At 66.7% G+C, this 57,671-nt stretch carries 50 protein-coding genes (2 of these 50 cut by a window edge); 30 read left to right on the top strand and 20 right to left on the bottom strand.

Annotated elements, in window-relative coordinates:
• The 7 genes from NWF22_RS03015 to ahcY all read left to right on the top strand — a co-directional run.
• Positions 1 to 693 carry the 3' portion of a PPE domain-containing protein gene (locus tag NWF22_RS03015; RefSeq protein WP_160900690.1) on the top strand. It extends 354 nt beyond the left edge of the window, so the window shows 693 of its 1,047 coding nt (coding positions 355–1,047); the start codon falls outside the window, past its left edge; it ends in the stop codon at positions 691 to 693.
• A 3-nt stretch (positions 694 to 696) separates the two neighbouring features.
• The gene (locus NWF22_RS03010) at positions 697 to 1,524 is read left to right on the top strand and encodes an ESX secretion-associated protein EspG (protein WP_160900691.1); all 828 of its coding nucleotides are present in this window, start codon (positions 697 to 699) and stop codon (positions 1,522 to 1,524) included.
• Between the two features lie 126 nt (positions 1,525 to 1,650).
• Entirely contained in the window at positions 1,651 to 1,983 is a 333-nt protein-coding gene (locus NWF22_RS03005; RefSeq protein ID WP_160900692.1) for a WXG100 family type VII secretion target, read from the top strand.
• A 24-nt stretch (positions 1,984 to 2,007) separates the two neighbouring features.
• Complete coding sequence (locus NWF22_RS03000; protein ID WP_160900693.1) at positions 2,008 to 2,301, top strand: WXG100 family type VII secretion target; 294 nt, start codon at positions 2,008 to 2,010, stop codon at positions 2,299 to 2,301.
• A gap of 273 nt (positions 2,302 to 2,574) precedes the next feature.
• Positions 2,575 to 4,134: a sodium-dependent transporter gene (locus NWF22_RS02995; protein ID WP_160900694.1), complete on the top strand. Its 1,560-nt coding sequence runs from the start codon at positions 2,575 to 2,577 to the stop codon at positions 4,132 to 4,134.
• Complete coding sequence (locus tag NWF22_RS02990; RefSeq protein ID WP_160900695.1) at positions 4,131 to 4,313, top strand: methionine/alanine import family NSS transporter small subunit; 183 nt, start codon at positions 4,131 to 4,133, stop codon at positions 4,311 to 4,313. Before NWF22_RS02995 ends, NWF22_RS02990 begins: the two co-directional genes overlap by 4 nt.
• Before the next feature lie 58 nt (positions 4,314 to 4,371).
• Complete coding sequence (gene ahcY, locus NWF22_RS02985) at positions 4,372 to 5,844, top strand: adenosylhomocysteinase (protein WP_160900696.1); 1,473 nt, start codon at positions 4,372 to 4,374, stop codon at positions 5,842 to 5,844.
• Between the two features lie 258 nt (positions 5,845 to 6,102).
• Here the strand turns inward: ahcY and NWF22_RS02980 are convergent, their stop codons facing one another.
• Positions 6,103 to 6,828, bottom strand: a complete 726-nt coding sequence (locus NWF22_RS02980; protein WP_160900697.1) for a hypothetical protein — start codon at positions 6,826 to 6,828, stop codon at positions 6,103 to 6,105.
• 70 nt (positions 6,829 to 6,898) lie between these two features.
• Positions 6,899 to 7,534 (bottom strand): dTMP kinase, encoded by a 636-nt coding sequence (locus tag NWF22_RS02975; RefSeq protein WP_160900698.1) that lies wholly within the window; start codon positions 7,532 to 7,534, stop codon positions 6,899 to 6,901.
• Positions 7,535 to 7,655: 121 nt separating this feature from the next.
• Here NWF22_RS02975 and mtrA point away from each other — a divergent pair, with 121 nt between their 5' ends.
• From mtrA to lpqB, 3 genes are read left to right on the top strand one after another with little or no spacing between them, the layout of a single operon-like run.
• A complete protein-coding gene (gene mtrA / locus NWF22_RS02970; protein WP_202398167.1) occupies positions 7,656 to 8,333 on the top strand; it encodes an MtrAB system response regulator MtrA in 678 nt (225 codons plus the stop codon).
• Complete coding sequence (mtrB, locus tag NWF22_RS02965; protein WP_160900699.1) at positions 8,330 to 10,198, top strand: MtrAB system histidine kinase MtrB; 1,869 nt, start codon at positions 8,330 to 8,332, stop codon at positions 10,196 to 10,198. The genes mtrA and mtrB overlap by 4 nt, the downstream gene beginning before the upstream one ends.
• Positions 10,199 to 10,244: 46 nt before the next feature.
• Positions 10,245 to 11,957, top strand: coding sequence for an MtrAB system accessory lipoprotein LpqB (gene lpqB, locus NWF22_RS02960; protein ID WP_160901401.1), 1,713 nt, complete (start codon positions 10,245 to 10,247; stop codon positions 11,955 to 11,957).
• 63 nt (positions 11,958 to 12,020) lie between these two features.
• Here the strand turns inward: lpqB and NWF22_RS02955 are convergent, their stop codons facing one another.
• A complete protein-coding gene (locus tag NWF22_RS02955) occupies positions 12,021 to 12,722 on the bottom strand; it encodes a ComF family protein (RefSeq protein ID WP_160900700.1) in 702 nt (233 codons plus the stop codon).
• A gap of 446 nt (positions 12,723 to 13,168) precedes the next feature.
• On the opposite strand from NWF22_RS02955, the gene hpf reads away from it, so the two are divergent.
• The 10 genes from hpf (at position 13,169) to NWF22_RS02905 (ending at position 26,711) form a co-directional block, all read left to right on the top strand.
• Positions 13,169 to 13,975 carry a ribosome hibernation-promoting factor, HPF/YfiA family gene (gene hpf, locus NWF22_RS02950; protein ID WP_160900701.1) on the top strand — a complete coding sequence of 269 codons (807 nt, stop codon included), beginning with the start codon at positions 13,169 to 13,171 and terminating at the stop codon, positions 13,973 to 13,975.
• Positions 13,976 to 14,084: 109 nt separating this feature from the next.
• The gene (gene secA / locus NWF22_RS02945) at positions 14,085 to 16,934 is read left to right on the top strand and encodes a preprotein translocase subunit SecA (protein ID WP_160900702.1); all 2,850 of its coding nucleotides are present in this window, start codon (positions 14,085 to 14,087) and stop codon (positions 16,932 to 16,934) included.
• Between the two features lie 207 nt (positions 16,935 to 17,141).
• Entirely contained in the window at positions 17,142 to 17,588 is a 447-nt protein-coding gene (locus NWF22_RS02940) for an Rv3235 family protein (RefSeq protein WP_160900703.1), read from the top strand.
• A gap of 79 nt (positions 17,589 to 17,667) precedes the next feature.
• On the top strand, positions 17,668 to 19,236 hold the full coding sequence (locus tag NWF22_RS02935; protein ID WP_258321309.1) for a wax ester/triacylglycerol synthase domain-containing protein: 1,569 nt from the start codon (positions 17,668 to 17,670) through the stop codon (positions 19,234 to 19,236).
• A 163-nt stretch (positions 19,237 to 19,399) separates the two neighbouring features.
• On the top strand, positions 19,400 to 19,966 hold the full coding sequence (locus NWF22_RS02930) for a DUF6912 family protein (RefSeq protein WP_160900704.1): 567 nt from the start codon (positions 19,400 to 19,402) through the stop codon (positions 19,964 to 19,966).
• 101 nt (positions 19,967 to 20,067) lie between these two features.
• The gene (locus NWF22_RS02925; protein ID WP_160900705.1) at positions 20,068 to 21,189 is read left to right on the top strand and encodes a ferredoxin reductase; all 1,122 of its coding nucleotides are present in this window, start codon (positions 20,068 to 20,070) and stop codon (positions 21,187 to 21,189) included.
• A gap of 136 nt (positions 21,190 to 21,325) precedes the next feature.
• Positions 21,326 to 22,399 (top strand): GNAT family N-acetyltransferase, encoded by a 1,074-nt coding sequence (locus NWF22_RS02920; protein WP_202398320.1) that lies wholly within the window; start codon positions 21,326 to 21,328, stop codon positions 22,397 to 22,399.
• Between the two features lie 155 nt (positions 22,400 to 22,554).
• On the top strand, positions 22,555 to 23,874 hold the full coding sequence (locus NWF22_RS02915) for a fatty acid desaturase family protein (RefSeq protein WP_160900707.1): 1,320 nt from the start codon (positions 22,555 to 22,557) through the stop codon (positions 23,872 to 23,874).
• A 69-nt stretch (positions 23,875 to 23,943) separates the two neighbouring features.
• Complete coding sequence (locus NWF22_RS02910) at positions 23,944 to 25,146, top strand: fatty acid desaturase family protein (protein ID WP_160900708.1); 1,203 nt, start codon at positions 23,944 to 23,946, stop codon at positions 25,144 to 25,146.
• 317 nt (positions 25,147 to 25,463) lie between these two features.
• Positions 25,464 to 26,711, top strand: a complete 1,248-nt coding sequence (locus NWF22_RS02905) for an HNH endonuclease (RefSeq protein ID WP_160900709.1) — start codon at positions 25,464 to 25,466, stop codon at positions 26,709 to 26,711.
• 231 nt (positions 26,712 to 26,942) lie between these two features.
• On the opposite strand, the gene NWF22_RS02900 is transcribed toward NWF22_RS02905, so the two are convergent.
• Positions 26,943 to 28,415, bottom strand: coding sequence for a sugar porter family MFS transporter (locus tag NWF22_RS02900; RefSeq protein ID WP_160900710.1), 1,473 nt, complete (start codon positions 28,413 to 28,415; stop codon positions 26,943 to 26,945).
• A gap of 185 nt (positions 28,416 to 28,600) precedes the next feature.
• Here NWF22_RS02900 and NWF22_RS02895 point away from each other — a divergent pair, with 185 nt between their 5' ends.
• Positions 28,601 to 29,617: a Gfo/Idh/MocA family oxidoreductase gene (locus NWF22_RS02895; RefSeq protein ID WP_233750874.1), complete on the top strand. Its 1,017-nt coding sequence runs from the start codon at positions 28,601 to 28,603 to the stop codon at positions 29,615 to 29,617.
• 90 nt (positions 29,618 to 29,707) lie between these two features.
• Here NWF22_RS02895 and NWF22_RS02890 read toward each other — a convergent pair whose 3' ends face one another.
• The 6 genes from NWF22_RS02890 to iolC form a co-directional block, all read right to left on the bottom strand.
• Positions 29,708 to 31,201 (bottom strand): CoA-acylating methylmalonate-semialdehyde dehydrogenase, encoded by a 1,494-nt coding sequence (locus tag NWF22_RS02890; protein WP_160900712.1) that lies wholly within the window; start codon positions 31,199 to 31,201, stop codon positions 29,708 to 29,710.
• A 184-nt stretch (positions 31,202 to 31,385) separates the two neighbouring features.
• The gene (locus tag NWF22_RS02885; protein WP_160900713.1) at positions 31,386 to 32,447 is read right to left on the bottom strand and encodes a Gfo/Idh/MocA family protein; all 1,062 of its coding nucleotides are present in this window, start codon (positions 32,445 to 32,447) and stop codon (positions 31,386 to 31,388) included.
• A complete protein-coding gene (gene iolD / locus NWF22_RS02880) occupies positions 32,444 to 34,450 on the bottom strand; it encodes a 3D-(3,5/4)-trihydroxycyclohexane-1,2-dione acylhydrolase (decyclizing) (RefSeq protein ID WP_160900714.1) in 2,007 nt (668 codons plus the stop codon). The genes NWF22_RS02885 and iolD overlap by 4 nt, the downstream gene beginning before the upstream one ends.
• 27 nt (positions 34,451 to 34,477) lie before the next feature.
• On the bottom strand, positions 34,478 to 35,350 hold the full coding sequence (gene iolB, locus NWF22_RS02875; RefSeq protein WP_160900715.1) for a 5-deoxy-glucuronate isomerase: 873 nt from the start codon (positions 35,348 to 35,350) through the stop codon (positions 34,478 to 34,480).
• A 12-nt stretch (positions 35,351 to 35,362) separates the two neighbouring features.
• On the bottom strand, positions 35,363 to 36,262 hold the full coding sequence (locus tag NWF22_RS02870) for a Cgl0159 family (beta/alpha)8-fold protein (protein WP_160901403.1): 900 nt from the start codon (positions 36,260 to 36,262) through the stop codon (positions 35,363 to 35,365).
• A 34-nt stretch (positions 36,263 to 36,296) separates the two neighbouring features.
• Complete coding sequence (iolC, locus tag NWF22_RS02865) at positions 36,297 to 37,289, bottom strand: 5-dehydro-2-deoxygluconokinase (RefSeq protein ID WP_160900716.1); 993 nt, start codon at positions 37,287 to 37,289, stop codon at positions 36,297 to 36,299.
• Positions 37,290 to 37,600: 311 nt separating this feature from the next.
• Between iolC and NWF22_RS02860 the strand changes: the two genes are divergently transcribed.
• From NWF22_RS02860 to NWF22_RS02835, 6 genes are all read left to right on the top strand, one after another.
• Positions 37,601 to 38,722, top strand: coding sequence for a Gfo/Idh/MocA family protein (locus NWF22_RS02860; RefSeq protein WP_233750967.1), 1,122 nt, complete (start codon positions 37,601 to 37,603; stop codon positions 38,720 to 38,722).
• Positions 38,719 to 40,155 (top strand): MFS transporter, encoded by a 1,437-nt coding sequence (locus tag NWF22_RS02855; RefSeq protein ID WP_309249730.1) that lies wholly within the window; start codon positions 38,719 to 38,721, stop codon positions 40,153 to 40,155. Before NWF22_RS02860 ends, NWF22_RS02855 begins: the two co-directional genes overlap by 4 nt.
• A gap of 213 nt (positions 40,156 to 40,368) precedes the next feature.
• Complete coding sequence (locus NWF22_RS02850; protein WP_233750968.1) at positions 40,369 to 41,343, top strand: substrate-binding domain-containing protein; 975 nt, start codon at positions 40,369 to 40,371, stop codon at positions 41,341 to 41,343.
• Between the two features lie 22 nt (positions 41,344 to 41,365).
• The gene (locus NWF22_RS02845) at positions 41,366 to 42,424 is read left to right on the top strand and encodes an ABC transporter permease (protein ID WP_160900719.1); all 1,059 of its coding nucleotides are present in this window, start codon (positions 41,366 to 41,368) and stop codon (positions 42,422 to 42,424) included.
• A 7-nt stretch (positions 42,425 to 42,431) separates the two neighbouring features.
• Positions 42,432 to 43,244: an ATP-binding cassette domain-containing protein gene (locus NWF22_RS02840; protein WP_160900720.1), complete on the top strand. Its 813-nt coding sequence runs from the start codon at positions 42,432 to 42,434 to the stop codon at positions 43,242 to 43,244.
• 117 nt (positions 43,245 to 43,361) lie between these two features.
• Positions 43,362 to 44,510, top strand: a complete 1,149-nt coding sequence (locus tag NWF22_RS02835) for a LacI family DNA-binding transcriptional regulator (protein WP_160900721.1) — start codon at positions 43,362 to 43,364, stop codon at positions 44,508 to 44,510.
• Between the two features lie 95 nt (positions 44,511 to 44,605).
• Here NWF22_RS02835 and NWF22_RS02830 read toward each other — a convergent pair whose 3' ends face one another.
• The 6 genes from NWF22_RS02830 to NWF22_RS02805 form a co-directional block, all read right to left on the bottom strand.
• Positions 44,606 to 45,988: an NAD(P)/FAD-dependent oxidoreductase gene (locus tag NWF22_RS02830; protein ID WP_160900722.1), complete on the bottom strand. Its 1,383-nt coding sequence runs from the start codon at positions 45,986 to 45,988 to the stop codon at positions 44,606 to 44,608.
• A 164-nt stretch (positions 45,989 to 46,152) separates the two neighbouring features.
• Complete coding sequence (locus NWF22_RS02825) at positions 46,153 to 47,187, bottom strand: Gfo/Idh/MocA family protein (RefSeq protein WP_258321308.1); 1,035 nt, start codon at positions 47,185 to 47,187, stop codon at positions 46,153 to 46,155.
• Positions 47,184 to 48,074, bottom strand: coding sequence for a sugar phosphate isomerase/epimerase family protein (locus NWF22_RS02820; RefSeq protein ID WP_160900723.1), 891 nt, complete (start codon positions 48,072 to 48,074; stop codon positions 47,184 to 47,186). Before NWF22_RS02820 ends, NWF22_RS02825 begins: the two co-directional genes overlap by 4 nt.
• A 65-nt stretch (positions 48,075 to 48,139) precedes the next feature.
• On the bottom strand, positions 48,140 to 49,180 hold the full coding sequence (locus NWF22_RS02815) for a Gfo/Idh/MocA family protein (RefSeq protein WP_160900724.1): 1,041 nt from the start codon (positions 49,178 to 49,180) through the stop codon (positions 48,140 to 48,142).
• Positions 49,180 to 49,974: an SDR family oxidoreductase gene (locus NWF22_RS02810; protein ID WP_160900725.1), complete on the bottom strand. Its 795-nt coding sequence runs from the start codon at positions 49,972 to 49,974 to the stop codon at positions 49,180 to 49,182. Before NWF22_RS02810 ends, NWF22_RS02815 begins: the two co-directional genes overlap by 1 nt.
• Positions 49,975 to 50,001: 27 nt before the next feature.
• Positions 50,002 to 51,195 (bottom strand): phytanoyl-CoA dioxygenase family protein, encoded by a 1,194-nt coding sequence (locus NWF22_RS02805; RefSeq protein ID WP_160900726.1) that lies wholly within the window; start codon positions 51,193 to 51,195, stop codon positions 50,002 to 50,004.
• 160 nt (positions 51,196 to 51,355) lie between these two features.
• Between NWF22_RS02805 and NWF22_RS02800 the strand changes: the two genes are divergently transcribed.
• From NWF22_RS02800 to NWF22_RS02790, 3 genes are all read left to right on the top strand, one after another.
• Entirely contained in the window at positions 51,356 to 52,378 is a 1,023-nt protein-coding gene (locus tag NWF22_RS02800) for a LacI family DNA-binding transcriptional regulator (RefSeq protein WP_160900727.1), read from the top strand.
• An 82-nt stretch (positions 52,379 to 52,460) separates the two neighbouring features.
• Positions 52,461 to 53,864: a chloride channel protein gene (locus NWF22_RS02795; protein ID WP_160900728.1), complete on the top strand. Its 1,404-nt coding sequence runs from the start codon at positions 52,461 to 52,463 to the stop codon at positions 53,862 to 53,864.
• Positions 53,865 to 53,959: 95 nt separating this feature from the next.
• Positions 53,960 to 54,691 (top strand): GntR family transcriptional regulator, encoded by a 732-nt coding sequence (locus tag NWF22_RS02790; protein ID WP_160901406.1) that lies wholly within the window; start codon positions 53,960 to 53,962, stop codon positions 54,689 to 54,691.
• Positions 54,692 to 54,835: 144 nt separating this feature from the next.
• Here the strand turns inward: NWF22_RS02790 and rsgA are convergent, their stop codons facing one another.
• The 4 genes in view from rsgA to NWF22_RS02770 are tightly spaced (at most 49 nt apart) and all read right to left on the bottom strand, a layout consistent with a single transcriptional unit that may run on beyond the window.
• Positions 54,836 to 55,879, bottom strand: a complete 1,044-nt coding sequence (gene rsgA / locus NWF22_RS02785) for a ribosome small subunit-dependent GTPase A (protein WP_160900729.1) — start codon at positions 55,877 to 55,879, stop codon at positions 54,836 to 54,838.
• A gap of 1 nt (position 55,880) precedes the next feature.
• The gene (gene aroA, locus NWF22_RS02780) at positions 55,881 to 57,146 is read right to left on the bottom strand and encodes a 3-phosphoshikimate 1-carboxyvinyltransferase (RefSeq protein WP_160900730.1); all 1,266 of its coding nucleotides are present in this window, start codon (positions 57,144 to 57,146) and stop codon (positions 55,881 to 55,883) included.
• Between the two features lie 49 nt (positions 57,147 to 57,195).
• The gene (locus NWF22_RS02775) at positions 57,196 to 57,579 is read right to left on the bottom strand and encodes a VOC family protein (RefSeq protein ID WP_160900731.1); all 384 of its coding nucleotides are present in this window, start codon (positions 57,577 to 57,579) and stop codon (positions 57,196 to 57,198) included.
• On the bottom strand, positions 57,580 to 57,671 hold the final stretch of the coding sequence (locus NWF22_RS02770; protein ID WP_160900732.1) for a hypothetical protein. Its footprint extends 145 nt past the window's final position; 92 of the gene's 237 nt are visible here — the last part of the coding sequence; its start codon lies beyond the right edge, outside the window — the gene reads right to left on this strand; it ends in the stop codon at positions 57,580 to 57,582.

The raw sequence follows: 57,671 nt of genomic DNA, 5'->3' as shown, positions 1-57,671 counted from the left end.
GAGGAGGCGATGCGCACCGCGGTCACCGTCGCCGCCATCGCACCTGCGCTCGTCGGAGCAGCCGCACACGCCGAACGTGCCCTGCACGACCAGCGGCTGCGGGCAGCTCAGGTGATGCACAACTACGAATCGGCCTCGGAGTCCGCGGCAACGCCGTGGGTCGGTGCCGCGCCGGCGCCGAATCTGGTTTCCGGACAACCACTCGCAGGCGAACGCGCCGCACGCGAGGCCGCCGCCCGGGCCGCCACCCAACCCCACCCGCAGCCGCCACCGGCCGCTGCGGCGATTGCGCCTGTCGGGCTCCCCGTGGCGGGCATGGTGATGCCGTCCCCGGAGAAGACGAGCTACGCGCCGACGATCCTGGCCGGCGGAGGACCTGCAGTCAGCACCGCATCGCCGGCGCCCGCCGGACAGCCCGCGCATGCCGGGCCAGCCGGGCCGGTGGCCCCGCCGATGACACCGCACGGTGCGGGCGCCGCCGACCGGTTCGTCGCCCGCGCACCCGTGGTCGCGGAGCCCGACGAACCGGCCGTGGCTGCGGAGGCGGTCGTCGAGCACCCGTCCACCTGGGCAGAGGTGGCCATGGCGGATACCCCTGCCGTCCAGCATGTTCCCGACACCGCCGAGGGGCGGACGCTGGACCGGCGCTATCTGGACGAGACGCTGTCCCTCGATCATGGGAAGGGGCTGTAGATCATGTGGCAAGTGACCGCGGACACCACAGCAACAGCCCTCGACGTGGACGTGTTGCGCCGCGTGGGCGAGTTGGCAGGTGTGCAGACCTGGCCGGTCGTGCTCGACCTCTGGGCCACTGCGGCCGACGGCGACGAGCAGGACGCTACCCACGCCGCCGCCGACCGCGAGATCGCATCGCGCGGCCTGTTCGACGCCGGTGAACCGGTGGCCTGGTTGGGAACCGCGCTGCGGGTGCTGGCCGCACCGGAGCGGCAGCTGGAGATCCGGACCATGACGTCCGACACGGCGATCGAGGCCGCCGAGATGCGGCGGACATGCGTGGCCCGCAGCGGTCACGAGCACGTGATCGCGCGACGCATCGGCCGCCAGGTCGATCTGCGGCTGCTGACGGTCAGTGCCGAGTCCGACGTCGCTGCGTTGGTGACGAGTGACGTGGGTGCCGTCGAGCCGCTCGAGTTCGCCGGGCTCAGCGTGCCCGCCGAGGAACTGGCCGGCCGCCTCGCCGACTGCGGCGGGGCCAACGACATCGCCGATGCGTTGCACACTCTCGGGGCCGTCGGGTCCGACGCGGTGATCCTCGGCTCGGCATTGACCCGCTGTCACACCCGATCGGAGATCGTCGCGGTCTCCTGGTCGAACGGTGGCAGCACACAATCTTCTGGTGCACTGGCGATCTTCGACACCGATCGGGGCCGAATCGTCGCCAGTCCCAGCAAGTCTCCGGACGGGCGGGTGTGGACCACGCTGTCGCCGGGTGGCGCCCATCGGATCACGCAGGCCGTCGGCCTGCTGATCGAGACGCTTCCCGAAGGACGGTGGATGCCGTGAACCGGGCGGGGGAAATAGTCAGGGTATCTGTGTCGCCGGCGCCGGGAGCACCGCGGGCGGGCCACATTTTCCGCGGATACCACCGGGGCATCGCCGTGCGGTGCCGAACACAGAAGGAGTACAAGCATGGGTGTTGAAGGACCGGCTTCCGGTGTGCACGTTGACGTTGCCGCCGGACAATCGGCCGCGCAGTCGGTCGCTGGAATCGTGGGTGAGATGAAGCAGATCCTCGGCAGGATTCAGGCGTCCTCGCAGGACGGTGGTGCTTCGTGGCAGGGCAGCGCGTGGAAGGCGTTCGACGCGACATCCACCGACTGGAGCGCGACCGCACGGAAACTGGAGCAGGCGCTGGATGAAATCGAAGCGAAGCTGACCACCGGTTTCAAGGGGTACGCGGAGCAGGACCAGGCAGTGGCACAGCAAGTCACCTCGGCCGCCAACAGCGACCTGTCAATTTGACGAACCTCGAAAAGGAGCACGACCATGGATAGAATTGGATACAACTTCGCCGGAATGGACGTTCTGTCTGGTGACCTGAATGCGCAGTTCACAGCGCTGGGGGAATTGGCGAACCAGCTCAAGTCGATTGTTTCGAACCTTCAGAACGAGGTGTGGCAATCCGGCGGTGCCGGGGAGTATCAGGCTGCTCAGGCGCAGTGGGACATGCTGTTCGAGGAGGCCCGCGCGAACCTTCACGGACTTGGCAAGGGCGTTTCCAACGCGGCTGAAACGATGATGAACGCAGATCGTCAGGTCGGCGCGAGTTTCCGCATCTGACGATTTCGTCTGATCCAGGGCCCGCCGGGTGTTCGCCCGGCGGGCCCTGCGTTGTCTCATTTGGACCGAGCAGGTTCTCGGCTGGGGGGTGCCACCATCCGGCGCAGACGCGGCCCGAATGCCACTGTTCCCCGATGATGGGTGGGTCTCCATACCCGGGTGAGTGATCGACCGCGGGCACACCACCGCCACACCGTGACCCGCAGCGTCGAATGGCTCCCGCAACCCACACCGGTGCGATAGCGTCAGGCAAGACCGACGAGGGAGGGAACCATGGCCAACCCCGACGCTGCGGCCGCGAATCGTGAGACGTGGACCAGGAATTCCGGATTCATCCTTGCCGCGATCGGATCGGCGGTGGGGCTCGGCAACATCTGGCGATTCCCCGGAGTCGCCTACGAGAGCGGCGGCGGCGCGTTCATCGTTCCCTACCTGGCGGCACTGCTCACCGCGGGTATCCCGATTCTGTTCCTGGACTATGCGATAGGCCACCGGTACCGCGCGGTCGCGCCGCTGGCCTTCCGTCGTATCCGGCGTCACGCCGAGGCGATCGGCTGGTTCCAGACCGGCCTGCTGTTCGTGATCGGCGTCTACTACGCCGCAGTGATCGCCTGGGCGATGAGCTACTTCGTCTACTCCTTCGACCTCCGCTGGGGCGAGGACACCCAGACCTTCTTCCTGTCCGACTACCTTCAGGTCGGCGACCCCGAGATCTCCACCACGATCGTCGGTAACGTCGCGTTACCGCTGGTCATCGTGTGGCTGGTGATCCTGGCAGTGCTGTGCCTGGGTGTGGCCCGCGGCGTGGAGAAGATCAACATGGTCTTCATCCCGCTGCTGTTCATCGGGTTCACCGGACTGGTGATCCGGGCGATCACGCTGCCGGGTGCCTCCGACGGGCTCAATGCGCTCTTCAGTCCGGACTGGTCGGCGCTGTCGGATCTCGATGTCTGGATCGCCGCCTACAGTCAGATCTTCTTCTCACTGTCGATCGCCTTCGGCATCATGATCGCCTACTCGTCGTTCCAGCGGCGCAAGGCGAATATGACGAGTTCCGGACTCGTGGTGGCGTTCGCCAACTCATCGTTCGAGATCCTCGCCGGTATCGGTGTGTTCAGCGCCCTCGGCTTCCTCGCCTACCAGCAGCAGGCCGCCATCTCCGAGCTGGAGGGTCTCACCGGTCCGATCCTGTCGTTCGTGACATTCCCGGCGGTGATCTCGGAGATGCCGGGTGCGAGCTTCTGGGGCGCGTTGTTCTTCGGTTCCCTCGTGGTCGCCGGCTTCACGTCGCTGATCTCACTGCTGATCGGCGTCTCGAGTTCACTGCAGGAGAAGTTCGGGCTCAGCCGGGTCGTCGCGTCGGCCGTCACCGCCGGGGTCAGCGGCATCATCTCGATCGGACTCTTCTCCACCACCTCGGGGCTGATCGCACTCGACACCGTCGATCAGTTCGCCAACAACATCGGCGTCGTATCGTCGGCGATCATCATGACGGTGTTCGCGGTCTGGCTGGCCCGGGATGCCGATCTGCTCAGGCGTCACCTCAACGCGGTGTCGACGTTCCACCTCGGCAAATGGTGGGTGGCCCTCATCGGGGTGGTGGCGCCGGTCTTCCTCGCCACCATGCTGGTGCAGAAGATCATCTCGATCATCAGCGATGGCTACGAAGGCTATCCGCAGTGGTATATCGGCATCTTCGGCTGGGGCACCATCGCGCTACTCCTCATCGGCGCCGCGGCACTGACCCTGCCGGGATGGAATGGCCGCGACTACCCTGGATTCCAAGCATGGCCCCCGTTGGACACAGAGCAGAAGAAGGAGGCGGTCCGATGAGTGCCGGTGCCATCGTCATGATGATCATCGCCATGGTGATCGTGTGGGGCGGACTCGCCGCCGCCATCGTGAATCTTCGCCTGCGTCCCAACAAGACCGACAGTCCATACGAGGATCCGGATCTGGTCGCCGACGACATCGCGCGCGAGCATCTGCCGCATCCCACCCGCGACACCTAGCGGTCGGTCCCGGTCGGCTAGCCTTGGCACAAACACGGCAGACGACGAAGGGGACCAGATGACCACGGTGGCGGACTCCGCACCTGCGGCCGACAGCCGCAACGGGATCGACTTCAAGGTGGCCGACCTGTCACTTGCGGATTTCGGTCGCAAGGAGATCGAGCTGGCCGAGCACGAGATGCCGGGCCTGATGTCGCTGCGCCGCGAGTATGCGGATGTGCAGCCCCTCAAGGGGGCACGCATCTCCGGGTCGCTGCACATGACGGTGCAGACGGCGGTGCTGATCGAGACGCTGGTGTCTCTCGGCGCAGAGGTTCGCTGGGCCTCCTGCAACATCTTCTCCACCCAGGATCACGCGGCGGCCGCCGTCGTCGTCGGGCCGTACGGTACGCCCGAGGAGCCCGCGGGTGTCCCGGTCTTCGCGTGGAAGGGCGAGACCCTCGAGGAGTACTGGTGGGCGGCCGAACAGATGCTCACCTGGCCTGACCAGCCGGCCAACATGATCCTGGACGACGGTGGCGACGCCACCATGCTGGTGCTGCGTGGCGCCGAATTCGAGCGAGCCGGTGTGGTCCCGCCCGCCGAAGACGATCACCCCGCGGAGTACAAGGTCTTCCTGGAACTGCTGCGGACGCGGTTCGAGACCGACAACACCAAGTGGACGACCATCGCCGACGCGGTCCAGGGCGTCACCGAGGAGACCACCACCGGTGTGCTGCGCCTGTATCAGTTCGCTGCCGCCGGTGAACTGACGTTCCCGGCGATCAACGTCAACGACTCGGTCACCAAGAGCAAGTTCGACAACAAGTACGGCACCCGACACTCGCTGATCGACGGCATCAACCGCGGTACCGACGTGCTGATCGGCGGCAAGAAGGTGCTCATCTGCGGCTACGGTGACGTCGGTAAGGGCTGCGCGGAATCACTTGCCGGACAGGGAGCTCGGGTTCAGGTCACCGAGATCGACCCGATCAACGCCCTGCAGGCCCTGATGGACGGCTTCGATGTGGTCACTGTCGAGCAGGCGATCGCCGACGCGGACATCGTCATCACCTCGACGGGCAACCTCGGGATCATCACGCTCGAGCACATGCGGCAGATGAAGAACCAGGCGATCCTCGGCAACATCGGCCACTTCGACAACGAGATCGACATGGCCGGCCTGGAGAACTCCGGTGCCAAGCGGATCAACGTCAAGCCGCAGGTCGACCAGTGGATCTTCGACAGCGGCAAGTCGATCATCGTGCTGTCGGAGGGACGTCTGCTCAACCTCGGCAACGCGACCGGTCACCCGTCGTTCGTGATGAGCAACAGCTTCTCCAACCAGGTGATCGCGCAGATCGAGCTGTGGACCAAGAAGGACGAATACGACAACGAGGTCTACCGCCTGCCCAAACACCTCGACGAAAAGGTCGCGCGCATCCACGTCGAGGCCCTCGGCGGCACGATGACGAAGCTGACCAAGGAACAGGCCGAGTACATCAACGTCGACGTCGAAGGCCCCTACAAGCCGGAGCACTACCGCTACTGACGCCGAACGCGAGTGCACTCGCGAACGTGCCCAGCACGGCGGTCGACAGAACCCAAAAAATCACCGAGAGAATCCACGCGACGAGCATCCGCCGCACCGGCCCCGGTCACTGTGGATTCTCTCGGTGATTTTTTGGGTTCTGTCGACGTGAAGGTGGGTTCTGTCGACGTGAAGGTGGGTTCTGTCGACGTGAAGGTGGGTTCTGTCGACGTGAAGGTGGGTTCTGTCGACGTGAAAGTGGGTTCTGTCGACGTGAACCTAGGTGCCGATGTCGAGTTGGGCGCCGGGGCAGACGTACCAGGTGCCGTCCTCGCGGGCGAAGCTCTCGTCGTTCTGTTTGGTGAGGGAACGCTGGTTGCCGAGTTCGACGTGGGTGGAGACGGTCGAGGCGGCCGAATCCCCGGTGACCGTGATGTCGGTGAGCTCGTCGAGGACCACGGTCCCGGTGATGTCGAGAGGCATGGTCACTTGCGGGCGCAATGCGCTGCAGACCGAGGCCTGGATACGGGCGACATCGCGTGAGTTCACCGCATCGACAAAGATCTGCATGGCCGAGCGGATGGCAATGGCGTCGGCCGCGTTCGCGGTTTCCCCGGTCGGGACTCCCGGCGCGACCGTCTGATGGCCGACGGCCGAGTTGCTCGACGGGCTGTCGGTTTCCGCGGCGACAGTGAGGAGTACCGCCGCACCGATGACGACGAGGATCGTCACGATGCCGAGGACCGTGCCGACGATCATCCCGGGGCGGGGACCACGGGGCGGCGGAAAAGGCTGCTGAGGTGGGGGATACGGCGGCGGAGAGCCCGATGCCCAGCCCGGTTGCGGGGCGGGTGGATACCCACCGAACTGCCGGGGACCTGCGGTGCCGGGCGGTGGTGGTGGCCACGGCTCGGGGGTGATGTGCCGATGCGGGGGCGGTCCTGCCCCGGGACCCGGTGCGGGCGGAAACTGCTGCGGGCCATCGGGCGGCGGCGGTTGGGTCATGCGGCCTTCTCCTTCCCGCGGCGGGTTGGAACCTCCAGGCTATCGAAATCGTGGGCGGCGGGCAGCACGCTCATCCGTCCAACAGACGCCGCGCGAGTTCGGCGTGGTCCCCGTCCTCGGTCGATACCCACGGCGACATCCAGTTCGACTGGGCCAGTTGGCGATACACGTGGTCGACGCGTAGTTGCAGGCTGGTGTCGCGTTCGTAGATGTCGCGGGGCCGCGAGGCATCGGTCGCCGCCCGGCGGGCCGCCCGGTCGAGGGCGACCTCGGGTGCCACACCGAGCAGCACATGATGGTCGGGAACCGGCAGTCCGAAGCGGTGGAACTCCATCTCGCGAACCCATTCGACCATCTCGCCGTCGGCGTCCTGGTTCAGCCGCGCGGCGTTGTAGGCGGCGTTGGAGGCCACGTACCGGTCGAGGAGCACGATGTCGTGTTCGGCGATGGCGCCGCGGATCTCGTCCGCCGCATCGGCCCGGTCGAGAGCGAACATGAGTGCCATTGCGTACACGCTGTCGCGCAGGTCGCCGTGCCGGCCGTGGAGGGCCTCGGCTGCGAGGTCCGCCGTCACCGATTCGCCGTAGCGCGGAAACGTGAGGGTCCAGACCCGAAGTCCGTCTCTGCGCCACCGGTTGACGAGTTCGGTGACCAGAGTGTTCTTGCCGGCGCCATCGAGTCCCTCGACGGCAATGAGTTGGCCCACGAGCGCGATCGTAGCGGCCAGGGGCGGGTGGATCGGGCGAGGCTCGACGGTGCGTCGCGGACGGGGGCGGTTCGGCGCGTCATATCCGCAGTCGGGTCACGAAAGTGTCACCATTGAGAGTATGAAGCCTCGCATCCTCGTCGTCGACGACGACGCCGCACTCGCCGAGATGCTCACCATCGTGCTGCGCGGCGAGGGGTTCGAGCCGTTTGTTGTGGGCGATGGGACGCAGGCACTGACCGCGGTTCGCGAGATCCGACCCGACCTGGTGTTGCTCGACCTGATGCTGCCGGGGATGAACGGCATCGATGTGTGCCGCGTGCTGCGTGCCGACTCGGGTGTGCCGATCGTGATGCTGACGGCGAAGTCCGACACCGTCGATGTGGTCCTCGGCCTCGAATCCGGCGCCGACGACTACATGGTGAAGCCATTCAAGCCGAAGGAACTCGTCGCGCGAGTGCGGGCACGGCTGCGTCGCACCGACGAGGAACCGGCCGAGCTGCTCTCCATCGGGCCGGTCGAGATCGATGTGCCCGCGCACAAGGTCACCCGCGACGGTGTGCCGATCTCGCTGACCCCGCTGGAGTTCGACCTGCTGGTGGCGCTCGCGCGCAAACCACGTCAGGTGTTCACCCGCGACGTCCTGCTCGAGCAGGTGTGGGGCTACCGTCATCCGGCGGACACTAGACTCGTGAACGTGCATGTCCAGCGTCTCCGAGCCAAGGTCGAGAGCGACCCGGAAAATCCTGAGGTCGTGTTGACGGTGAGGGGGGTCGGCTACAAGGCCGGCCCGCCGTGATCGGCCGTCCTCGACGCCGCGTCAACAGCACCTTCGCTCGGCTCACCCGCGTCGCGAGCAGTATCGGCCGCTCCTTTGGCAGGATCTGGCGGCGGTCACTGCAGCTACGTGTGGTGGTGTCGACGTTGGTGCTGTCGTTTGTGGTGATCCTGATCCTGGTGTTCGTGCTGATCAGTCAGATCACCGATCGCCTGCTCGACGTGAAGCTGGCGGCCGCGACCGAAGAGGTCGAACGCGCCCGGATCGCGGTAGAACGGGACCTGACCAGCAGCGACGGCAACATGTCGGTGCAGAACCGACTACGCCAGACGCGGTCGCTGCTGACCGACCGCGATGTCGACACCAGCGAGAATTCCGGAACGGTGGGCACCTTCGACACCGTGTTGCTGGTACCGGGGACCGAGGAGGACGGCAGTGACAGCGGTGTCGGCCCGATCACGGAGATCCCCGACAATCTGCGGGACATGGTCGAGGGCGGACAGGTCGCCTATCAGTACACCTCGATCTCCAACGCTTCCGGCGGCACGGAGCCCGCTCTCGTGGTCGGTACCCCGACCAATGCGTCGGTGCCGGGTCTCGAGCTCTTTCTCGTCTTTCCGCTGACCAGTGAGCAGAACACCGTCGATCTGGTGCGCGGCACACTGGTCACCGGCGGCGTGGTGTTGCTCGGTTTGCTGGCCGCGATCGCCTGGCTGGTGTCGCGGCAGGTGGTGCTCCCGGTGCGATCTGCATCGCGTATCGCGGTCCGGTTCGCCGACGGCCGGCTCAAGGAACGGATGCCGGTTCGTGGCGAGGACGACATGGCGCGGTTGGCGATGTCGTTCAACGACATGGCGGAGAGCCTGTCGAAGCAGATCACCCACCTCGAGGAGTTCGGTGGCCTGCAGCGCCAGTTCACCTCGGACGTGAGCCACGAGCTGCGCACCCCGCTGACCACGGTGCGGATGGCCAGCGACGTGCTCTACGAGGGGCGCGACGAACTCGATCCCGTGCGCAAGAGGTCCGTGGAGCTGCTCGACAAAGAACTCGACCGCTTCGAGACCCTGCTCAATGAGCTATTGGAGATCTCCCGGCACGACGCAGGCATGGCCGAACTCGCCGCCGAACGGATGGACATGGCGATCCCGATCGACGGGGCGCTCGCGACGGTCAGCCACCTCGCCGAGGAGACCGGCACCGAGTTGGTGCTGGACCTTCCGACCGAACCGGTCATCGCCGAGATCGACCCCCGCCGCGTCGAGCGCATCCTGCGGAATCTGCTGGCCAATGCCATCGATCACGGCGAGAGACACCCCGTGGTGTTGACCATGCGGTCGGACGGGGACGCAGTCGCGATCACCGTTCGCGATCACGGCATCGGTCTGCGTCCGGGGGAGGAGAAACTCGTCTTCAACCGTTTCTGGCGGTCCGATCCGTCACGCTTCCGGCGTTCGGGCGGCACCGGGCTCGGTCTGGCCATCAGCATCGAGGACGCCCGCCTGCACCAGGGTCGGTTGGAGGCGTGGGGCGAACCGGGCAACGGTGCATGTTTCCGCCTGACGCTTCCGCTCGTGCGCGGACACAAGGTGCTCGGCAGCCCACTGCCGCTCAAACCCATCGGCGGGGCGATCGCCCGAACATCGACGACGCGCAGCACACCGAAACAGGTCGCAGGGGCCGGTGCGGCGGTCGACGTATCGGCCGCGCCCCCGTCCACTCCGCAGAGCACGTCCACGCCACAGAGCTCGTCGACTGCACAAAGTTCGTCGACTCCACAGGACACGTCGACTCCCCAGGACACGTCGACTCCCCAGGACACGTCGGCTCCGCAGGACACGTCCACTCCACAGAGCAGCAGCGGAGGGGGTGGCGGTGTCATCGGCTGATCGCGTGCCCGGCGTTCGAACCGGCTCGGCGCGTGCGGTGGGTGCGATGGGCGCTATGGTGCTGACGCTCGTATGTGTGCTCAGCGCGTGCGGATCAATCCCCAGCAGTTCCTCGCCCCAACCGATCACCGCGTTCGAACGGCAGGGGCCGACCAACGTGGTGCCGGTACCGCAAGCGGATATGGATCCCGAGTCGCTGGTGCGGGCGTTCCTCAAGGCCACCGCCGACCCGGAGGCCGGGCATTCGGCGGCACGTGAGTTCCTCACCACCACATCCTCGGAGCAGTGGGACGATCGTGGCGACATGCTGATCATCGACGAAGTCAACATCTTCGTCGACCAGCGCAGTGAGGACGCGGTGCGGTTGCGGCTGCTCGGCGACAACGTCGGCACGCTGAAGAGCGACGGCGAGCTGCTGCCCGCGACCGGCCAAGTCGAGACCACGTTGTCGCTGACCCGGGTCGGTGACCAGTGGCGTATCGACGGCCCGCTGCCGAACGGCACGATGATCGACCGCACCCAGTTCGAAACGGCCTACCGCGCCGCGACGCTGTACTTCACCGACCGCAGCCTCGAGCACCTCGTCGCGGACCCGCGGTGGTTCTACTCGGGGCAGGACACCGAGCCGACCGAACTGATCACCCGGCTGATCGCGGGACCGTCGGCCGACCTCGCGGATGCGGTGGACAGCGGTTTTCCCAACGGTGCCGCCCTGCGGGGGCCGGTCACCGCGCTGAGTGATGGTGGGGTCCGGATGGAGCTGACCGGGATCGGTTCCAGCTCCACCCGTGACCGGACCGCGCTGGCCGCACAGATCATCTGGACACTCGACGCCGCCGACATCGGTGGGCCCTACGTGATCAACGCCGACGGAGGCCCGCTCATCCCCGAGCGCGCGCCCGGCTGGCAGACGGCCGACGTCCGCTCCTTCGACCCGACGTCGGTGCCCTCCACAGATGTCGGTCTCAACATCATCCGAGACGGTGCATTGCTGAAGGTCACCGATTCGGGCACGGTACCGGTCGACGGTCCCCTCGGCACGAGCACGGCTGTGCGTTCGGCGGTGATCTCGGCCGACGGTGAGACCGACGCGGCCGTGGTGGCCCGGCCCGGGCAACGCCTGGACCTGGTGGTCGGACCATACGGCGCGAACCCGGGCGTCGTCACCACCGGGGTGTCGATCACCCGACCCTCGTTCGGGCAGAACGCCAACACCATCTGGGCGGTTGTCGATGGACAACCGGTGCAGTGGATGCGTGACGAGGCCGACACCAGTGAGCGACTCATCCCGGTCAACGCCGACGCCATCGCCACGGTGGCGCGCGGCGCGATCACCGAGCTGCAGGTGGCGCCCGATGGTGTGCGGGTGGCGCTCATCGTCGGCGGTCAGGTCGTCTTCGCGGTCGTCACCACCAACGCCGACGGTGGTCTCTCCCTGACCAATCCACGCATCGCGGCCTACAACATCGGCAACCGGGCGGTGTCGCTGGACTGGGCGTCGCCCACGACACTGATGGTCGCTCGGGATGCGAACGAATCGCCGGTCGCCCAGTTGTCGATCAACGGCACACCCGCCGTCGGGCTGCTGTCGGGCAACCTGTCCCCGCCGGTGAGCTCGGTGGTGGCCGACCAGGCCACCGTCTACGTCGGGGACACCCGTGGGGTGCTGCGCCTCGGCAGCTCCAACGGCCAACCCGACCAGTACTGGACCGAGGTGGAGCCGGCGATGGCACCGGGCGTGATCCCGGTGCTTCCGTGACCGCCGGTGCCGCAGGTCCTGACCACGGTTGCCCGGCGCAGCCCGGCGCAGCCCGGGGCACCGTCAGGCGCCGGCGATCACGACGACCGCAGCCACGTGCAGGCCGTGGGCGGCGAGTACCCGCGACGACTCGGCGGCGGTCGCGCCGGTGGTGAGGATGTCGTCGACCAGCACCAGCGTGCCGTCCGGACACGGGCGATTGCGCATCCGCCGGCGCACCCGGACGGCACCGGTGAGGTTGGCGACCCGCCCGCGTGCGTCGAGGCCGGCCGAGTCCGCCGCCCGCGATGCGGTCACGAGCAGATCGGCGACCTGCACCCGGGGGCCGAGTCGAGCTGCGGTGGCGCGTGCGATGGCGGTCACCGGATCCCCGCCACGACGTCGGGCCGACGAGGCCCGGGTCGGTGCCGGGATCAGCGTCAAGGTGTGGTGGTCGGGGATCTCGCCCCAGTCCGCAAGCGTCAACAGCCCGCTCGCCAGTGCGTCACCGAGGGCTCCGACCAGATCGCGACGGCCGTGTTCTTTGACCGCGATCAGCGCACTCCGATGTGGCCCGCGATAGCGGCCGAGCGCCCATGCGCCCGCACCGACCTCCACGCGTGGCTCGAGTCGCACGGGGGAGTCGGCCAGCGCCGCGGTGCAGCGGGGGCACCACCCGATCCCCGGCAGCTCGCAGCCGCCGCAGTGCGTCGGGATCATCAGGTCGACCCCCGATCGCACCACCTCGGCCGCTCGTGCGGTGAGGGCGGTGCGGCGTCGGGTCATCGGTCGAGTATGCCGAGCGTCGCCGGTCCTCAGGATCGTCGTCCGCACATCTGTGGATGCGTCGAGGTGCCGGTGGACAAACACCGCGACACACCTCTGTTGCCCCGAAACGTGGCCAGTAGGCGAACTTCCGGCTACGGTCGAAGGCACAACAGGTAGCCACCGCTTTTCGCGAGGAGGTGAGGCCCCTGACCCTGAGTGTCAGCCGTCGGCTGGCATGGACTCGATTCCCTACCGACGACGAAGGTGTCAGCGCGACAACGAGTCTGACGTCGCTGCCCAGCCTCTCCTGCTGAGGGCTCAGCGCCCGCCGGCAGATGCGTGAGTGGTTCACACCGATCGGCGTCTTCCGCCAGCGGCATCATGCCGCCTCTACCGGTGGATCGGATCAGGTCGCGTCGTATACCTGCAGTCCTCGGGTGGGAACCACCACAAGGAGGTCGTTTATGTCAACAGTCATTCACCGAAAAGGCCATCGCGAGTCGAAGGTCGGTGATCGAGCCCCCGAATCCACCACGGACAACCAGAAGAATGCCGGCCCGCCCACCGACGCGGCCTTCGATCCCAGTTTTGCCTTCGTTCGACCTGCCGGCACCGTCGCCGCCGACGAGCCCGCCGAACCCACCGCCAAGGTCGACATCAGTGGACGCCACGTCGAGATCCCCGACCACTACCGGATCTACGTCGGCGACAAGCTCGCCCGACTCGAACGCTTTGATCCGTCCATCTTCCGTTTCGACGTCGAACTGAACCACGAACGCAACCGACGGCAGTCCAAGGTCTGTCAACAGGTCGAGATCACCGCGGTCGGCAAGGGACCCAAGGCCCGCGCCCAGGCGTGTGGCGAGAACTTCTACGCCGCACTCGAGGCCGCGCTGGACAAACTGGAATCCCGACTTCGTCGGGTGAAGGATCGCCGGCGGGTGTCCTATGGCAACCGCCGCCCCCTGTCGGTGGCCGAGGCCACCGAGATCGGCGCGCCCCCGCTTCGTGACGGCCAGCTCAGTGCCCAACCCGAAACGGACGACGACGCAGCCGCCGACGAGTGGGATGACGGCGTCGAACTGCACGAACCCGGTCAGGTCGTCCGCGTCAAAGAGCACGAGGCGGTCCCGATGTCGGTCGACGACGCGCTCTACGAGATGGAACTCGTCGGGCACGACTTTTTCTTGTTCCACGACAAGGAGACCGACCGGCCATCGGTGGTCTATCGGCGTCATGCCTTCGACTATGGGTTGATCAGGCTCGCGTGACACCGATCAGGTTGCGCTAAGGCGACCTGAGTACCATGGAATCCGGTCTGTACTGCGTTGCAGGCCGGATTTCGTGTGTTGTCGACATGAGTGAGGGACTCGATCCACGGTGCTGAACAAGCTGCTGCGCGTCGGTGAAGGCCGGATGGTCAAGCGTCTCGATGCGATCGCGTCGCACGTCGAGGGTCTCTCTGACGAGGTCGAGGCCTTGACCGATGCGGAACTGCGGGCCAAGACCGACGAGTTCAAGGAGCGCATCACCGACGGCGCCTCGCTCGACGAGTTGCTGCCCGAGGCGTTCGCGGTAGCGCGCGAGGCGGCCTGGCGGGTGCTCGAACAGAAGCACTTCCATGTGCAGATCATGGGCGGCGCGGCACTGCACTACGGCAACATCGCCGAGATGAAGACCGGCGAGGGCAAGACGCTGACCTGTGTGCTGCCCGCCTACCTCAATGCGTTGTCCGGCGACGGTGTGCACGTGGTCACCGTCAACGACTATCTCGCGAAACGTGACTCCGAGTGGATGGGGCGGGTGCACCGGTTCCTCGGCCTGGACACCGCGGTGATCCTGACCGGCATGAACTCCGATCAGCGTCGAGCGGCATACGCCGCCGACATCACTTACGGCACCAACAACGAGTTCGGCTTCGACTACCTGCGCGACAACATGGCGCACTCCTTGCCCGACCTGGTGCAGCGCGGCCACAACTACGCGATCGTCGACGAGGTCGACTCCATTCTGGTCGACGAGGCCCGCACGCCGCTGATCATCTCCGGGCCGGCCGAGGGGTCGAGCAAGTGGTACACGGAGTTCGCGCGGATCGCGCCGCTGCTCGAGAAGGACGTGCACTACGAGGTCGACATCAAGAAGAAGACCATCGGTGTACACGAGGCCGGCGTCGAGTTCGTCGAGGATCAGCTCGGCATCGACAACCTCTATGAGGCGGCCAACTCTCCGCTGGTCAGCTATCTGAACAACGCCATCAAGGTCAAGGAACTCTTCCACCGCGACAAGGACTACATCGTCCGCAACGGCGACGTCCTCATCGTCGACGAGTTCACCGGCCGTGTCCTCGAGGGACGGCGATTCAACGAGGGACTGCATCAGGCCATCGAGGCCAAGGAACGCGTCGAGATCAAGGCCGAGAACCAGACGCTGGCCACGATCACCCTGCAGAACTACTTCCGCATGTACGACAAGCTCGCCGGCATGACCGGTACCGCGGAGACCGAGGCCGCCGAATTCGATCAGATCTACAAGCTCGGTGTGCTCCCGATCCCCACGAACAAGCCGATGATCCGCAAGGATCAGGTCGATCTGATCTACAAGACCGAAGAGGCGAAGTTCGACGCCGTCGTCGACGACATCACCGAGAGCCACGAGAAGGGCCAGCCGGTCCTCATCGGTACCACCAGCGTGGAGCGGTCGGAATACCTGTCGCGTCAGCTCACCAAGCGCGGTATCCCGCACAACGTCCTCAACGCGAAATTCCACGAGCAAGAGGCCCAGATCATCGCGGAGGCCGGCCGCACCGGTGCGGTCACGGTGGCCACCAACATGGCCGGCCGCGGCACCGACATCGTGCTCGGTGGCAACCCGGACATCATCGCCGACACCCGGCTGCGCAAAGCCGGGCTGGACCCGGTCACCACCCCGGACGAATACGAGGCGGCCTGGCCGGAGGCCATCGAGGTCGCCCGTGCGGCGGCAGCCGAGGAGGCCGAGGCGGTGCGCGCGGCCGGCGGGCTCTACGTGCTGGGCACCGAACGCCACGAGTCCCGACGTATCGACAACCAGCTCCGCGGCCGGTCCGGTCGTCAGGGCGATCCCGGCGAGTCGCGGTTCTACCTGTCGCTCGGCGACGAGCTGATGCGGCGCTTCAACGGCGCGGCGCTCGAGTCGATCATGAACCGCGTGAACCTGCCCGACGATGTGCCCATCGAGGCGAAGATGGTGACCAAGGCCATCCGCAGCGCACAGACCCAGGTCGAACAGCAGAACTTCGAGGTCCGCAAGAACGTTCTCAAGTACGACGAGGTCATGAACGAGCAGCGCAAGGTGATCTACTCCGAGCGCCGCCGCATCCTCGAGGGCGAAGATCACCGCGAGCAGGTACAGACGATGGTCGACGACGTGGTCGGGGCCTACGTGGAGGGTGCCACCGCCGAGGGGTACGCCGAGGACTGGGATCTCGACGAACTGTGGTCGGCGTTGCGCACGCTGTACCCGATTCAGCTCGACCCGAAAGAGGTCGTGGGCGAGAACGAGTTCGGTGAGCGCGACGACATCAGTGCCGAGGAGCTCAGGGAGATTCTCGTCGGTGACGCACATGCCGCCTACGCGACACGCGAGAAGGAGATCGAGTCCATCGCCGGCGAGGGTGCGATGCGGCAACTCGAGCGCACCATCCTGCTCACCGTGCTCGACCGGAAATGGCAGGATCATCTCTACGAGATGGACTACCTGCGGGAGGGTATCCACCTGCGGTCGATGGCCCAGCGCGATCCCGTGGTGGAATACCAGCGCGAGGGTTTCGACATGTTCACCGGCATGCTCGAGGGCCTCAAGGAGGAGGCGTTGGGCTTCCTCTACAACGTGCAGGTGCAGACCGAGCAGGCCGCGCCGCGAGTTGCGACGCCCGGTGCGCAGGCGACCCTGTCGTCGCCGGAGGTCGCCGACTTCGCCGCACAGAATGGCAGTGCGCCCGCCCGCGAGGCCGAGACCGACGTGCAGGAGGCGCCTGCGGCCCTGCGTGCGGTGGGGGTGGAACAGCCCGAGGTGCCGATGACCTTCTCCGGTCCGTCCGAGGGCGGCGGCACCGAGATCCACTCCGAAGACGAGGAACTCGACGATCCGGCGCTGGTGTCGGCGACCCGTCGCGAACGCCGCGCCGCCGCGCGGCAGAGCGTGAAGGGGTCCCGGCCGAAGCCGCCGAAGTCCAAGAAGAAGCGCCGCTGACGTAGTGTCGTCGGTCGCGAGACAGCCGCGGGTGCGGACTCTGCGCAGAAACTTCTCGGGAAAACGGAACCGTCGGGCGCGCTGGTGCGTCCGATTCTTATGGAGACCCCTCGAGTCCTGATCCGACCCGCGCCGCCCTATGAACCGCTGCCCCGTCCTGTCGACGAGGTCCCCGGCAGTGCTCTCTGCGAAACCACACCACGTGTGGTGACGAGATCGGAACCTGCCGAACCCGCGGTCGCTACCGTACCGCCCCGGCGGGCGCTGTCGAAGGCGACCGTCGACGCCCGACGGTTCGCGATCCGCACGATCACGCTGGTGCTCGAGATCGTCGATCGCCGGCGCACTGTAGGGCAACTCGACGGTTTCGCGACTGCTCACCTCATCGATCAGGTCACCGCGCTCATCCGCCTGACACCTCCCGGCGTCATGAGTGGGGACACCGCCACGTTGCGGCGGGTGCATGTGCAGATGCTCGGTCCCGGCGCCGCCGAGATCTTCGGCAGCTATCGCCGCGGAGAACGCGTGCGGGCGTTTGCGGCGCGCATCGAACAACTGCCGTGCCGGGTGCGTACCACCACGGCCACTGTGCGTCCGGTACTCACCCGTGCCGTGGAATACCGTTGGCAACTGGTTGCTTTCACGCTCGTCTGAGGCGGGCGCACGTGGCCACCAGCGAGCGGCCGCCGGTCATCGACGCGGGACACCGGCGTCCCGCACTAGGATCACAGTCGTGGTCAACCGTCTGTCCCCGCGCGAAGCGATGTTCTATTTCCTCGACGAGACGGGTTCGACGACTCACCTCGGAGCGTTGCTGATCGTCGATGCGGCGGAGTCGGGGCCTGCCGTCGACGCGACTGCGGTCACGACGGCACCGGCGACGTCCGGGGCTGCCGGTGCGCAGCGGAGAGCGACCTCCGGTTCGACGAAGAAACCTGGCTCCGCAAAGAAATCGGGGGGGACGAAAAGTCGCTCGACCAGCGGCGTCACCACCCCGAGCCTGGACTACCCGAGTCTTGTCGCGTTGGTGGAGAACCGTCTGCAGTCGATTCCGCGATACCGGCAGGTGGTGCGGGAGGTGACCCTCGGTCTGGCACGACCGGTCTGGGTCGATGACCCCGATTTCGACATCAACTTCCATATCCGACGCTCCGGACTGCCGCGCCCCGGGGACATCGCGCAGCTCCAAGACCTGATCGCCCGGGTCATGTCGCGGCCGCTGGACCGGACCAGACCGCTGTGGGAGATGTACCTGATCGAAGGCCTTCCTGACGGCAAGCAGGCGATCTTCACCAAGACCCACCGGTGCCTGGTCGACGACGAGGCGGCCCTCGAGATCAGCGAGGCGATCTGCGACGACCAGCCCGACGTGGAACCGCTGGCCGAGGACCTGTGGATGCCCGGTGCACCGCCCGGGTCGGTGTCGCTGGCCCTGGGCGCAGTGGCTGAGGCCTTCTCCCGTCCGGGGGATCTGGTGGACTCGCTGGTCCATGGCAACTCGGTGGTCGCCGAGGTGCGCACCACCGCCGAGGATGTACTGCGTCGGGTCGGCAGTATCGTCCAGCAACTCTCCGACTCGGCGCCGTCGAGTCCGCTCAACACCTCGACGACGTCGACGCGGATCTTCGCGGTCGCCTCGGTCCCGCGCCGCGGATGCGCCAAGATCGCAGACCGTTATGACTGCACCGTCAACGACGTCGAGTTGGCGATCATCTCCGGTGTGATGCGTCGGTGGATGCTGTCCTTCGACGAGTCGGTGAGCGCCGCCGACACGGTCCGCGTGGTGCTTCCGTTGTCGGCACGCGACCCCGGTGTGGAGCGGCGCCTCGACCTGGCTGCTCGCTGGATCGCCGTCGGCAAACCGAGTTTCGTGACCGATCTGCCGGTCGGCGAAGATAATCCGGCGGTGCGTCTGGCCCAGGTGGCGGGCCTGGCCAATCGGTATGCGCAGTCATCGCGGCGACTGTCGATGGGTCCGCAACCAATCCTGTCCGAACTGGGTGTGGTGCCGTTTCCGGAGCTGAGCTCGCGGGCTTTCCGCAGCCTCAACCGGCGCGCCTACAACGTCCCGATCGGGATGGGGACGTCGCCGGTCGCCGACAAGTTCGTCCGCGGGTGCCCGGTGTCGGAGATGTATGCGATCCCGACGCTGATGGCCCAGCGGGCGCTGGCCATCAGCATCACCGACTACCGCGACAACCTGCAGTTCGCCTTCATCGCCGATCGCGGTGTCATGAACGATCTACCGGCCATGACCGACTACGTGACCGAGGCCTACGAGGAACTGCTGGCCACCAAGTGACCGACGCGCCAGACGCCGCCCATGCCCTGTCTCGCTCGATGTCGCGCCGCTGACCGATAGGGTGGTGAACTGATCTGGCGGCGTGCGTCGACGATGCGTTTCATCCACTGTCTTCGTATGACGCCAGAAGCAGGGGTGCCGAGTTGGTCGAGGGATGTGTGCGATGAGGGTGTACTTGCCGGCGACGCTGGCAATGCTGATGGAGCTCAACGAGGTCGGCGAGATCCGGGCGATCGGCGGTACCGGGTTCGCGCTGACCCCGACCTTGCGCGAGTCGTTTGTCGCCGGTGACGACGAGGAGCTCGCCGAGGTGGCGATGCGAGAGGCCGCGCGTGCCTCGTTGCGGCTGCTTGCGGGTGAGGCCCCCGAGCCCGGTGACGACGCCGCCGAGGCCGATCTGACGGCCGACGAACTCACGACCGCACCGGGCGACACCCCGAGACTTCCCCCGCGTCGCGTGGTGGTCGCCGCCGATGTCGCCGACGTGGCGTTGCATCCGGAACTCGACGACGCGGTGGTCCGCATCAACGGGCCGGTACCATTGCGCGACATCGCGTCGGTGCATGTCGACGTAGCCGAGGCCGAGGACAAGGTGCGCGCAGCGGTGGTGGTGATCGATGCCGCCGACCTCGGCGATCAGGACGCCGAACTCGCCGTCGGCGATGTGGAGGACTTCGACCTCGCCTGGTACGCCACCCAGGAGTTGCCCTTCCTGCTCGAACTCCTCTGACGGTTGGCTGCCCGGCGGCGGTCGCGTAACCTACGGAACCGTAAGTTGTCGCCGTAAGGGTGTCGAGCGTGACCGTCGGTCACGGGTGAGGTGGTGCACAGGTGGGCTGGCTCGAAAGGTTCGAGGAACCGGTGGCGGGTGTCGCGGCACGGAGTCGGGGTGCGCAGTGGGCGCGGGCCGCAGTCGCCCGGATCACCACGCCACTGCTGCCCGACGACTACCTGCATCTGGCCAATCCGCTCTGGTCGGCCCGCGAACTGCGCGGCAAGGTCGTCTCGGTGACCGCCGAGACCGAGGATTCGGCAACCATCCGCATCCGGCCCGGATGGGGGTTCTCGTTCGACTATCAGCCGGGACAGTATGTGGGCATCGGTGTCCTCATGGAAGGCCGGTGGACCTGGCGCTCGTACTCGCTGACGTCGGTACCGGTCACCGCCGGTGGTCGCGACGACCGGATCATCTCCATCACGGTGAAGGCGATGCCGGAGGGGTTTCTCTCCTCCCACTTGGTCAATGGCCTGCGACCGGGCACCGTCGTTCGACTCGCGGCGCCGCGCGGTGAGTTCGTGCTGCCTGCACCGCTGCCGGCAAAGGTCCTGTTCGCCACGGCCGGAAGCGGTATCACGCCGATCATGGCGATGCTGCGGACCATTCGGCACCGCGGGCAGCGCACCGACATCCGCCTGGTGCATTCGGCGCCGTCGGAGGGTGACCTGCTGTTCGCCGACGAACTCGCCGCGCTGGCCGCCGACGGCCTGATCGATCTGCACCTGCAGTACACCCGCACCGACGGTCAGCTCACAGCCGACCGGTTCGCCGAGGTGGTCCCTGATTGGCGTGACCGGCAGACCTGGGCCTGTGGTCCGGCAGGGTTCCTCGATTCTGTGCAGAGCATGTTCGCCGCCGCCGGTGTCGATGACGCACTGCACATCGAACGGTTTGCCCTCGAACGAGGCGCGGTCGGCGCCCGCGGCGGAACAGTCACCTTCGGTCGCTCGGGTGCGAAAACGCCGGCCGACGGGGCCACGACTCTGCTCGAGGCGGGCGAATCGGCCGGGGTGCTGATGCCGTTCGGATGCCGGATGGGCATCTGTCAGAGTTGCGTGGTCATGTTGGACCAGGGGTGTGTGCGCGACCTCCGGTCGGGTGTGGAGCACGTGGAGGGTGAGCGCATCCAGACCTGTGTCAGTGTCGCGGCGGGGGACTGCACGCTCGACGTGTGAGAACGTGGCCGCGGAGCTCCCTGTTTTGACTCGCCTGTTTCGACTCGGCGCCGTGTTCGGTTCGCGATAGGCTCGGGGAGATGGCCGGTAGTCGACCACGGAGGAGATCCGCGTGCGCGCTGAACTGACCCAGACCATGGAAGTTCCCGTCCTGTCCGACGACGTCGTCACGCTACGGGCACACTCGTCCGCGGACGTTGAGCGTGTGGTGGAATACGCCACCGACCCGCTGACTATGCGGTGGGCCAAGATGCCCTCGCCGTACGGTCGCGCCGATGCCGAACGATATATCGCCGGAGCGCGCGCCGGGTGGGTGTCCGGCGATGCGTTGACCTGGGCAATCGAGCACGAGGGCCGATTCGTCGGCAGTGTGGATCTGACCGGTTCGGGTCGCATCGTCGAGATCGGCTTCGTCCTGCATCCGGATGCCCGTGGCCAGGGTCTGGCCCGCCGGGCGATCATTCTCGCGATGGAGTACGCCGTCGCCCATCGCGATGTCGAGGTGGTGCGGTGGCAGGCCGAGGAGGGCAATCTCGCGAGTCTGCGTACCGCACACAGCTGCGGGTTCACCCTGACCGCCAAGATCCCCGACTGGCTCGAGATGAACAGCAAAGTCGTCGACGCGTGGTGCGCGAAATGGCGTGCCGGCGACGATTTCGCGCCGAAGTCGACGTGGCATGCCACGACATTCGAGACCGAGCGGTTCCGGTTGCGTCCGCTCGCCGAGACCGATGACGAGCGGATACGGCAGACCCTAGACGATCCGATATCGCGCAAATACCTGTTCGGACGACCCGATCCGCTGTTGATCGAGCACGCCGCCGCCGAACGCACCCGAAAGTGGTGGACGGCCGCGCGCGGGGAGACGTGTACCTGGGCGGTCGCCGACCTCGAGTCCGACACGTATCTGGGTGATATCTCGATCTTCGAGATCAACGACGTCACCGGGGCCGAGATCGGCTTCTACACCCATCCGGATGCCCGCGGGCACGGCGTCCTCGGGGAAACCTTCCCGGCAGCTGTCCGGCATTGTTTCGACGTCCTCGACATCCGCCGGATGACGATGTTCGCCGCCGACTCCAACGAGGGCAGCAAGGCGCTGGCCCGACGTGCCGGCCTGCACGAGTTCGGCACCCAACCGTTGGCTGCGAAATCGGCAGGAGTCCTCGAGGACCTCGTCGGCTACGAGTTGCTACGCGACGACGCCTGACGTCGATCGGCGTGCGCTCGGTCACATTCCTGCCGTGATCTCGGCAAGGGGTGGACATGGCTGCTCCCGGCAACCTACGCTTGCGTAGGTTACGGAATGGTAGGTCGGCTCGTCGGCCAGACCATCACATGTCTCGACGACACCCGGGAGGGCTCATGGCGATCACCGACATCCCCGAGTACGCCCATCTGACCGACGCCGACGTCGCTGCGCTCGGGCGTGAGCTCGACGCCATCCGCGTCGATATCGAGGCCGATCGCGGGGAACGCGACGCCCGCTACATCCGCAACACGATCCGTTTCCAACGCGGTATGGAGCTGCTCGGACGCGGTCTGATCTTCGGCTCGACCAAGCGATCGGCGTGGTGGGCGGGCGCCGGTGCGCTGGGTGTCGCCAAGATCGTCGAGAACATGGAACTCGGCCACAACGTCATGCACGGTCAGTGGGACTGGATGAACGACCCCGAGGTGCATTCGACCACCTGGGAGTGGGACAACACCGATCCGTCGGCGCACTGGAAGCACACCCACAACTACATCCATCACAAGTACACGAATGTGCTCGGCATGGATGACGACGTGGGCTATGGCCTGCTGCGCGTGACGCGCGATCAGCGTTGGCGGCCGTTCTATCTGGGAAACCTGGCCTACAACACGCTGCTCGCGTTGCTCTTCGAATACGGTGTCGCCGTTCAGCACCTGGAGTTGGGCAAGAAGCGGCGGACGCCGGAGGCCAAGGAGCAGTTCCAGCGCGACCTGGCCGACGTCGGCAAGAAGATCGGCAAGCAGGTCGCCAAGGACTACGTCGTGTACCCGGCGATGGTGAGTGCGGCCACGGGACATCGCACCGGCTACGTTCGTACCTTTGGCAAGGCCGCCTCGGCGAACCTGATGGCCAATGTGATCCGCAATGTGTGGACCAACGCGGTGATCTTCTGCGGGCACTTCCCGGACGGCGCGGAGAAATTCACCAAGCAGGACGTCGACAGTGAGACGCAGGCCGAGTGGTACCTGCGCCAGATGCTCGGCAGCGCCAACTTCCGGTCCGGTCCGGTGCTCGGCTTCATGAGCGGCAACCTGTCGTACCAGATCGAGCATCATATATTCCCGGACCTGCCGAGCAATCGACTGCCGGAGATCTCGGTGCGGGTGCAGGAGTTGTGCGCGAAGTACGACCTGCCCTACACCACGGGTTCGCTACCGGTGCAGTACGCGAAGGCGTGGCGGACGATCGCCAAACTGTCGCTGCCGAACAAATACTTGACGGCGACGGTCGACGACGCGCCGGAGACCGCATCCGAGCGCCGGTTCAAGTCCGACCTGGCCGACGGGACACGTCTGCAGGCCACGGTCGACCCGGTGAGCGGCCGTCGCAGCGGTTTGCGCACGGCGATCGCGGCTCTGCGCACGCGCGGACGCCGCAAGCGGGCGACCGCCGCGTCGGCAGCTGCGGTATCGCAGCGTCGGGCTGCATGAGCGCAACCCGCCCGACCGCGTGGTGCCTCGGGTGCGTCCCGTGCGCGGGCGCAGGCATAATGAGAACCAATGGCCATCACCGACATCAATGAGTACGCCCATCTGACCGATGCGGACGTCGAGGCACTCGGCGCGGAACTCGATGCGCTTCGACGCGAGATCGAAGCCGATCGGGGACTACGTGATGTCCGGTACCTGCGGCGCACCATCGTCGCGCACCGTGCCCTCGAGGTGGTCGGGCGAGTCGCGTTGCTCGGCAGTCACAAGCGTTCGCTGTGGTGGCTCGGCACCGGGTCGTTGGCGCTCTCGAAGATCATCGAGAACATGGAGCTCGGCCACAATGTGATGCACGGGCAATGGGATTGGATGAACGATCCCGAGGTCCACTCCACCACGTGGGAGTGGGACATGGTGTGCGCGTCGCCGCATTGGAAGCACTCGCACAACTACATCCATCACAAGTACACCAACGTCGTCGGCATGGACGACGACGTGGGCTACAAGATCCTGCGTGTGACCCGAGATGAACCGTGGGAGCCTCGGCGGGCCTTCCAGCCGCTGTTCAACGTGCTGCTGGCGCTCACCTTCGAGTGGGGCATCGGGTTGCACGACCTCGCGCTCAAGGAGGTCATCGAGGGAAGGAAGTCCAAGGAAGAGGCGATTCCGCAGATCAAGCTGTTCCTACGGAAGATCGGCCGGCAGGTTGCCAAGGACTACGTGCTCTTCCCGGTGCTGTCGGGGCCGAATGCGCGCCACACGCTGACGGCAAACCTCAGTGCCAACGTCATCCGCAACCTGTGGGCCTACGTGGTGATCTTCTGCGGCCATTTCCCCGACGGCGCAGAGAAGTTCACGACCGAGTCGCTGGAAGATGAGACGCACGGGCAGTGGTACCTGCGCCAGATGCTGGGTACCGCCAACTTCAACGCGGGCCCCGCGATGGCGTTTCTCAGTGGCAACCTCTGCTATCAGATCGAGCACCACCTATACCCGGATCTGCCCAGCAACCGCTACGCCGAGATCGCCGAACGTGTGCGTGCGCTCTGCGACAAGTACGACCTCCCCTACACCACGGGGTCGCTGTTCGTGCAGTACATGAAGACGTTGCGCACGATCAACAAGCTGGCCCTGCCCGACCAATTCCTCCGCGACACTGCCGACGACGCTCCGGAGACCGCGTCGGAACGTCGCTTCGCCGGAATCCCGCGCGCCGCAGGCGGTCTCAAATCCGCGATCGCCGATCTGAAGCGAAACAAGCTGTCCCGTAAGTGATCTCGATACCGTTTGGCGGCAGGGCAAGCCCCTCTCGGGTGGTTGAGTAGGTCGAGACGCTAGCCGAGCCCTTATCGAAGCCACGCAGCCCGAGCGTCAAACCTCCACCCGCGCAGGCTCTCCCGCGGCCGCGCATGCGCCGCCGCCCCTCGCGCCGGGTGGTTGCCCCAGTGTCATTTGCCACCGGCAAAGTAGAACGCCATCGCATGCGGCTGCCGTGACGCTGTTGAGGCATGCGCCGATGGCCCCGAAAAATTCTCTTCACTATTTTCAAGAAATTCCTTGACGTCGAACGGGCGTTCGAATACCTTGGAGTCATGGGAGCTTCGGGGGATCTCACCACCATCACTGATTCATTGCGTGAACTGTGTTTTGCCGACGACATGTCGGGGCGGGCGGCGTTCGACGCGATGACCGCGCTGGTCACGTTGCGTAATCTGATCGAGCATCACGCTGCCACGGTGGTCGGTCATCTCGACCGGCTGGGGGTGGCCCGCGATCATGGTCGCAGGTTGAGTGAGTTGTTGATCGTGATGGGGCTCGCGCCGGCGGTCGCGTCCCGGCTGATCCGCATTGCGGGTGCGCGAGCCAAGTTGCCGACCCTGGCCGCCCATGCCGCCGACGGGGCTGTCTCGGCCGAACACGTGGATGCGGTGGGTAAAGGTGTCGAGCATGTCGCGGCAAGATCGGTGGAACCGATCGACGGTGCGGCGCGTCTAACTATCGTGACCGACCTCCTCGCCCAGTTCTTCTCCGGCGCCACGCCCGCCGAGATCGGTAAACACGCGCGTCGTCTGGGTAATCAGCAGGCCGAGGACACCGGTGGGCTCCCCGCCTGCGAGGACCGCAACCTCAATGCCCTCACCCACGACGTCGACGGTGACGGCCGCCTGCAGGTGCGCGCCGACCTCAACACCGACGTCGGCGAAAAATTCAGTGCGGCGATGGAAGAGTTGGCGGCACCCCGCCCCGAACCCGACGGCTCACCTGATGCCCGCGGCCCGGAGCGCCGCCACGCCGATGCGCTCGAAGCGTTGTTGGATATCGCCGCCCGCAGTGGTGATGTGGCGTCCGCGCCGCGTCATCAGATGCTGGTGTCGGTACCGGCCGATACCCCGGACCTGGCCGAACTACCGTTCATGGGGTCACTCACCGAAGCCACGTTGCGCACCCTGACCTGCGACACCACCGCGACCGTGGCGATCGTCGACGGTGAGCAGGTGCCGATGGAGATGAGTAAGGAGAAACGCCTGTTCCCGCCCCACCTACGCAAAGCCTTGCACAAGCGGGATCAGTGCTGCATCAAATGCGGAGTGGCGGCCACCCGCTGCCAGGGACACCATCTCGCGCATTGGGCTGACGGAGGAATCACAGTGCTGGACAACGGATGCCTGCTATGCCCATCCTGTCACGCCGACATCCACCACAACGGATGGGAGGTGATCATGGGCCACGACCGACACCCCTGGCTCATCCCACCCGTTTCGGTCGACCCGCACCGCCGACCCATACCCGCCTACAACCGACGCACCCTCAACCTCGACAACCTGCCTGCCGCGGCCTGAACAGCGCCATCTGAACACAGCGCCGTCCGAACACAGCGCCGCCAACCAACTTCCCACGCACCCGGCCCCGGTCGGGACCGCAACCGTCCCTTGAGAACTCCATAGAGTGCACCTCCGGTGCGACGGCGGTGTCGCGTATCCGACGGCCACATGGGTTGCCGGCAACCCCTGTGGTGCGCGGTACGCGACACCGCCCACCGGCATCGCGTCGGCGGTCTACGCTCGCTCGGCTCAGCGCTGCGAGGCGGACTTGGCCCGGAGATGGTGGGTGTAGATTGCGCCGGTGGTGACGTCGTCTTCCACCTCTTCCAATGTGCGCCCACGGGTTTCCGGAGCCTGGGTGTAGACGAAGAGAATCGCGAAAATACCGACGACGCCGAACATGAAGAACGTTCCGGTGATGCCGATGGCTTCGACCAGCGTCGGGAAGAACAAGCCCAGGAACGCGTTGGCCATCCAGAGGCAGAACACCGAGATGCCGATGGCCAGGCCGCGGATCTGCAGCGGGAAGATCTCCGACAGCAGGACCCAGGTGGCGACGTTCAGGAATGTCTGCATCGAACCGACGAACAGGACAACCAGAATCAGGATCACGTAGGGGCGCAACGGGTTGCCGACGGGCAACATGATCGATGCGATACCGATGAGGAAATGGCAGACGGTGGTGAGGCTGTAGCCGATAATCAGCGTCGTGCGGCGGTTCATGTGCTGGGCCAGCCACAGTGCGGTGATGGAGCCGGCCACGGCGATGACGCCGGGCGCGATGTTGGCGATGAGTGCCGCGTTCGACTCGAATCCGGCTTCCTTCAGGACCGACTGGCCGTAGTACATGATCGAGTTGATGCCGGTGAGCTGTTGAGCCACACCCAATCCGATACCGACGAGGATGATGCGCCGCACCCAGCGACTGTCCCGGATCGACGACCAACTGCCGTGCACACGATCCTTCTCCATGTCGTGGATCTCGCTGATCATGTCCACCTCGGCCTGCGCGCGCTGCTGAGTGCGGATAGTCGACAGAACAGTCAGCGCCTCGTCGCGGCGGTCCTGGGCAATGAGCCAGCGCGGAGATTCCGGGACACGCATCATGCCCACCATCAGGCAGATCGCGGGAAGTGCGGCCACGGCGAGCATGATGCGCCAGACCCCGTCGTGTTCGCCCCAGATGTTGCCGATGATGGCGTTGACGACGAATGCGGCGAGCTGACCGACGACGATCATGACCTCGTTGCGGCCGGCGAGTGACCCGCGGATCTCGTAGGGCGCGAGTTCGGCGAGGTAGACCGGCACCACCGTCGAGGCCGCGCCGACGGCGAGCCCGAGGATGATGCGACCGAAGACCATCACCCCGAAGCCTGGAGCCACCACGCAGGTGAGGGCGCCGATCAGGAAGAGAACGGCGAGCAGCATGATGGATTTGCGGCGACCCCACGCATCGGAGAGGCGCCCGCCGATCATGGCTCCGAACGCCGCGGCGAACAGCAACGAGCTCGTGACCACACCCTCGGTGAAGGCGGTGAGTCCGAGGTCTTCCTTCATCGGCTCGAGCGCGCCATTGATGACGCCGGTGTCGTAGCCGAACAGCAGACCGCCGAGAGTGGCGATCAGTGCCACCGCGTGGAGGCGCCTGCGGAAGGCGCCGGTACCGAGCGGTGGCAGGGCTTTTCGCTCGTTGACCAGGTCCGAACTGTCGGTGGTGGACATGGGGACTCCTCTATCGCGTTACATTCGACCATCGCTCGTGATGGTGGTCACAACTGATCGTAGCCGATGATCAGACTATGTCCTAACAAAATGTCAAAGTTTTCCGCTGAAATGGGTGTTGCTTGTCGAATCGCTAGGTCGATACCGTAGGGTCAACTAATTTGTCCGAACATATGGAGGCTTGTATGAAGCTGGGCTTGGTCGGTTACGGCGCCGGTGGGCGGCTCTTTCACGCGCCGTACATCGCGGCCGTACCTGAGGTCGAATTGGTCGGCGTCGTCACGCGCAGTCCGGATCGTCGTCGCGAGGTGAATGGGGATCTCCCGGGTGTCCCGACCTTCGATTCGCTGTCGGCGTTGCTCGATGCCGGGGTCGACGCGGTCACCATCACCACGCCTCCGGATACCCGTCGCGAACTGGTGCTCGAGGCGGTGGCGCGGGGAGTGCACGTCATCGCCGACAAACCCTTCGCGCCCGACGCCGCGGGTGGGCGCCAATTGGCGGCAGCAGCTGAGTCGGCCGGAGTCCTGCTCAGCGTCTTCCACAATCGCCGCTGGGATGCTGACATGGCCACCGTCGCCGAGGTCCTGCCGAGTTTGGGCGACATCTGGCGTTGCGAGTCGCGGTTCGATCTCGACGAACCCGGAAGCCTCGATGCCGGCCCCAGTGGGGGACTGCTTCGCGACCTCGGTGCGCACCTCGTCGACCAGATGCTGAGGTTGTTCGGTCCGGCGGCCACGGTGTACGGGCATCTGGATGTCGTGGATCAGCCCGAGGGTCGTACCGACTGCGGATTCGCGATCTCGTTGGACCATCTGAGCGGCGTTCACTCGACGGTGAGTGCCAGCAAGATCAATCACGTGGCGGCACGTCAGTGGCGTATCTACGGCTCCGAGGGGAGCTACGTCAGCGACGGCACAGATGTGCAGACGGATCAGGTCAAGCAAGGCCTGCGGCCGGTCGACAACCTGGACTCCTGGGGCTACGAACGCCAAGATCGCCTCGGCGTGTTGTCGACGGCAAAGGGGTCGATGACGATTCCGTCGGCACAGGGTCGCTACGACGAGTACTACCGGCAGTTCGCCGCGGCCGTTGACGGCAGAGGACAGCAGCCGGTACCGGCGTCCGAGGGGATTGCCGTGCTCGACGTACTCGACGCCGCGCGCCGCAGCTCCGAAACGGGTGACACCGTCCGACTCTGACAGGTCGTCAACGCACAGTTGCCGTGTGACTCACCGGGGGGTGAGTCACACGGCAACATCGGCTGCGAGCCGTCTCAGTCGTACTGTGTCTCAGGCATTCTGGGGGAATCCGAGATTCAGTCCGCCGTGGCTCGGGTCGAGCCAACGGGTGGTGATGGCCTTGGCTCGGGTGAAGAAGTGGACGCCTTCGGTGCCGTGGGCGTGGGTGTCGCCGAAGAGCGACGCCTTCCACCCGCCGAAGCTGTAGTAGGCCATCGGAACCGGGATGGGCACGTTGATGCCGACCATGCCGACCTCGACCTCGTTCTGGAAGCGTCGGGCAGCGCCACCATCGTTGGTGAAGATGGCGGTGCCATTGCCGTACGGGTTGGAGTTGATCAACTCCAACGCTTCGTCGTAGGAGTCGACGCGTACCACCGACAGGACCGGTCCGAAGATCTCGTCGGTGTAGATGCTCATGTCGGGGGTGACGTTGTCGAACAGGGTCGGACCCAGCCAGAATCCGTCGGCTGCACCGTCGGGATCTACGGTGCGGCCGTCAAGGACGACGGTGGCGCCGGCTTGTTCGCCCGCGTCGACGTAGGAGGCGACCTTGTCCCGGTGAACCTTCGTGACCAGCGGGCCCATGTCGGAGTTGCGGGTGCCGTCGCCGGTCTTGATGGTCTTGGCACGGTCGGCGATCTTGTCGACGAGGTCATCGGCAACGTCGCCGACGGCCACGGCCACCGAGATCGCCATGCAGCGTTCACCGGCGGAGCCGAAACCGGCATTGACCATGGCGTCGGCCGCCAGGTCGAGGTCGGCGTCGGGCAGGATGATGGCGTGATTCTTGGCTCCGCCGAGGGCCTGTACGCGCTTGCCGGCGGCGGTGCCGGTGGAGTAGACGTACTCGGCGATCGGGGTGGAGCCGACAAAGCTGATCGACTTGATGGCCTTGTTGGTGAGCAGCTCGTCGACCGCGGTCTTGTCACCCTGGAGGACGTTGAACACACCGTCGGGCAGGCCCGCCTCTTTCCAGAGTTCGGCGAGCCAGATGGCGGCGGTGGGGTCCTTCTCGGACGGTTTGAGCACCACGGTGTTGCCGGCGGCGATGGCCACCGGGAAGAACCACATCGGCACCATCGCCGGGAAGTTGAACGGACTGATGATGCCGACAGGTCCCAGCGGTTGGCGCACCGAGTGCACATCGACCTTGGTGGAGGCGTTCTCGGTGTAGCCGCCCTTCAACAGGTGCGGGATTCCGCAGGCGAACTCGGCGACTTCCTGGCCTCGGGAGATCTCCCCGAGCGCGTCGGAGAGGACCTTGCCGTGTTCGGCGGTGACGATCGCGGCCAGTTCGGGTTTGCGGGCCTCGAGCAGTTCGCGGAAGCGGAACAGGATGGCCGTGCGCTTGGCCAGGCTGGTGTCACGCCAGGCCGGGAAGGCGGCGGTGGCGGCGTCGATGACCGCGCGCGCGTCCTCGACGTTGGCCAGCGCGACTTCGCCGGTGACAGCGCCGGTCGCGGGGTTGGTCACCGGCGCCGTGTTGCTCGACGTGCCGGGGTAGGCCTTGTTGTTGACCCAATGGGTGATGGTGGTGGTCATGGTGATTCTCCTGTGTGGATGTGTGCGCCGGTCGACTGGCTGCGAACAAGTGATGGGCGTACCCAGACGTCGCCTGGTTCGGTCCCGATACGCTCCTCGCCTAGCGGCCCGGAACTACTCGACCAGCGGATTGGTGTTGGTTCGGTGCGTGTCGGCAGGATTCGGGTTGGCGGATCGGCTTCGCCTACGCGCCGGGAATGGATGCGCGCGAGACCATTTCGACGGTCTGGGGTTGACCGGTCTCGAGTGCCTTGACCCCGGCCGCGCACACCGCGGCGGCGGCGTACCCGTCCCAGGCGCCGGGGCCGTCGACGTTGTCGCCGCGGCGGACCGCGTTGACCCAGCGCTGGATCTCGACATCGTAGGCGACGCCGAATCGCTCGACGAACGACGGCGTGATATCCCCGGTGGCGATGCCGGCGATCTTGCGTCCGTCGCCTGTGTCGGCCTGAACCGGGTTGCGCTGCTTGCGGATCAGTCCTTGGTCGAGGCCGATAAACGCCGAGCCCAGCTCGCCCACCAGCTCGGTGCGTACCTCATAGGCGACACCGGTGGTGACGAAGCACTCGACGTCGATGTGCCTGCCGGATTCGGTGGTGAAGATGGCGATCTGCGGATCCTTGAGGCCTTCGGGAGCGTTCGGATTCGAACCGGGTGCGATGATCTGCACCGAGGTGATCTCCTCGTCGAAGAAGAACCGTGTCGCGTCGACCTCATGCACGAGGGAGTCCTTGACGATCATCGCGCTGTCGAAGTTCGGCGGTACCGCCGGGTTGCGATGCACGAAGTGCGCCAACAACGGCTGACCGAAGGTGCCATCGTCGATAAGGTCCTTGAGCTGCTCGTACTCGTGGTCGAAGCGGCGCATGAAGCCGACCTGAATGAGCTTGCGGCCCAGTTCTGCCTCCCTCTCGACGATCTCCAGTGAGGTCGCGACGTCGGTGGTGAGCGGCTTCTCGCACATGACCGGCTTACCGGCCTCGAGGCAGGCGAGTAGCTGCTTCTCGTGGGTCGGGCCGGGGGTGGCGAGGATGACCGCGTCGACATCCGGATCGGCGATGGCGTCGAGCGGGTCGTTGATGACCCGACACCCAGGGATGGTTGCGGCCAATTCCTCGGCCTTGTCCGGGAAGTAGTCATTGAGCACGGTGACGGTGGCGCCCTTGGTGCGCTCGGTGATGCGGGCGACGTGGTCGGCGCCCATCATGCCGACGCCGAGGACGGCGATGCGAAGATCCGTGGTCATTTGTTTCCTCCCGTGGTCGGGTCGGTCGGGTTCAGGTATGGCCGCTGCACGGCCTTCCACTGTGCGTAGATCTCGTAGGCCTGCTGCGTGGATTCCAGAGTCGACGTCTCAGATACCGGTACGTCCCACCAGGATTCGCTGTCCGGGGCACCGATCAGCGGGTCGGTCTCCACGTGTATGACGGTGGTGCGCTCGGCGGCCTTGGCGGCCTTGATGGCGTCGGTGAACTCGGCGGCGGTGGTGGCTCGGATGACGTCGGCACCGAGCGAGGCAGCGTTGGCGGCGAGGTCCACCGGCAGGGTGGCGCCCTGGAGCCGCCCGTTGTCGCCGCGGTAGCGGTAGTTGGTGCCGAACCGTTGCGAGCCCAGCGACTCCGACAGTGAGCCGATGGACGCGAACCCGTGGTTCTGCACCAGCACGACGATCACCTTCAGATTCTCCTGGACCGCCGTGACGAGTTCGGTGGCCATCATCAGGTAGGAGCCGTCGCCGACCATGACGAACACGTCACGGTCGGGACAGGCCATCTTGACGCCGAGACCGCCGGCGACCTCGTAGCCCATGCAGGAGTAGCCATATTCGACGTGGTAGCCCTTGGAGTCGCGGGTCCGCCAGAGCTTGTGCAGGTCACCGGGCATGGAGCCCGCCGCGCAGACGACGACATCGCGTGGATCGGAGGTTTCGTTCACCAGCCCGATGACCGCACCCTGGGTCAGCGCCTCGTCGCCGGTGGCGACGTTGGTGCCGACCGAGGTCGGGGAGTAGGCCTGCTCGACGATGTCGTCCCACTCCTGCGCGAGTGCGGTGACCCGCTCCTGGTAGGTGGGGTCGACTGCGTACTCGGAGAGCAACTCGTCGAGGGCCTCGATGGATTCGCGGGCGTCGGCGACCACGCTGTAGCCGCTGTGCTTGACCGAATCCAGGGACGCCACATTGATGTTCACGAAACGCACGCCGTCGCCGGTGAAGGCGGTGCGCGAGGCGGTGGTGAAATCGCTGTAGCGGGTGCCGATACCGATCACCACATCGGCGTCGGCGGCCAGCGTATTGGCAGCGGTGGTGCCGGTCGAGCCGATGGCGCCCACGGACTGTGGGTGATCGTAGGGCAGCGAGCCCTTGCCCGCCTGACTCTGCCCGACCGGAATGCCGGTTCGTTCGCAGAAGCGGGCCAGGGCGTCGGTGGCGTGGCTGTAGATGACACCGCCGCCGGCAACGATGAGCGGACGCTGTGCCGAGGCGATGATCTCGGCGGCCTCGGCGATCACGTGGCGCTCCGGGAGCGGGCGGGCGACGTGCCAGGTGCGTTCGGCGAACAGGGATTCCGGGAAGTCATAGGCCTCGGCCTGGACGTCCTGCGGGATCGCGACGGTGGCAGCGCCGGTCTCCACCGGATCGGTGAGCACCCGCATCGCGCCGAGTAGGGCACCCGGCAGCTGTTCGGGCCGCCACACCCGATCGAAGTAGCGCGAGACCGGTTTGAACGCGTCGTTGACGGTGACGTCACCCGATGAGGGCAGTTCGAGTTCCTGTAGCACCGGGGAGGTGGCGCGGGTGGCGAAGGTGTCGGCCGGCAAGAGCAGCACCGGCAACCGGTTGATGGTGGCCAGCGCCGCGCCGGTCAGCATGTTGGTCGCTCCGGGACCGACGGACGCGGTCACCGCCCACGCCTGTAGTCGGTCCTTCATGCGGGCGTAGCCGACGGCGGAGTGCACCATCGCCTGTTCGTTGCGTCCGAGGACATACTTCAGGGACAGCCCCCGACCACTGTTCACGTCGTCGATCTCGTTCTGCAGCAACGCCTGGCCGAGACCGGCGACATTGCCGTGACCGAAGATGCCGAAGCATCCGGCGAAGAACTTGCTCCGCTCGCCGTCGCGCTCGACGTACTGGTTGGCGAGGAATCGCACGGTCGCCTGGGCGACGGTGAGGCGGACGGTTGATTCACCGTGGGGGGTGCGGAGGCCGGTGACGCCGCCGGCGCGTCCGGAGTTGATCGGTGCCACGATGGCTTCTTTCTGGTCGGTGGGTGGTCAGGAGTTGTTGCCGTGCAGGGGGAGTCGGGGATCGACGTCCTGGTGTTCCCAGCTGCCGCGTAGCCACGTGTGGGCCGGGTCGTCGCAGATCTTCCAGGCGCGCTCGTCGCCGGGCCCGGCCATCACGTTGAGGTAGTACATGTGGTATCCGGGTGCCGCGATGGACGGTCCGTGGTAGCCGTGCGGCACCAGGACGACATCGCCGCTGCGAACCTCCTCGAGCACCTCGATCGGACGTTCAGGCGTGCCGTAGACCCGGTGATAGCCGAATCCCGGTGAGCCGTCGGCGCCCCGATCGATCTCGAAGTAGTAGATCTCCTCGAGTTGTGATTCGTTCTCGGAGTTCTCGTCGTGTTTGTGCGCGGGATAACTCGACCAGTTCCCGCCCGGTGTGATGACCTCGCACGCGATGATCGAGTCGGCCTCGAAGACGCCGGCGGTGCCGAAGTTGTGTACCTGACGGCTGCAGTTGCCCGCGCCGCGCAGCTCGATGGGGACATCGGCGGCCGGTACGTAACGGAACGGCAGACGGGCCTTCGCCCGTGCGCCGCACAGCGCGAACCGTCCGCCCGCTGCACTGGTCACGGTGAACTCGGAGTCGCGTCCCACGTAGGCGAAGTCGCTGGGCCCGTCGAAGACACTCGCGCGGCCGGCGAGGTCGAAGGTGACGCCGCCCGACGACACGCTGGCCGACCCGGCGAGCGGCACGACGATGATCTCGTCATCGCCGGTTCGCCGTGTGATCGACTCACCGGCACCGAGCTCGACCACGAACAACGACGACTCGGTCCAGCCGGCCGACTCCGGTGTGATGTCGACGGTCAGCGGCACAGTGCCGGTGCCGGCCGGGATGTAGTACTTCGAGTTCACGCGAGTCTCCTCTCAGCTCACCAGGTTGACTGCGGTGTCGACCGCGGTGGCCACGTCGTCGTCGGCCGGATACAGCAGCGTGCGTCCCACAATCAGTCCCCGGACCGACGGGATGCGCAGTGCGCGTTCCCAACTCGCGAAGGTCTCATCCGGCGCCGTCTGCGGGTCGCCGCCGAGCAGCAGGGTCGGCAGCGTGGTGGCGTCCATGACGCGTTCCATCTCATCGACCACCGGCAGCTTGAGCCAGGTGTAGGCCGAGGTGGACCCGAGTCCCTGGATGATGTGCATCGACTTGATCACCGCGTCGGCGGTCAGGTCGTTGCGGACCTTGCCGTCGATCCGCGACGACAGGAACGGCTCGAGCATCGCGATCGATTCGCCGGCCGCGAGTTCGTCGACGGCGGCCGCACATGCGGTCATCATATTGAGCGTCCCCGGGTCACCGAGGTCGACCCGGCAAAGCATCTTCGCGCCGTTGAGACCTACGTCAATGGTCCACTTGGCGGTGGCCGCGGTCATCCGGTCGTCGAGTTCGAACGAGGCCCCGGCCAGCCCGCCGCGGTTCATCGAACTTAACACCACCTTGTTGTCCAGTGCGCCCAACAGCAGCAGATCCTCGAGGATGTCCGAGGTAGCCAGGACGCCGTCGACCCCCGGGTTGGCCAACGCGGTCCGCAACCGGTCGAGCAGGTCGGACCGGCTGTTCATGGCTCTCGGGTTCGATCCGACCGACAGCGCCCCACGGGCCGGGTGATCGGCGGCGACGATCATCAACCGGTCGTCGCCGGTGATCGTCGGGCGCGGGTGGCGCTGTGCCCACGCCTCGGCGATCGCCTGTGGGCGGGTGGCCCGGATCGCGGTGACCTCGGCATAGGTGGAGCACAGCGGGGAGACCACCGCGGCGGTGCCCATCGTGGTAGCGGGAAAGTCCGCCTGGGTGGCGAGCTCAGACATTGAGTTTCTCCTGTGCGTTCGTGGCGAGTGCAGCCACCTCATCGGCGGTGGGCATGGCGGTCGAACACTCGAGTCGACCGGCGACGATGGAACCGGCGGCGTTGGCGTGACGGAGGATCTTCTCCAGCGGCCAGCCCTCCAGCAGGCCGTGGCAGAGGCTGCCGCCGAAGCTGTCGCCCGCGCCGAGTCCGTTGACGACATCGACCGGTATCGGTGCCACCTCGATGCTCTCCGAGCGGGTCTTGCCGAGCACACCCTTGGGGCCTTGTTTGACGATGGCCAGCTCGACGCCGAGGTCGAGCAGTGCGTCGGCGGCCGCATGCGGGTCGGTCTCGCCGACGGCGACCTCACATTCCTCGCGGTTGCCGACCGCCACCGTGACGTGTGACAGGGCCCGACGAACCTGCTCGGTGGCCGCCGCCGGCGACGACCAGAACATCGGCCGGTAGTCGAGGTCGAGTACGGTCAGCGACTGTCGCCCGCGGGCCTCCCACGCGGCGAAATGTGCGCTGCGCGAGGGTTCCTCGGACAGGCCGGTGACCGTCGACCAATACAACCGGGCGTCGTGCACGGCCGAGGTGTCGATGTCGGCGACGTCGATCTGCAGGTCCGGGGCGGTTGGTTTGCGGTAGAAGTAGAGCGGAAAGTCGTCTGGGGGGAAGATCTCGCAGAAGGTGACCGGCGTGGCGTACTCGTCGTCGACGCCGACGTAGCGGTTGTCGACGCCCAGGCGCGCGAGTTCGCTGCGGACGAACCGGCCGAACGGGTCGTCGCCGACCCCGGAGATCAGCGCGCTGCTGTGTCCGAGGCGGGCAGCGGCCACGCTCACGTTGGCGGCGCTGCCACCGAGGAACTTGCCGAAGCTGCTCACCTCCTCGAGGCCGACACCGATCTGCTGCGGATAGATGTCGACGCCGCTGCGGCCGATGGCGACAACGTCGAACGTCGGCGCCTGGGCCGAGTCGGAGGACTGTTGTGCGGTCACGTACTGCTCCCTGCTCGTGGTTGGACAGGTGGGGCCCGGCGGTGGAACAGCGGGGCTCTCGTATCCACTGGCATCCACTGTGCGTCAGGCCACACCACAAAGTCAAGACTTTGTCCTGACATTCTTACCTGGAATAGTGAAGTGCGGAAGATCACAGACCGCCGAACCGTATCCCCCGGACGAGACGAGATGGAGTTGATGACATGACCGTGCAGACCCCCGCGGGCGCCGCCACCGATGCGGCCGCGCGCAACGACGTGCATGACGAGGCGGGCGTCGTCCTGCCGGTCGGCATCATCGGGTTCGGGTGGATGGGTCGGGCGCACGCTGCGGCCTATGCGCGTATCCGCCATCACTATCCCGACCTCACGCCGGTGCCGCGGCTGATGGTCATCGCCGACGAGGTGACCGATCGGGCCGCAGCGGCCGCCGCCCAGTTCGACGTACCGGCCACGGTCGCCGATTGGCGTGAGCTGGTGGCGGACCCGACCATCGGTGCCGTCAGTGTGACCGCCCCCAACTTCCTGCATCGCGATATCGGCTGCGCCGTCGCGGCGGCGGGCAAGCACCTGTGGATCGAGAAGCCGGTCGGGTTGTCCGCCGCCGATGCGCGGGCGGTGGCGTCGGCGGCCGCGACGGCCGGCGTCCGAACCGCCGTCGGGTTCAACTACCGCAACGTGCCCGCGGTGGCGGCGGCGCGCGAACTGGTGGCCGCCGGCGAGATCGGTGAGGTCACCCACGCCCGGTTCCGGTTGTTCAGTGACTATGCCGCACATCCCGACGGTGCATTGAGTTGGCGCTTCCAGCGCGATCGCGGCGGCAACGGTGTCCTCGGCGACCTCGCCTCGCATGGCGCCGATCTGGTCTGGTTCCTGTTGGGCGACATCGAGTCGCTGGTCGCCGACACCGCGATCTTTGTCGCCGAGCGCCCCAAGCCGACCGGAGCGACGGCCGGTCACCAGCTCGCCTCCGGCGGTGAGCGCGGTCCGGTCGAGAACGAGGACTATGTCTCGGCGCAGTTGCGCATGGCCGGCGGTGCCCGATGTGTGCTCGAGGCCAGCCGGGTGTCCGTCGGTGCGCAGAACTCCTACGGGTTCGAGATCCACGGCACCAAGGGGGTCGTGCGGTGGGACTACCGGCGGATGGGTGAACTGGAGGTCGGTGCCGGCGACGCTTATCAGGATCTGTCGGTGGCCACGCGGTTCGTGGGTCCCGGCAGCGGCGACTACGCGGCGTTCCAGCCCGGCGCGGCCAATCCGATGAGCTATGACGACCTGAAGGTGATCGAGGCGGCCCGCTTCTGTGAATCGATCGCCGAGCCCACGCGCGCCGGCGCCACCATCGACGATGCGGTGCGCGCGGCGGAGGTGCTCGATGCGATGACGACGTCGGTGCGTGAGGGCACCTGGATCGCCCCCGCGTCGATGAGGTGAGCACGCGGCGTCTGCTCGGGCGGGCGGGCACCGCCCGGGCATCTGCGGACTTCCCGTATGCGCTCGCCCTGCTCGGGGCCGGGGCGATGTTCATGGAGATCCTCGACGCCACCATCGTCGCGACCGCGCTGCCGGCCATCGCTGCCGATCTCGGAGTGCGTCCGCTCGATGCCACGGTGATCGCGACCTCCTACCTGATCACCCTGGCGGTGCTGATCCCGCTGTCGGGGTGGGTGGCCGATCGGTTCGGTGTGCGCCGCGTGTTCCTGGTCGCGGTCGCGGTGTTCACCCTCGCGTCGGCGGGCTGCGCGCTGGCCCCGGATCTCACGACCCTGGTGGCGATGCGGGTGCTGCAGGCGGCCGGCGGCGCGATGATGGTGCCGGTCGGACGGCTGGCGGTCCTGCGCACGGTGCCGCGCGGTGAACTGGTGCGGGCGATCGCCTACCTGACGTGGCCGGCCCTGGTGGCGCCGGTGGTGGCACCGTTGATCGGCGGAGCGATCGTCACGCATGCGTCGTGGCGGGTCATCTTCGCGATCAACCTGCCGATCGGCCTGGTCGGCATCATCGCCGCGTTCTGCTGGTGTCGGCCCGCGGACTCGGACACGACACGACGCCGACTCGATGTGCTCGGGGTGCTGTGCACCACCGCGGCGGTCGGCGCGGCGATGTTCGCGGCGCAGGAACTGACCGCCGACGATCCGCGCTGGTGGGTGGTCGCGCTCGGTGCGCTCGCGGGGTCGATCTTGGGCGTGGTGGCGCTGCGGCGGATGCGGTCGGCCCCACATCCGCTACTGAATCTTGATGTGCTGCAGGTGCGCTCCTTCGCCACGGTGGTCGGGTTCGGCACCGTGTACCGCATCGGGATCAGCGCGGTGCCGTTCTTGTTGCCGTTGCTGTTCCAGCTGCGCTTCGGCTGGTCGGCAGTGGCCGCGGGCGCAATGGTGACCGCGCTGTTCGTCGGCAACGTCGTCATCAAGCCGCTGACCACACCACTGATGCGACGCTGGGGCATCCGACGGGTGCTGGTGGCGGACCTGATGGCGTCGGTGGTGTCCTTCGGGGCTCTCGCGTTGCTCAGCGCAACCACGTCGGCGGTGGTGATCGGCACGGTCTTGGTGATCTCCGGGGCGCTCCGCTCGATCGGCTTCTCCGCATACAACACCCTGGCGTTCGCCGACGTCGGGCCCGCGGAGCTCAGCGACGCGAACGCGGTGCACGCCGCGGTGCAGGAACTCGGCGCTGCGTTCGGGGTCGCGCTTGCCGCCGTGGCGATCTCGGTGTTCGCACGCCTCGATGTGCTGCCCGCCGGCGCCTACTCGGCGGCCTTCGTGCTGCTCGGGGTGCTGATGGCGGTCTGTGCGGTGGGGGCCTGGCGCCTGCCCGCGGCGGCCGGTGAGCGCGCATTGCGGACGGTTCCCACCGCCTCCTAGATCCGAATGTCTGGACAAAGTCTTGACATCTCTGGTGTGACGGGTATTACATCTAGTCCACAAGAGTGTTCGCCCGAACAGAAACTCCCTGAGAAGTCCCGGTACGGGAACTGCTCGGACAGGGCGCCGATGACACTCTCGGATCGAAGGGAAGAGACAACGATGCACTCCACTGAACGTCGTCGGATCCGGCGGCCGCGTCGGCTCGTCGCGATGGCCGCCGCATGCGCATCTGCGATGCTGATCGTGGCCGGTTGTTCCAGCACGGGTGGTGCCCCCGACGATGACGGCGGCGACGGTGGCGGTTACGGCAACGCGGGCACCCCGGAGTTGACGATCGCGATGATCACCCACGAGGTGCCGGGTGACTCGTTCTGGGACCTGATCCGCAAGGGCGCCGAGATGGCGGCCAAGAAGGACAACATCAATCTGCAGTACTCGTCGGACCCCGAGGCGCCCAATCAGGCCAACCTGGTACAAACCGCCATCGACAGCAAGGTCGATGGGATCGCACTGACGCTGGCCAAGCCCGACGCGATGGCTCCGGCCGTGCAACGCGCGATCGAGGCCGGCATCCCGGTCGTCGCCTTCAACTCCGGTTTCGATAACTGGAAGGAGATGGGCGTGCAGCAGTACTTCGGTCAGGACGAGACCCTCGCCGGTCGCACCGCAGGTGAACGTCTGACGCAGGAGGGTCGCAAGAAGGTGCTCTGCGTGATCCAGGAGCAGGGGCAGGTCGCACTCGAATCCCGCTGTGCCGGAGTCCGTCAGGGCTTCACCGGAGGTGGCTTCGAGATCCTCAACGTCAACAGCAAGGACATGCCGTCGGTGGAGGCGACGATGACCGCGAAGCTGCAGCAGGATCCGTCCATCGACACGGTGGTGACCCTGGGCGCACCCATCGCGCAGACCGCGGTGCAATCCAAAGGCAACGCCGGCTCGCAGGCCGAGATCGTCACCTTCGACACCAACGCCGCGCTGGTGCCGCTGATCCAGAACGGCGAGGTCAAGTGGGCGGTGGATCAGCAGCCGTACGTGCAGGGCTACGAAGCCGTCGACGCTCTCTGGCTCAACCTCACCAATGCGAACACCATCGGCGGTGGCGAGGCCGTGCTGACCGGACCGGCCTTCATCGACGAGTCGAACATCGACGCCGTGGCCGAATACGCCGAGAACGGCACCCGCTGACGCGGCCCGCTGGAGGGAAACCATGAGTACGCAAGCAGATCTCGACCTGTCCACCCACAAACCCGTCACCGATGAACGGGTGAAACGTCAAAAGCCCCTGCAGCGGCTGCTGCTGCGGCCGGAGATCGGTGCGCTGTTCGGCGCGATCGCCATCTTCATCTTCTTCCTCATCGTCGCGCCGCCGTTCCGAACGCCGGAGGCACTCGCGACGGTGCTGTACGCGAGTTCGACGATCGGCATCATGGCCTGCGGGGTCGCGGTGCTGATGATCGGAGGTGAATTCGACCTCTCCACCGGTGTCGCGGTGACGTTCTCGTCGTTGGCCGCGTCGATGCTGGCCTACAACCTGCATCTCAACGTCTGGCTCGGGGCGTTCCTCGCGCTGATCCTGGCGCTGGCCGTCGGCTTCTTCAACGGCTTCCTGGTGATGAAGACGAAGATCCCCTCGTTCCTGATCACATTGTCGACGTTCCTGATGCTCACCGGTATCAATCTGGCGGTCACCAAGCTGGTGACCGGCCAGGTGGCGACCCCGTCGATCTCCGACATGCAGGGCTTCGACTCCGCGCACAAGGTGTTCGCCTCGTCGTTCACCCTCTTCGGAGTGTCGGTGCGGATGACCGTCGTGTGGTGGATCGTGTTCACCCTGGTCGCAACGTGGGTGTTGATGCGCACCCGCGTGGGCAACTGGGTCTTCGCGGTCGGCGGCAACCAGGACTCGGCACGTGCCGTGGGTGTGCCGGTCACCCGCGTCAAGATCGGCATGTTCATGTTCGTCGGCTTCTGTGCCTGGTTCGTCGGCATGCACCTGCTGTTTGCCTTCGACACGGTGCAGTCGGGTCAGGGCGTGGGCAACGAGTTCTTCTACATCATCGCCGCGGTCGTCGGCGGCTGCCTGCTCACCGGCGGATACGGCACCGCGGTCGGCGCGGCGATCGGTGCCTTCATCTTCGGCATGGTCAACCAGGGCATCGTCTACGCCGGCTGGAACCCCGACTGGTTCAAGTTCTTCATGGGCGCGATGCTGCTCTTCGCGGTGATCGCCAACAACAGTTTCCGCAACTACGCGGCGAAGAGGTGACGAGGATATGAGTTCAGCCATCGAAACCCGGTCCGACTCGGACTCCAGCGGCGGCAAGGTGCCGCTCATCGAGTTCCGGGACATCGGCAAGTCCTACGGCGCGATCATCGCGTTGAAGGGCATCAACCTGCGCGTGCACTCCGGTGAGGTGACCTGCGTGCTCGGCGACAACGGCGCCGGCAAGTCCACCCTGATCAAGATCATGGCCGGCCTGCACCAGCAGACCGAGGGTGACCTGCTCATCGACGGCGAGCAAACCCATCTGGAGTCGCCGAAACACGCACTGGCGCGCGGGATTGCGACGGTCTACCAGGATCTCGCGGTGGTCGGACTGATGCCGGTGTGGCGCAACTTCTTCCTCGGCCAGGAGTTGCGCAAGGGGCCCTTCCGGATGCTCGACATCCCGTCGATGCGGGCCACCACGAAAGAAGAGCTCTACAAGATGGGCATCGACCTGCCCGACGTGGACGCACCGATCGGCTCGCTCTCGGGCGGTCAGCGTCAATGTGTGGCCATCTCGCGGGCCATCTACTTCGGTGCGCGGGTGCTGATCCTCGACGAGCCGACCGCCGCGCTTGGTGTCAAGCAGTCGGGTACCGTACTGCGCTACATCTCGGCCGCGCGGGATCAGGGCTTCGGCGTCGTGTTCATCACGCACAACCCGCATCACGCGCACATGGTGGGCGACCACTTCGTACTGCTCAACCGCGGTCGCCAGAAGCTGGACTGCACCTACGACGAGATCACCCTCGAGGAGTTGACCCAGCAGATGGCGGGTGGCGACGAACTCGACTCGCTGAGCCACGAGTTGCGGCGCTGAGCAGACGAAGCCGTTCGAGGCCCGCTCGGCCGATTCCTGGCCGGGCGGGTCTCGTCGGGATACGTTGTGACATGAGTTGTGCGACAAAGGTTGTGCGACAACAGAAAGAGGTAGGCGATGACGCGGCTGATCGGGGTGGTGTTCGGAGCGACGAGCCCGTTCGAAGCGGATCTGATCGATCGCATGTACATATCCGCCGACGCGGCCGGATATCGACTCGCGCTCGGTCTGCACACATCGTCACGCGACCGACCACGCGCGGTCGCCGATCTCGCCGAGCAGGGGTGTGCGGCCGTGATCGTGATCGGTGCGGAATACGACGACCGGTTCGACGTGGCGGTCCCGATCGTCGTCGTCGGCGAACGACTACCACACCTGACCGCCGTCACGGTGGGAACCGACGAGTGGCGCGGCGCGCAAATGGCGGTACAGCATCTCATCGACCTCGGGCACACCTCGATCGCGCACGTCGAAGGTGGCGATCACCCGTGCGCCTCGGAGCGGCTGCGCGGTTATCTCGGCGCGATGGCAGCGGCCGGGTACCGCGACGAATGCCGAACCCTGGTCGGCGATTACACCGAAGAAGCGGGTGCGTTGGCCGCCGAACGGCTCCTCGCCGAGGGCGATCTGCCCACCGCGGTGTTCCTGGCCAACGACCGGATGGCAATCGGCTTCATCGACGTCATGCGGCACAGCGGCATCCGGATACCAGAGGACATGTCGGTCGTCGGCTATGACGACGGGCCGCACGCAGTACTCGGACATCTCAATCTCACCACCGTCCGCCAGGACGTACCCGGCCTCGCCGCGGCGGCGGTGGACGCTGTCAAGTCGCTGGTCGGGGATTCGACTGACCACCCGGACACCGGTGGGTGTGGCTTCTACGGCGCCCGGGCGCTCGAGCCCGAACTGATGGTGCGTGCCACGACCGCCCCGCCCGTCGACGCGCTGACCGGCTCGTCGCAGCCGGGCCTGCTCCGCTGGGGACTGCTCGCCGACGACTGCGACGACAATCTGGTGCACGAACTCGGCACACCCGGCGTGCTGACGGGACCCATCGAAGTGGTGGCGAGTTCGTCGACGGCGGTGGCCTGGGAGATCGCCGACCGGCTCGGCATCATGGTCAGCTACGGCATCTACGAAGACCTCATCGACGATCCGGAGATCGACGCCATCTTCATCGCACTGCCTCCCGACGCCCGCGACACCTGGGCCCACAAGGCCCGCGAAGCCGGCAAAGTGGTCCGCACGCGCGACTCTCGGTGAGAGTTCTTCCCCCAGAGATCATTTCGTCCCCCGCGAGCACGAGGGGGACGAAACGATACCCGGGGGAAGAACTCTACGACGTGTGCGAGGAGCGCTCAGGCGGCGTCGTCGAGTCGGGTGCGTTCCTCGAGTTCTTCGATCGCGTTGCGCGCGAACACCTGCTGTTCGGTGACCGCCAATTGGGTGCGGCTGCGGCTGGTGAACGCGAAGAACCAGTCGACGACTGTGGTGAACCGGTTACGGAAACCGACGAGGTAGACCAGGTGCAGCACCAGCCATCCGATCCAGGCCAGGAATCCGGCCAGCTCGATGTGGCGTGAGGTGCCGGGGACGGGGATCTTCGCGACCGCACTGAAGCGGGCGATCGTCGCCATCGAGCCCTTGTCCCAGTACGAGAACGGTTTCCGCGCCGCGGGTGATGTGCCCTTGAGGCCGTCCTTGATCGCCGACGCCGCGTACTTGGCGCCCTGGATCGCGCCCTGAGCCATACCCGGGACGCCGTCGACGGCCATCATGTCGCCGACGACGAAGACCTCGGGATGACCGGGCAACGTCAGGTCGGCACCCACCTTCACCCGGCCGGCACGATCGAGGTCGACACCGCTCTGCTCGGCCAACTGGCGTCCCAGTGGGCTGGCCGCCACACCGGCCGACCACACCTTGCACTGGCTCTCGATGCGTCGACGCGTGCCGTCGGCGTCGGTGACCACCAGACCGTGGTAGTCCATGTCGACGACCATCGCACCCAACTGGATGTCGACGCCGTTGCGTGCCAGCCGATCCGTGGCCCGCGTGCTGAGCTTTCCGCCGTAGGGTGGCAGCACGGTGGGCGCGGCGTCGAGCAGGATCACCCGGGCATCGGCCGAGTCGATGTTGCGGAACGCGCCACGCAGTGTCCGAGTGGCCATCTCGGCGATCTGTCCGGCCATCTCCACCCCGGTGGCACCGGCACCGATCACCACGAAGGTGAGCAGGCGTTCTCGCTCGGCCGGGTCGGTGGACAGTTCGGCCTGTTCGAACGCGCCGAGAATGCGGCCGCGCAACTCGAGTGCGTCATCGATGGTCTTGAGGCCCGGGGCGAACTCGGCGAACCGGTCGTTGCCGAAGTAGGACTGATCGGCACCTGCGGCCACGATGAGGCTGTCGTAGGCCGTGGTGGTGACACGTTCGAGTAGCCGGCTGGTCACCGTGTGACCGTCGATGTCGATGGACTCCACATCGCCGAGAACGACGCGGACGTTGTCCTGCTCACGCAGGATTACCCGCAGCGGGGGAGCGATCTGGCCCTCGGAGATGACGCCGGTGGCCACCTGATAGAGCAGCGGTTGGAACAGATGGTGTGTCGTGCGGGCGATCACCGTCACGTCGACATCGGCCTTCGCCAGTTGTCGTGCGGCGGTCAGTCCGCCGAAACCGGACCCGATGATGACGACCCGATGGCGGGTGCCGTTCACGTCGGGTTGCGTGCGGGAATTCATGGCAACTGTCCTCCAGCGTTCACCGTCGCAGACACCCAGGCGGTCGATGTCTGACTCAGTTCGCTCCACGCCGGTCGATCCCGGCTACGCCAGTCGCGGTTGTTGATGCTACCGAAGACAACAGTCGCGGCGCGAACCGATATTCCTCGGAAGACTCGGGCCACTCACCTCGGCTGCAGACCGATGGCCCGGTACGCGGCGTCGAGGTAGCGCATGTTCTCCACCGCGTCGTCGAGGTCGATGGGCAGGGCGGCGCCGGTGCGTACCGTGTCGGCGAAGGCCTCGAGTTGGTAGGTGTAGGTCGACCGGGTGCCGAGCCGTTCGACTCCGACCGTGCCGTCCCTCGACGACACGATGGTCAGCCGATCGTCGCGGTTCGGGGCCAGATAGTCGTGCAGGAACAGGCTGCCTTCGTCACCGACGATCCGCAGGCTGAACACGAACTCGCCGGCCACCATGGACACCGCGTGCAGGCCGGCGGCGCCGTTGGGGTAGCGAAGATCCAGCACGCAGGACTTGTCGATCTGCGGGCTGGCCAGCGACGCGCGGCCGCAGGTGATCTCCGGCGGCCCGCCACACCAGCGGCCGAGCAGGCGCGACACGTGCAGCGCATAGCAGCCCAGGTCCATCAGCGCGCCGCCGGCGAGGTCATAGGACCATCGCGGATCGTGGTCGTCGGGAGGCGGCATGGCCATCATCACGTCGACGTGCGCGATGTCGCCGATCGCACCCGCGTCGAGCAACTCCATGGTGCGTGCCATCAACGGGTGGAACAGATAGTGGAAACCCTCGAGCACCGGAACGCCGGCAGCCCGTGCGGCAGCGGCCACCTCCCGTGCCTCGGTCTCGTTGCGTGCGAAGGGTTTCTCCGACAGCACCGGCTTACCGGCGCGGATCGCGGCGAGATTCCACGGCCCGTGCAGCGCGTTGGCCAGCGGGTTGTAGATGATGTCGACCTCGGGATCATCGATCACCGCGGTATAGGAGTCGAGCACCCGCTCGACACCGTATTTGTCGGCGAACGCCTCCGCGCGGCCGCGGTCGCGGGCGGCGACGGCCACCAACCGGTGTCCCAACGTCCGCGCGGGCCCGACGATGGCCGACTCGGCGATCCGCGACGCGCCGAGCAGTCCGATCCGCAACGGTTCGGTCACCCCGGTCACCTCCGACACCCCGGTCACCTCCGACACCTCGGTCACACCTGCACCGGACGCGCAGCAGCCCTGCGCAGGAACGACATCGACACCGCGACATTGCCCGCGGCGGCATCACCGTCGGCCTCGGAGGTCAAGATGGTGTCCTGTTCGAGCACGAACCAACCGTGGAATCCGGCGTCGACCAACGTCGCGACGACCTCGCCGACCTTCGCCTGGCCGGCGCCGAGTGGCACATACATCCCCTGCGCCACCGCGTCGGTGTAGGTCATCTCGCCTCGCTGCACCTTCTCGGCCAGATCGATCCGCACGTCTTTGAGGTGGGCGTGGGTGATGCGGTCGGTGTAGGCCTGCGTCATCTTCAGCGGGTCGGTTCCGCCGATCAGCAGGTGTCCGGTGTCGAGACAGAGCCCGATGGTGGTGTTCTCCAGTACCCGGTACACCTCGTCACGCTTCTCGATCATCGTGCCGACGTGCGGATGCAGGGCCGCGGTGACCCCGCGGGACGAGGCGAGTTCGTCGAGTCGATCCAGGTTGGCCAGCAACGTGTCCCACTGCGCGTCGGTCAGGTCGGGACGATCGTCGTAGCCGTCGACCCCGGTGGCCGCGGCCAGCACCAGTACGTCACCGCCGGAGGTCTCCAGGCGGTCGAGCACCTCGTTCACCGCCGGCGCGGGATCATGGCCGGCCTGGTGCAGCACGACCGGCACGAAGGAGCCCACACACCGCAGGTCGTAGGCGGCCAGCGTGTCACGCAGTTGGGCCGGGGCGCTGGGCAAGAAGCCCTCGGGACCGGTTTCGGCGGCGGTGACGCCGAGTGCACGCATCTCGCCGAGGACGCGCTCGGGGCTGAGCTGATATCCCCATCCGGGGACTTCGCAGACACCCCAGGAGATCGGGGCGGCGGCGATACGGAGGTCGGTGGTGGTCATCGATGAATCCCTTTGGTGTTGCTGGGTGGTCTGGTGATGCTCGGTGGTCGGATGCGGTCGGTATTTCAGCGTGCCGGTACCAACGCGTCCCGGATCTCGTCGATCAGGACCGCCCGGCCGGTGGCGACCGATCGGGTGGCGGCCTCGGCGATCAGCGCCACCTCCAGCGCATCCTGCGCGGTGCAGGGCGCGGAGGTTGCCGTCGTCGACGGGTCGATCACCGATGCGCAGAACGCGGCGAGTTCGGCGCGATAGGCGGCGGCGAAGCGGTCCATGAAGAACCGGTGCGGCTCAGCGGCCGGGAAAGCGCAGTCGGCCTGCATGTTCCGTACCGGTGTCGCGGGATCCCACCCGGCGACGACGCTGTCGGTGCTGCCATGGACTTCCAGGCGGCAGTCGTAACCCCGCGCGTTGTATCGGGTCACCGACACCACCCCGGTGGTGCCGCGGGCGAATCGCAGCAGAATCGACGCCGAGTCGACGTCGCCGACGTCGGCGAACAGCGGATCGCCCTGATTGCTGCCGGTGGCATAGACCTCCACCACGTCGTCATCGAGAAGCCAACGCACGGTGTCGAAATCGTGCACCGCACAGTCGCGGAAGATCCCGCCGGATGCCGCCACGTACGCGGCCGGCGGGGGCGCCGGATCCAGTGTCGTCGACCGTACCGTGGTGATGAAGCCCAGCTCACCGGCATCCACCGCGGACCGGGCAGCCGCCATCGCGGGATCGAACCTGCGGTTGTAACCGATCGTCACCGGGACGTCGGTATCGGCGACGCGGGCGACGACCTCGGCCGACTCGGCCACCGACAACGCGATGGGCTTCTCGCACAGCGTGGGAATCCCTGCGGCGATTGCCTTCTCGATGAGTTCGGCGTGCGTGGGGGTCGCGCTGGCGATCACCACCGCGTCGATCTCGGAGTTGAGCAGGCTGTCGGCATCGGAGGCCGCCCGTGCCGAGGCCAACCGGTCGGTGGTCGCCGCCACCGCCGCCGGATTCGCGTCGGTCACCACGAGCTCGGCCACCGACGGCAGCGCGGTGAGGGTGTCGGCGTGGAAGCCGCCGATCCGTCCGAGTCCGATGACCCCTACGGTCAGTCCCATCAGTCGATCCCTCCCATCACGATCTGGTCCCAGTCGATGACCGACCCGGTGACCACTCCACTGCGCTCCGACAGCAGGAAGACCACGAAGTCCGCGATCTCGTCGGGTTGTCCGAGCTTGCCCATCGGCACCGACGCGTTGGCGTCGTCGATCCAGCTGTCGTCGGCGCCGTGGAAGCGCTTCTGGATGTCGGCCTCGCCTTCGGTCTCGGTCCAGCCGATGTTGAGGCCGTTGATGCGGATACGGTCCCAACGATGCGCGTGCGCGGCATTCTTCGTCAGACCGATGAGCCCGGCCTTCGTCGAGACGTAGGGCGCGAGGTAGGGCTGACCACCATAGGACGACATGGTGATGATGTTGATGATGCTGCCCGGCGCTTTGCGATCGATCATGTCGGCCACCGCGGCCTGCATCGTGAAGAACGGGGCGCGCAGATTGATCGCGACGTGGCTGTCGAACAGTTCGGGCGTGGTGTCCAGCAGGGTCCCGCGTGAGGTGGTGCCGGCCGCGTTCACCAAGCCGTCGATCCGGCCGAACTCCGCGATGGTCGCCGCCACGGTGTCGGCCGCCATCCGTGGATCGGTCAGGTCGGCCTGCACGAATCGTAGTGGCGCACCGTCGAACTCGGCGGCGAGCGCCTTACCCTTCTCGGCGTTGCGGCCGCTGAAGACGACCGAGGCGCCGGCGCCGACGGCAGCGCGCACGATCGCGGCACCGACGCCCTGCGTGCCGCCGCTGACCAGCACGGCCTTGTCCGCCAGCAGACCAGTGCCGCGATGTTGTTGATCAGTCATGGGTGACGTCCTTGTCCGGATCTCGGGTCATGCGATGTGGCGGCGGTCCAGCGCCGACAGTTCGGTGTCGAAGCGTTCGGTGTCAAAGCGGTCGGCGATGGCCCGGGCGAACAATTCGGCCTGCGATTCGCCGGTCAGCCCGGACAGCGGCTGGTCGAGGTCGAGGTTGCTGGGGAAGGGATAGCCCTCGGCCGACGCGGCGATCACGTGGGCCACCCCGCGGTCGTCGCCGGTCGCAGCGAGCGCCTGCACCGACGGATAGATCCACCGCATGATGGCCGAGCGGTCCACGGCGTCCATCGCGCGACCGAACGCCGAGGACACCTGTAGCAGGTTCGCCATCCGCTTGATGTCCGACGATGTGTTGTGGCCGGCCGCGTGGAACAGGGCGGGGTTGAAGAAGACGGCATCTCCCGCCCGCAGCGGCAGCTGAACGTAGTTCTGGGCGAAGTATTCGCGGAACTCCGGCAGGTTGAAGGCGAGATACCCCTGCTCATAGGTCTGCGAGTACGGCAGATACATCGTCGGACCGGACTCGATCGGCATGTCGACATGGGCGACCGCACCCTGCAGGGTCAGCGCGGGGGAGAGGCGGTGGGTGTGGGCACGGAACGTCGCAGCGGTATCGGTGGACATGAAACCGAGGTGATAGTCGCGGTGCGGGTTCTGCGCCTCGCCGCCCGGATTGACGACGTTGATCGCCGATGTCACCTGGTACCACGGACCCAGCCAGGCCTCGCTGATCAGGTTGAGGATGTCGTTGGCGTAGTAGCGGGTGAACAGTTCCGGTGCGCGCTGGGCGAACTTCTGCAAGGCGTTCCAGATGCGGTCGTTGGCGCCGGGCTTGGCGAAGTGATCGCCGTTGGCCACACCGGACGCACGTTGATCCTCGATGATCCGTGTGAAGACCTCGGTTGACTCGGCGAGCCCATGGCGGTCGTCGAATGCGCCGGCGAACACCACGATTCCCGGACCGTTCAGCAGCGCGTCGGCCAGTTCGTCGGACAGGACCGCGCGCTGTTCGCCGGAGAGGTCGGTGATGGCGGCCGAATCGTAGAACAGGACGCCGCGTTCGGTGCTCGCGGCGTGCGGATAGTCGGCGAGATCGGTGGTGCGCCGGGTCGCCGCGATGAAGTCGTCGAGGCTGCACTCGCCCGCAGAGATCCGGTCGGCCCGGGGCGTCCGGGCGCTGCTGATGGTGTCTGCGCTGCGTACGGTCATCGCGCGCTCCTTGTCGGTGGTCGAGCCAGGTTTCTGGCCGGTGGTCGTCGGGGTGGATCGGGCCCTCGGCGATTCCGCCGTGATCACGTCACCAAGAATGGCAAGATCGTATTGTCCGGACAAGAGCGTATTTCCATCAAGAATCCCTCAGGAGTGGGACGTGCCACATCGTTATCCCGTGCGCGAGATCGCGCGGCAGGCCGGAGTGAGTGAGGCGACCGTCGATCGGGTGCTGCACCGACGTCCCGGCGTTCGCGAGGGGACGGTGCTGCAGGTCGAACAGGCCATCGCGGATCTGGACCGGCAGCGCACCCAACTGCGGTTGTCCGGGCGGCGGTTCCTGATCGACGTGGTCATGGAGACGCCTCGACAGTTCTCCGGTCTCGTCCGCGACGCCTTGGAGCAGGAGTTGCCGGGCTTGCGTCCGGCGGTGATGCGGGCCCGCTTTCATCTTCGGGAGACCTGGCAAACCGCCGACCTGATCGCGGCGCTGGACACGATTGCCCGCCAGGGCAGCCACGCCGTGGTGCTCAAGGCGCCGGACACCCCGGAGATCGCGGCGGCCATCGGCAGGCTCACCGCCGCGCGTATCCCCGTCATCACCCTGGTCACCGACGTGCCGATGAGTACCCGGATCGCCTACGTCGGGATGGACAATCGTGCGGCCGGCGCCACCGCGGCATATCTGATGTGCCAGTGGCTGCGGCGCGTCGACGTCGATGTGCTGGTGCTGACCAGTAGCTCGATGTCGCGCGGTGAGGAGGAACGGGAGATGGGCTTCCGATCGGTGATGCGCACCCACGACCCCCAGCGTCGGATCGTCGAGGTGACCGATTCCGACGGACTCGACGAGACCTGTGCACTACTCACGGCACGGATACTCGACGCGAACCCCGATGTGGGGGCGGTCTACTCCATCGGCGGCGGCAACCGGGGCATCGTCTCGGCATTCCGTGACGCGAACCGCACCTGCGAGGTCTTCATCGGACACGACCTCGGCGACGCCAATCGCACCCTGCTGCTCAGTGGACACCTGACCGCGGTCCTGCACCACGATCTGCGTGCCGACATGCGCCAGGTCGCGCACTCGGTGATGCGCTATCACGGCGCACTACCGGGCGATCAGCGTCCGGTCGCGTCGGGGATTCACGTGATCACGCCGTACAACCTTCCCGACGGGTAGTCGGGCGCAAACGCGTACCTCCGACCGAACGGCGATCGCCGATAAGGTGAGTCGGCCACCTGTCGGACGGAGGATGATGCCCATGAGCTCGATCGGCGATGCAGACGACCAGGAAGCCGCCTCGGCGCAGCAGCCGGCATCCAGTGCCGATGAGGTGACCGCCCAGAGCGTGCGGCCGAGTACCACCGCCGAACTGCATCCCGATCGCGCCGAGGGTGTCGTCTACCTGAAGCTGATCGGACTGGGCGCGGTTATCGGCATCCCGGCCGCTTTGCTGGCGTGGGGATTTCTCGGGCTCGTGCATTGGCTCGAGGAGCTGTTGTGGACCGATCTTCCCCGGCACCTCGGCGTCGACGAGGCGCCCTGGTATCTGGTGCTCGGGCTTCCGTTGGCCGGGGCCATCGTGGTCGCGATGGCGACGGCATTCCTACCCGGCGGAGGTGGTCACTCGCCGCTCGACGGTGTCGGCGTGACACCCACACCGTGGCAGTACGCGCCGGGTATCGCACTCGCGGCCATCGGCACCCTCGCGTTCGGTGCGGTGCTCGGTCCGGAGGCGCCACTGATCGCGTTGGGGTCTGCGGTCGGCATGGTGGTCGTCCCGTTCGTGCGACTCCCGGAACAGGGGCATCGGGTACTGGCCACCGCCGGTTCGTTCTCGGCAGTGTCAGCGCTGTTCGGCGGACCGCTGGTGGCCGGGTTGCTCCTACTCGAGGCCGGGCTCGCCGCCGGGGCAGCGTTGTTGCCCGCGCTGCTGCCGGGTCTGGTCGCTGCGGCCGTCGGCTATGTCATCTTCATCGGGCTCGGCGACTGGGGCGGGCTGGGGGTCATGTCGATGGCGGTTCCGGAGATGCCGGACTACGTGGGCACCCGCGTCGTTGACCTGCTGCTCGCCATCGTCGTCGGCGTGCTGGCGAGCGTGATCATGTTCCAGGTCAAAAAGGCCGGCACATTCGTGGACAAGGCCGCTTCGCTCGACAAGCGCCGCCGCTACGGCATCCTCGTCGCCGGAGGCGTCGCGGTGGGAGTGTTGGCGTTGATCGCCCGCGCCCTCGGCGCCGACATCGACGACGTGCTGTTCTCCGGGCAGACCGCCGTGCCGATGGTCCTCGCCGAGACCGGTGTCGGCGCGCTCGTGGTGATCATCGCGTTCAAGGCGATCGCCTACGCGATCTGTCTGGGCTGCGGGTTCCGCGGCGGCCCGGTCTTCCCGGCGATCTTCATCGGGGTGGCCATCGCCTCGATCGGCTGCCTACTCTTCGACTGCTCCATCACCTGGGCGCTGGCGGTCGGTGCGGCCGCGGGGATGACCGCGGGCACCGGATTCGTGTTCAGCGCGTTGCTGTTCAGCATGCTGCTGACCGGTTCGGTGGGCTTCGACGCCGTGCCCGCCGCGGTGCTCGGTGTCATCGCCGCGTGGTTGACCACCGCCGCGCTGTCACGTCGTCGGGATACCGGCGGGTCGGCGGCCGAGGCGGTCACCTGAGGGTGCCCGAACGTGGAAAGTCGCGGAGGCACCTGGAGAAAACCTGGTCCGGACATTATTTGTTATGACATACTGACACGATGGCGGACCAGATCATGCAGATTCCGGTCGAGCTCGACCGGTCCACGCCGGTGCCGCTCTACCACCAGCTAGCCCAGGCCATCGAGGCCGCGATCGTGCGGGGCGACCTCGGGCCCGGGGATCGGCTGGAGAACGAACTCGACTTGGCCGGCCGGCTCAAGCTGTCGCGCCCGACCATCCGTCAGGCGATCCAGGAGCTTGTCGACAAGGGCGTGGTGGTGCGCAAGCGGGGGGTCGGCACGCAGGTGGTGCAGAATCCCGTGCACCGCTCGGTGGAGCTCACCAGCCTCTATGACGACCTGACGACCGCGGGAATGCATCCGACCACTCAACTGCTCGAGTATCGGATCGGAACACCCGACGAGGAGTTGCGCACCGAGCTTGGTTTGCCGGTGGGGGCCGAGTCGGTGACGGTCAAACGTCTGCGCTGTGCCGGCGGCGAACCCCTGGCCCTGATGATCAACCATCTACCTGCCGACATCTGCCCGCCCGCCGGGGAACTCGAGAGTGGCGGCCTCTACAAGGGGTTGCGCGGGCGGGGTGTCCACATCCGGCTGGCCCGACAACGCATCGGGGCCAAGGCGGCCGACGCCGACGAGGCCGCCCTGCTCGGCGACCAACCGGGGGCGCCGCTGCTCACCATGCAGCGCACCGCTTTCGACGACGCGGGGAAGGTCGTCGAGGTGGGCCGGCATGCGTACCGGGCGGATCGGTATTTCTTCGAGACGACGGTGGTGGATCGCTGAGCCCCGCTGAGCGAGTGGGTAACCCGGTGATCGAGTGGCGGCCGAGGCGCCGAGGTCGTGTATCGAGATCACTTGTGCGTCGCCAGTGGTCTCGATACGTCCTCGCCTAGCGGTTCGGACCACTCGACCAGCGGTGGTGGGGGCCTACTCGGTCGGCTGATCGTCGGCGACCGCGTTCTCCTCGGCCACCTGCCCGGAGACCGCGATCAGCAACTGCCGCACGGCCATCGCACGCCGATACGACGCGCCGGCGAGATCGTCCAGCGCACACTCCGGATCGGCCGGCGGTCCGAGATGCGTGCAGCCGCGCGGGCAGTTGTCGATGGCGTCGCGCAGATCGTCGAAGGCGTCGACGATGTCGTCGGGTCCGACGTGGGCGAGGCCGAACGACCGGATACCCGGTGTGTCGACCACCCAACCCTGGGGCGACGAGTCGGTGCCGGGCAGCGGCAACACCACCGATTGCGTCGAGGTGTGTCGGCCCTTGCCGACACCGGATACTTCCCCGGTGGCCCGTTCTGCTTCCGGCACAAGACGATTCACCAAGGTGGACTTGCCCACCCCCGAATGTCCGATCAGTGCCGTGAGCCGGCCGGTGAGCACTGCGGTGATCTCGTCGAGCGGATCGTCGCGTCCGGCGAGCACGATCGGTAGGTCGAGATCGGCGAAGGCCCGGGTGAATTCGGCCGGATCGGCGAGATCGGACTTCGTCAGACACAGGATCGGGGTCAGGCCCCCGACGTAGGCGGCGGCCAGCGCTCGTTCCACGAAACCTGTCCGTGGTGGCGGGTCGGCCAACGCGGTGACGATCAGCAGCTGATCGGCGTTGGCCACCACGATGCGTTCATACGGATCGGTGTCGTCGGCGGTGCGGCGCAGCACGGTGGTCCGGTCGGCGACTTTGACGATGCGCGCCAACGTGTCCGGGCGGCCGGACAGATCTCCGACCACCGACACCTGATCGCCGACGACGACCGGGGTGCGGCCGAGTTCACGCGCCCGCATCGCCACCACCCGGCGGCTCGGGTCATCGTCGAGGACGCAGCCCCAACGGCCGCGGTCGACCGACACCACCATCGCCGACACGGCGTCGTCGTGGCTCGGTCGTTGTTTGGTGCGAGGTCGGCTGCCTTTGCCGGGACGTATCCGGACGTCGGATTCGTCGTAGCTCGAGGCGCGCCGACTCACCTCAGGGGTGCCCGATCATCTGCTGCCACATGCCCGGGAAGTCCGGCAGCGTCTTGCTGGTGGTCTGGATGTCGGCGACGGTGACGCCTTGCACGACGAGGCCGATGAGCGCACCGGCGGTGGCCATCCGGTGATCGGCGTAGGACTCCCACCTCGCCCCGTGTAGTGGTCGCGGCACGATCCGCAGACCGTCCGCTGTTTCGGTGCAGTCGCCGCCGAGTCGGTTGATCTCGGTGGTCAGTGCTGCGAGGCGATCGGTTTCGTGGCCCCGCAGGTGCGCGATGCCCGACAGCACCGACTCGCCGTCGGCGAGCGCGCACAGACCCGCCACGGTGGGGGTCAGTTCGCCGATGGCGCGCAGGTCGATGCTGATCCCGGTCAGTTTCTCCGGCCCACGCACGGTCAGCGAACCATCGGTGAGTGCGACCGCACAGCCCATCTCGGCGAGGATGTCGACGATCTGGGCGCCCGGCTGCGTCGTCGTCGCGGGCCATCGTGGCACCGTCACCGAACCCCCGGTGACCGCGGCCGCCGCGAGGAACGCGGCGGCGTTGGACAGGTCGGGTTCGATGTCCCGGTCGATCGCCCGGATCGTCGACGGCGGCACCCGCCACGTCTGCTCATCCGGCCGGTCCACCGCCACCCCGCACTCGGCCAACATCTGCACGGTCATGTCGATGTGCGGCATCGAGGGCACCGGTCCGCCGGCGTGGCGCACGGTCACTCCGTCGTCGAAGCGCGCCGCCGACAGCAGCAACCCCGAGACGAACTGCGACGAGGCCGACGCATCGATGGTGACCTCCCCGCCGGACGCGGACCCGGTGCCGGTGACCGTGAACGGCAGCCGATCGCCGCTCACCTTCACGCCCAGGTCGCGCAGGGCGTCGAGGATGGTCGACAGTGGGCGGGTGCGGGCCTGTTCGTCGCCGTCGAAGGCGACCGCGCCGTCGGCGAACGCGGCCACCGGGGGCAGGAACCGCATCACGGTGCCGGCCAGCCCGCAGTACACGTCGGCGCCGACCATCGGGTGCGGATCGATCGTGACCGTGGTGTCGTCGGCGGGGTCGATGTGCACGCCGACGCCGAGTGCGCTCAGACCGCTGAGCATCAGGTTGGTGTCGCGGCTGCGCAGCGTGCCGCGCACCATCGAGGGGCCATCTGCCAGGGCGGCGAGGATCAATGCGCGATTGGTGATCGACTTGGATCCGGGCAACTCGACGGTGGCCACCACCGGGGCGGTCACCGTGGGCGCAGTCCAGACACTCATGCGGTCCAGTCTGTCATGGGTGAATGGGCGCCGATCGGGGAGCGAGGTGTCACCGGGTGTCCCGACGCAGGGGGTGGTCGTCGGGGATCTCCACGACGATGAGCACGCGGTCGTCGGGGTCGGTGACATGCATCTCGATCAGGCCCCACGGCTCGGTCCGGGCCTCCCGGACGATCGGGACCCCGGCAGCCCGCAATTCCTGCTCGGCGGCGGACATGTCGCGCACCTGCAGCCACAGGATGGCGTCGGCGCCCCCGCCGGAGGCTTTGTCGCTCATGTGGGCCGGTACTTCGATGAGTCCGTTGCCCGCGTGGAACACCACGCCGCCCGGATATTCGCGGGCCACGGCCAGCCGGAGCCGATCACGGTAGAACGCGGTCAAGCGCGCGGGGTCGGCCGAACGCAGCAGAACCCGGCTGCTCAGCACCTCCATCTACTGACCCTCGGTGGACCCGTCGGTGCCACCGAGAGCGTGCCCTCGGTTGAGGTCGTTGCCATGTCGGGCGGCTTCGTAGATGGCCCGCT

This window comes from Gordonia mangrovi (assembly GCF_024734075.1).
Taxonomy (GTDB): Bacteria; Actinomycetota; Actinomycetes; order Mycobacteriales; family Mycobacteriaceae; genus Gordonia; species Gordonia mangrovi.
This window is presented reverse-complemented; position numbering and strand designations above follow the sequence as displayed.

Excerpts from the sequence above, each read along its gene's own strand:
- mtrA (WP_202398167.1), top strand. The coding sequence starts at position 7,656 with ATGAAGCCTCGCATCCTCGTCGTCGACGACGACGCCGCACTCGCCGAG.
- NWF22_RS02850 (WP_233750968.1), top strand. The coding sequence starts at position 40,369 with ATGGCCGCCGCATGCGCATCTGCGATGCTGATCGTGGCCGGTTGTTCC.
- ahcY (WP_160900696.1), top strand. The coding sequence starts at position 4,372 with ATGACCACGGTGGCGGACTCCGCACCTGCGGCCGACAGCCGCAACGGG.
- NWF22_RS02885 (WP_160900713.1), bottom strand. The coding sequence starts at position 32,447 with ATGACCACGGATCTTCGCATCGCCGTCCTCGGCGTCGGCATGATGGGC.
- NWF22_RS02920 (WP_202398320.1), top strand. The coding sequence starts at position 21,326 with ATGGAAGTTCCCGTCCTGTCCGACGACGTCGTCACGCTACGGGCACAC.
- NWF22_RS02990 (WP_160900695.1), top strand. The coding sequence starts at position 4,131 with ATGAGTGCCGGTGCCATCGTCATGATGATCATCGCCATGGTGATCGTG.
- aroA (WP_160900730.1), bottom strand. The coding sequence starts at position 57,146 with ATGAGTGTCTGGACTGCGCCCACGGTGACCGCCCCGGTGGTGGCCACC.
- NWF22_RS03000 (WP_160900693.1), top strand. The coding sequence starts at position 2,008 with ATGGATAGAATTGGATACAACTTCGCCGGAATGGACGTTCTGTCTGGT.
- NWF22_RS02930 (WP_160900704.1), top strand. The coding sequence starts at position 19,400 with ATGAGGGTGTACTTGCCGGCGACGCTGGCAATGCTGATGGAGCTCAAC.
- NWF22_RS02900 (WP_160900710.1), bottom strand. The coding sequence starts at position 28,415 with ATGTCCACCACCGACAGTTCGGACCTGGTCAACGAGCGAAAAGCCCTG.
- NWF22_RS03005 (WP_160900692.1), top strand. The coding sequence starts at position 1,651 with ATGGGTGTTGAAGGACCGGCTTCCGGTGTGCACGTTGACGTTGCCGCC.
- NWF22_RS02845 (WP_160900719.1), top strand. The coding sequence starts at position 41,366 with ATGAGTACGCAAGCAGATCTCGACCTGTCCACCCACAAACCCGTCACC.
- NWF22_RS02820 (WP_160900723.1), bottom strand. The coding sequence starts at position 48,074 with ATGACCACCACCGACCTCCGTATCGCCGCCGCCCCGATCTCCTGGGGT.
- NWF22_RS02890 (WP_160900712.1), bottom strand. The coding sequence starts at position 31,201 with ATGACCACCACCATCACCCATTGGGTCAACAACAAGGCCTACCCCGGC.
- lpqB (WP_160901401.1), top strand. The coding sequence starts at position 10,245 with ATGGGCGCTATGGTGCTGACGCTCGTATGTGTGCTCAGCGCGTGCGGA.
- NWF22_RS02870 (WP_160901403.1), bottom strand. The coding sequence starts at position 36,262 with ATGGGCACCGCCGCGGTGGTCTCCCCGCTGTGCTCCACCTATGCCGAG.
- NWF22_RS02795 (WP_160900728.1), top strand. The coding sequence starts at position 52,461 with ATGAGCTCGATCGGCGATGCAGACGACCAGGAAGCCGCCTCGGCGCAG.
- NWF22_RS02830 (WP_160900722.1), bottom strand. The coding sequence starts at position 45,988 with ATGAATTCCCGCACGCAACCCGACGTGAACGGCACCCGCCATCGGGTC.
- NWF22_RS02955 (WP_160900700.1), bottom strand. The coding sequence starts at position 12,722 with ATGACCCGACGCCGCACCGCCCTCACCGCACGAGCGGCCGAGGTGGTG.
- NWF22_RS03010 (WP_160900691.1), top strand. The coding sequence starts at position 697 with ATGTGGCAAGTGACCGCGGACACCACAGCAACAGCCCTCGACGTGGAC.
- NWF22_RS02805 (WP_160900726.1), bottom strand. The coding sequence starts at position 51,195 with ATGACCGTACGCAGCGCAGACACCATCAGCAGCGCCCGGACGCCCCGG.
- NWF22_RS02905 (WP_160900709.1), top strand. The coding sequence starts at position 25,464 with ATGGGAGCTTCGGGGGATCTCACCACCATCACTGATTCATTGCGTGAA.
- NWF22_RS02835 (WP_160900721.1), top strand. The coding sequence starts at position 43,362 with ATGACGCGGCTGATCGGGGTGGTGTTCGGAGCGACGAGCCCGTTCGAA.
- NWF22_RS02860 (WP_233750967.1), top strand. The coding sequence starts at position 37,601 with ATGGGTCGGGCGCACGCTGCGGCCTATGCGCGTATCCGCCATCACTAT.
- NWF22_RS02810 (WP_160900725.1), bottom strand. The coding sequence starts at position 49,974 with ATGACTGATCAACAACATCGCGGCACTGGTCTGCTGGCGGACAAGGCC.
- NWF22_RS02815 (WP_160900724.1), bottom strand. The coding sequence starts at position 49,180 with ATGGGACTGACCGTAGGGGTCATCGGACTCGGACGGATCGGCGGCTTC.
- NWF22_RS02895 (WP_233750874.1), top strand. The coding sequence starts at position 28,601 with ATGAAGCTGGGCTTGGTCGGTTACGGCGCCGGTGGGCGGCTCTTTCAC.
- NWF22_RS02775 (WP_160900731.1), bottom strand. The coding sequence starts at position 57,579 with ATGGAGGTGCTGAGCAGCCGGGTTCTGCTGCGTTCGGCCGACCCCGCG.
- NWF22_RS02915 (WP_160900707.1), top strand. The coding sequence starts at position 22,555 with ATGGCGATCACCGACATCCCCGAGTACGCCCATCTGACCGACGCCGAC.
- NWF22_RS02790 (WP_160901406.1), top strand. The coding sequence starts at position 53,960 with ATGCAGATTCCGGTCGAGCTCGACCGGTCCACGCCGGTGCCGCTCTAC.
- NWF22_RS02840 (WP_160900720.1), top strand. The coding sequence starts at position 42,432 with ATGAGTTCAGCCATCGAAACCCGGTCCGACTCGGACTCCAGCGGCGGC.
- NWF22_RS02995 (WP_160900694.1), top strand. The coding sequence starts at position 2,575 with ATGGCCAACCCCGACGCTGCGGCCGCGAATCGTGAGACGTGGACCAGG.
- NWF22_RS02910 (WP_160900708.1), top strand. The coding sequence starts at position 23,944 with ATGGCCATCACCGACATCAATGAGTACGCCCATCTGACCGATGCGGAC.
- NWF22_RS02980 (WP_160900697.1), bottom strand. The coding sequence starts at position 6,828 with ATGACCCAACCGCCGCCGCCCGATGGCCCGCAGCAGTTTCCGCCCGCA.
- hpf (WP_160900701.1), top strand. The coding sequence starts at position 13,169 with ATGTCAACAGTCATTCACCGAAAAGGCCATCGCGAGTCGAAGGTCGGT.